General features: G+C 61.4%; 50 protein-coding genes and 2 tRNA genes (1 of these 52 running past the window's edge). 40 read left to right on the top strand and 12 right to left on the bottom strand.

Annotation, left to right across the window (positions count from 1 at the left end; all coding sequences use genetic code 11):
- Window positions 1-395 carry the 5' end (the start) of an HDOD domain-containing protein gene (locus NR164_RS07355; RefSeq protein WP_046384912.1) on the bottom strand. Its footprint begins 1141 nt before the window's first position, so 395 of the gene's 1536 nt are visible here — the first part of the coding sequence; it begins with the start codon at window positions 393-395; the stop codon falls past the left edge of the window.
- Window positions 396-561: 166 nt separating this feature from the next.
- Here NR164_RS07355 and motA point away from each other — a divergent pair, with 166 nt between their 5' ends.
- Both motA and motB read left to right on the top strand, forming a co-directional pair.
- Window positions 562-1413, top strand: a complete 852-nt coding sequence (motA, locus tag NR164_RS07350) for a flagellar motor stator protein MotA (RefSeq protein ID WP_017849767.1) — start codon at window positions 562-564, stop codon at window positions 1411-1413.
- A gap of 3 nt (window positions 1414-1416) precedes the next feature.
- Window positions 1417-2427, top strand: a complete 1011-nt coding sequence (gene motB, locus NR164_RS07345) for a flagellar motor protein MotB (protein ID WP_046384910.1) — start codon at window positions 1417-1419, stop codon at window positions 2425-2427.
- 49 nt (window positions 2428-2476) lie between these two features.
- Here the strand turns inward: motB and rsgA are convergent, their stop codons facing one another.
- Window positions 2477-3508: a small ribosomal subunit biogenesis GTPase RsgA gene (gene rsgA / locus NR164_RS07340; RefSeq protein ID WP_017849765.1), complete on the bottom strand. Its 1032-nt coding sequence runs from the start codon at window positions 3506-3508 to the stop codon at window positions 2477-2479.
- A 108-nt stretch (window positions 3509-3616) separates the two neighbouring features.
- Between rsgA and orn the strand changes: the two genes are divergently transcribed.
- Together orn and NR164_RS07330 are read left to right on the top strand one after the other, a co-directional pair.
- Window positions 3617-4159 carry an oligoribonuclease gene (gene orn, locus NR164_RS07335; protein ID WP_017849764.1) on the top strand — a complete coding sequence of 181 codons (543 nt, stop codon included), beginning with the start codon at window positions 3617-3619 and terminating at the stop codon, window positions 4157-4159.
- Window positions 4160-4248: 89 nt separating this feature from the next.
- On the top strand, window positions 4249-4866 hold the full coding sequence (locus NR164_RS07330) for a trimeric intracellular cation channel family protein (protein WP_169850564.1): 618 nt from the start codon (window positions 4249-4251) through the stop codon (window positions 4864-4866).
- Here the strand turns inward: NR164_RS07330 and queG are convergent.
- A complete protein-coding gene (queG, locus tag NR164_RS07325; RefSeq protein ID WP_177031444.1) occupies window positions 4860-5927 on the bottom strand; it encodes a tRNA epoxyqueuosine(34) reductase QueG in 1068 nt (355 codons plus the stop codon). The genes NR164_RS07330 and queG overlap by 7 nt on opposite strands.
- 63 nt (window positions 5928-5990) lie before the next feature.
- On the opposite strand from queG, the gene NR164_RS07320 reads away from it, so the two are divergent.
- The 12 genes from NR164_RS07320 (at window position 5991) to NR164_RS07265 (ending at window position 20323) form a co-directional block, all read left to right on the top strand.
- Window positions 5991-6851, top strand: coding sequence for an NAD(P)H-hydrate dehydratase (locus NR164_RS07320; protein WP_169864666.1), 861 nt, complete (start codon window positions 5991-5993; stop codon window positions 6849-6851).
- Window positions 6839-7309, top strand: coding sequence for a tRNA (adenosine(37)-N6)-threonylcarbamoyltransferase complex ATPase subunit type 1 TsaE (tsaE, locus tag NR164_RS07315; RefSeq protein ID WP_046490714.1), 471 nt, complete (start codon window positions 6839-6841; stop codon window positions 7307-7309). The genes NR164_RS07320 and tsaE overlap by 13 nt, the downstream gene beginning before the upstream one ends.
- Before the next feature lie 15 nt (window positions 7310-7324).
- Entirely contained in the window at window positions 7325-8746 is a 1422-nt protein-coding gene (locus NR164_RS07310; RefSeq protein ID WP_046384906.1) for an N-acetylmuramoyl-L-alanine amidase, read from the top strand.
- On the top strand, window positions 8746-10659 hold the full coding sequence (gene mutL, locus NR164_RS07305; RefSeq protein WP_017849758.1) for a DNA mismatch repair endonuclease MutL: 1914 nt from the start codon (window positions 8746-8748) through the stop codon (window positions 10657-10659). Before NR164_RS07310 ends, mutL begins: the two co-directional genes overlap by 1 nt.
- Complete coding sequence (miaA, locus tag NR164_RS07300; RefSeq protein WP_017849757.1) at window positions 10659-11630, top strand: tRNA (adenosine(37)-N6)-dimethylallyltransferase MiaA; 972 nt, start codon at window positions 10659-10661, stop codon at window positions 11628-11630. Before mutL ends, miaA begins: the two co-directional genes overlap by 1 nt.
- A gap of 94 nt (window positions 11631-11724) precedes the next feature.
- A complete protein-coding gene (gene hfq / locus NR164_RS07295; protein ID WP_017849756.1) occupies window positions 11725-11985 on the top strand; it encodes an RNA chaperone Hfq in 261 nt (86 codons plus the stop codon).
- 12 nt (window positions 11986-11997) lie between these two features.
- On the top strand, window positions 11998-13299 hold the full coding sequence (gene hflX, locus NR164_RS07290) for a ribosome rescue GTPase HflX (protein ID WP_046384903.1): 1302 nt from the start codon (window positions 11998-12000) through the stop codon (window positions 13297-13299).
- A gap of 96 nt (window positions 13300-13395) precedes the next feature.
- Window positions 13396-14571, top strand: coding sequence for an FtsH protease activity modulator HflK (hflK, locus tag NR164_RS07285; protein WP_017849754.1), 1176 nt, complete (start codon window positions 13396-13398; stop codon window positions 14569-14571).
- On the top strand, window positions 14571-15437 hold the full coding sequence (hflC, locus tag NR164_RS07280; protein ID WP_046384902.1) for a protease modulator HflC: 867 nt from the start codon (window positions 14571-14573) through the stop codon (window positions 15435-15437). The genes hflK and hflC overlap by 1 nt, the downstream gene beginning before the upstream one ends.
- A 280-nt stretch (window positions 15438-15717) precedes the next feature.
- Window positions 15718-16905: an ATP phosphoribosyltransferase regulatory subunit gene (locus tag NR164_RS07275; RefSeq protein WP_017849752.1), complete on the top strand. Its 1188-nt coding sequence runs from the start codon at window positions 15718-15720 to the stop codon at window positions 16903-16905.
- Between the two features lie 54 nt (window positions 16906-16959).
- Window positions 16960-18249 (top strand): adenylosuccinate synthase, encoded by a 1290-nt coding sequence (locus NR164_RS07270; RefSeq protein WP_017849751.1) that lies wholly within the window; start codon window positions 16960-16962, stop codon window positions 18247-18249.
- A gap of 139 nt (window positions 18250-18388) precedes the next feature.
- A complete protein-coding gene (locus NR164_RS07265) occupies window positions 18389-20323 on the top strand; it encodes a methyl-accepting chemotaxis protein (protein ID WP_256822547.1) in 1935 nt (644 codons plus the stop codon).
- Between the two features lie 108 nt (window positions 20324-20431).
- Here NR164_RS07265 and NR164_RS07260 read toward each other — a convergent pair whose 3' ends face one another.
- The 4 genes from NR164_RS07260 to NR164_RS07245 all read right to left on the bottom strand — a co-directional run bounded on the left by NR164_RS07260 (window position 20432) and on the right by NR164_RS07245 (window position 23516).
- The gene (locus tag NR164_RS07260; RefSeq protein WP_256822545.1) at window positions 20432-21997 is read right to left on the bottom strand and encodes an iron ABC transporter permease; all 1566 of its coding nucleotides are present in this window, start codon (window positions 21995-21997) and stop codon (window positions 20432-20434) included.
- Window positions 21997-23022, bottom strand: coding sequence for an extracellular solute-binding protein (locus tag NR164_RS07255; protein WP_079442722.1), 1026 nt, complete (start codon window positions 23020-23022; stop codon window positions 21997-21999). The genes NR164_RS07260 and NR164_RS07255 overlap by 1 nt, the downstream gene beginning before the upstream one ends.
- Before the next feature lie 144 nt (window positions 23023-23166).
- Window positions 23167-23253 (bottom strand) — tRNA-Leu (locus NR164_RS07250).
- 176 nt (window positions 23254-23429) lie between these two features.
- Window positions 23430-23516 (bottom strand) — tRNA-Leu (locus NR164_RS07245).
- Between the two features lie 224 nt (window positions 23517-23740).
- Here NR164_RS07245 and rnr point away from each other — a divergent pair.
- The 10 genes from rnr (at window position 23741) to NR164_RS07195 (ending at window position 34955) form a co-directional block, all read left to right on the top strand.
- Window positions 23741-26377, top strand: coding sequence for a ribonuclease R (gene rnr / locus NR164_RS07240; RefSeq protein ID WP_046384897.1), 2637 nt, complete (start codon window positions 23741-23743; stop codon window positions 26375-26377).
- The gene (gene rlmB, locus NR164_RS07235) at window positions 26374-27129 is read left to right on the top strand and encodes a 23S rRNA (guanosine(2251)-2'-O)-methyltransferase RlmB (RefSeq protein ID WP_046384896.1); all 756 of its coding nucleotides are present in this window, start codon (window positions 26374-26376) and stop codon (window positions 27127-27129) included. The genes rnr and rlmB overlap by 4 nt, the downstream gene beginning before the upstream one ends.
- Before the next feature lie 248 nt (window positions 27130-27377).
- Window positions 27378-27800, top strand: a complete 423-nt coding sequence (gene rpsF, locus NR164_RS07230; protein ID WP_003217491.1) for a 30S ribosomal protein S6 — start codon at window positions 27378-27380, stop codon at window positions 27798-27800.
- Between the two features lie 28 nt (window positions 27801-27828).
- Window positions 27829-28059, top strand: a complete 231-nt coding sequence (rpsR, locus tag NR164_RS07225; protein ID WP_002551829.1) for a 30S ribosomal protein S18 — start codon at window positions 27829-27831, stop codon at window positions 28057-28059.
- A gap of 36 nt (window positions 28060-28095) precedes the next feature.
- Window positions 28096-28989, top strand: coding sequence for a hypothetical protein (locus NR164_RS07220; protein WP_057003678.1), 894 nt, complete (start codon window positions 28096-28098; stop codon window positions 28987-28989).
- Between the two features lie 18 nt (window positions 28990-29007).
- On the top strand, window positions 29008-29454 hold the full coding sequence (gene rplI / locus NR164_RS07215) for a 50S ribosomal protein L9 (protein WP_010563337.1): 447 nt from the start codon (window positions 29008-29010) through the stop codon (window positions 29452-29454).
- A 110-nt stretch (window positions 29455-29564) separates the two neighbouring features.
- Window positions 29565-30962 (top strand): replicative DNA helicase, encoded by a 1398-nt coding sequence (gene dnaB, locus NR164_RS07210; protein ID WP_017849744.1) that lies wholly within the window; start codon window positions 29565-29567, stop codon window positions 30960-30962.
- Window positions 30963-31058: 96 nt separating this feature from the next.
- On the top strand, window positions 31059-33362 hold the full coding sequence (locus tag NR164_RS07205; RefSeq protein ID WP_026140380.1) for a YgiQ family radical SAM protein: 2304 nt from the start codon (window positions 31059-31061) through the stop codon (window positions 33360-33362).
- Between the two features lie 226 nt (window positions 33363-33588).
- Window positions 33589-34515: a hypothetical protein gene (locus tag NR164_RS07200; RefSeq protein WP_046384895.1), complete on the top strand. Its 927-nt coding sequence runs from the start codon at window positions 33589-33591 to the stop codon at window positions 34513-34515.
- On the top strand, window positions 34515-34955 hold the full coding sequence (locus NR164_RS07195) for a hypothetical protein (RefSeq protein WP_046384894.1): 441 nt from the start codon (window positions 34515-34517) through the stop codon (window positions 34953-34955). The genes NR164_RS07200 and NR164_RS07195 overlap by 1 nt, the downstream gene beginning before the upstream one ends.
- A 15-nt stretch (window positions 34956-34970) precedes the next feature.
- Here NR164_RS07195 and NR164_RS07190 read toward each other — a convergent pair whose 3' ends face one another.
- Complete coding sequence (locus NR164_RS07190; RefSeq protein WP_046384893.1) at window positions 34971-35459, bottom strand: type VI secretion system tube protein Hcp; 489 nt, start codon at window positions 35457-35459, stop codon at window positions 34971-34973.
- Window positions 35460-35646: 187 nt separating this feature from the next.
- On the opposite strand from NR164_RS07190, the gene NR164_RS07185 reads away from it, so the two are divergent.
- The 6 genes from NR164_RS07185 (at window position 35647) to NR164_RS07160 (ending at window position 44638) form a co-directional block, all read left to right on the top strand.
- Complete coding sequence (locus NR164_RS07185; RefSeq protein ID WP_256822544.1) at window positions 35647-36561, top strand: NAD synthetase; 915 nt, start codon at window positions 35647-35649, stop codon at window positions 36559-36561.
- Window positions 36558-37016: a hypothetical protein gene (locus NR164_RS07180; protein WP_079442726.1), complete on the top strand. Its 459-nt coding sequence runs from the start codon at window positions 36558-36560 to the stop codon at window positions 37014-37016. Before NR164_RS07185 ends, NR164_RS07180 begins: the two co-directional genes overlap by 4 nt.
- Before the next feature lie 99 nt (window positions 37017-37115).
- Window positions 37116-37610, top strand: a complete 495-nt coding sequence (locus NR164_RS07175; protein WP_256822543.1) for a hypothetical protein — start codon at window positions 37116-37118, stop codon at window positions 37608-37610.
- A gap of 199 nt (window positions 37611-37809) precedes the next feature.
- Window positions 37810-41100, top strand: coding sequence for a transglutaminase family protein (locus tag NR164_RS07170; RefSeq protein ID WP_256822542.1), 3291 nt, complete (start codon window positions 37810-37812; stop codon window positions 41098-41100).
- A gap of 161 nt (window positions 41101-41261) precedes the next feature.
- Window positions 41262-43748, top strand: a complete 2487-nt coding sequence (locus NR164_RS07165) for a circularly permuted type 2 ATP-grasp protein (protein ID WP_046384889.1) — start codon at window positions 41262-41264, stop codon at window positions 43746-43748.
- Complete coding sequence (locus NR164_RS07160; RefSeq protein WP_046384888.1) at window positions 43748-44638, top strand: transglutaminase family protein; 891 nt, start codon at window positions 43748-43750, stop codon at window positions 44636-44638. The genes NR164_RS07165 and NR164_RS07160 overlap by 1 nt, the downstream gene beginning before the upstream one ends.
- 102 nt (window positions 44639-44740) lie before the next feature.
- Here the strand turns inward: NR164_RS07160 and NR164_RS07155 are convergent, their stop codons facing one another.
- Window positions 44741-44923, bottom strand: a complete 183-nt coding sequence (locus tag NR164_RS07155; protein WP_017849733.1) for a hypothetical protein — start codon at window positions 44921-44923, stop codon at window positions 44741-44743.
- A 333-nt stretch (window positions 44924-45256) separates the two neighbouring features.
- On the opposite strand from NR164_RS07155, the gene azu reads away from it, so the two are divergent.
- Window positions 45257-45703: an azurin gene (azu, locus tag NR164_RS07150; protein WP_046384887.1), complete on the top strand. Its 447-nt coding sequence runs from the start codon at window positions 45257-45259 to the stop codon at window positions 45701-45703.
- A 136-nt stretch (window positions 45704-45839) separates the two neighbouring features.
- On the opposite strand, the gene nadE is transcribed toward azu, so the two are convergent.
- The 3 genes from nadE to NR164_RS07135 all read right to left on the bottom strand — a co-directional run bounded on the left by nadE (window position 45840) and on the right by NR164_RS07135 (window position 48998).
- Complete coding sequence (gene nadE / locus NR164_RS07145) at window positions 45840-46667, bottom strand: ammonia-dependent NAD(+) synthetase (RefSeq protein WP_017849731.1); 828 nt, start codon at window positions 46665-46667, stop codon at window positions 45840-45842.
- Window positions 46668-46670: 3 nt separating this feature from the next.
- On the bottom strand, window positions 46671-47885 hold the full coding sequence (gene pncB / locus NR164_RS07140; protein ID WP_017849730.1) for a nicotinate phosphoribosyltransferase: 1215 nt from the start codon (window positions 47883-47885) through the stop codon (window positions 46671-46673).
- 222 nt (window positions 47886-48107) lie between these two features.
- Window positions 48108-48998, bottom strand: coding sequence for a LysR family transcriptional regulator (locus NR164_RS07135; protein ID WP_057003683.1), 891 nt, complete (start codon window positions 48996-48998; stop codon window positions 48108-48110).
- Between the two features lie 153 nt (window positions 48999-49151).
- On the opposite strand from NR164_RS07135, the gene NR164_RS07130 reads away from it, so the two are divergent.
- The 7 genes from NR164_RS07130 (at window position 49152) to NR164_RS07100 (ending at window position 57601) form a co-directional block, all read left to right on the top strand.
- Entirely contained in the window at window positions 49152-50642 is a 1491-nt protein-coding gene (locus tag NR164_RS07130; RefSeq protein ID WP_177033609.1) for an aldehyde dehydrogenase family protein, read from the top strand.
- 172 nt (window positions 50643-50814) lie between these two features.
- Window positions 50815-52098, top strand: a complete 1284-nt coding sequence (locus NR164_RS07125) for an FAD-binding oxidoreductase (RefSeq protein ID WP_046384886.1) — start codon at window positions 50815-50817, stop codon at window positions 52096-52098.
- Between the two features lie 386 nt (window positions 52099-52484).
- Window positions 52485-53621 (top strand): branched-chain amino acid ABC transporter substrate-binding protein, encoded by a 1137-nt coding sequence (locus NR164_RS07120; RefSeq protein WP_046490657.1) that lies wholly within the window; start codon window positions 52485-52487, stop codon window positions 53619-53621.
- Window positions 53622-53821: 200 nt separating this feature from the next.
- Window positions 53822-54736: a branched-chain amino acid ABC transporter permease gene (locus tag NR164_RS07115; protein ID WP_003236186.1), complete on the top strand. Its 915-nt coding sequence runs from the start codon at window positions 53822-53824 to the stop codon at window positions 54734-54736.
- A gap of 2 nt (window positions 54737-54738) precedes the next feature.
- Complete coding sequence (gene livM, locus NR164_RS07110) at window positions 54739-56016, top strand: high-affinity branched-chain amino acid ABC transporter permease LivM (RefSeq protein WP_017849725.1); 1278 nt, start codon at window positions 54739-54741, stop codon at window positions 56014-56016.
- Window positions 56013-56888 (top strand): ABC transporter ATP-binding protein, encoded by an 876-nt coding sequence (locus NR164_RS07105; RefSeq protein ID WP_102618784.1) that lies wholly within the window; start codon window positions 56013-56015, stop codon window positions 56886-56888. Before livM ends, NR164_RS07105 begins: the two co-directional genes overlap by 4 nt.
- Entirely contained in the window at window positions 56885-57601 is a 717-nt protein-coding gene (locus tag NR164_RS07100; RefSeq protein ID WP_017849723.1) for an ABC transporter ATP-binding protein, read from the top strand. The genes NR164_RS07105 and NR164_RS07100 overlap by 4 nt, the downstream gene beginning before the upstream one ends.
- The last annotated feature ends 70 nt before the right edge of the window (window positions 57602-57671 follow it).

Here is a 57671-nt window from a genome sequence, read left to right as displayed (position 1 = left end):
AAGCCGCTGGCTTGCTGCGACGCGTGGCGGCTGACCAGCACCAGTTGGCGAAAGGCAACGGGGATTTCATTCATCGGCACCGACGGCAGCCGTTCCAGCAGGTCCTCGGCGCGTTTGAGGCCGAGACGGTTAAGCGCCACCTCAAGGTTTTCTGCCGGTTCCGCCATGCTGCCATGGGTGTGGCTGTTGGCCTCGCGCATTACGCTGAGTACCAGCGACGGGCTGTTCTGCATCAGCTCGGCAATATCTCGCAAAGAACTGCGGCTATCGCGGATGGCTTTGCACACGCGCTCGTGGCTGGCCTGGGGGACGGGCAACCGGACTTCGTCCAGGCACTTGATCCAAGCGGCGAGAGAGATGGGTCTTACAGATGGGGCTGTCTTTTCATTGGCCATGATTGGGGCGCGATCATCACTTACTTCAACACGCCCTGAACGGGCCGAACTGGCTTTTCGCCTTGACGGCCTATAGTCTGGCGCAGTTTTGCCGATAAGTAGAACAAGAGTTTTTCAGTTACCCCAAATATGTCCATGAACCCGACGGCGCAAGTACAAAACCCCTATGGCTAAAATAATCGGCATCATCGTCGTCTTTGCAAGTGTGCTCGGTGGCTATGTCCTGTCTCACGGCAAGATTGCAGCGTTGATCCAGCCCTTCGAAGTGATGATTATTGGCGGCGCGGCATTCGGCGCATTCTTGCAGGCCAACCCCGGCTACATGACCATGCACGTGATCAAGAAGTCGCTGGGCATGTTCAGCTCGCGCTTCTCCCACACCTTCTACATGGAAGTGCTGGGCCTGGTTTATGAGATCCTCAACAAGAGTCGCCGTGAAGGCATGATGGCCATCGAAGCGGACATCGAAGACGCTGCAGCGAGCCCGATTTTCGCCAAATACCCGGCAGTGCTCAAAGACGAGCGCATGACCGCCTACATCTGCGATTACCTGCGCATCATGTCCTCCGGCAACATGGCCCCCCACGAGCTGGAAGGCCTGTTCGACATGGAACTGTTCAGCCTCAAGGAAGAGCTGGAGCACCCGTCCCACGCCGTCACCGGTATTGCCGACGGCATGCCCGGCTTCGGTATCGTTGCGGCGGTACTCGGTATCGTGGTGACCATGGCCTCCCTCGGCGAGGGCGACCAGGCGGCCATCGGCATGCACGTAGGTGCGGCGCTGGTGGGTACGTTCTTCGGTATTCTCGCGGCCTACGGTTTCTTCGGTCCGCTCGCCACCTCCCTGGCCCACGATGCCAAGGAAGAAGTCAATCTGTATGAAGCGATCAAGGCCAGCCTGGTGGCTTCGGCCTCCGGCATGCCGCCTTCGCTGGCGGTGGAATTCGGTCGCAAGGTGCTGTACCCGAAACATCGCCCGAGCTTTGCCGAGTTGGAACAAGCGGTTCGCGGTCGCTAAGCCATGGAAAACAACCAGCCGATAATCATCAAGCGCGTCAAGCGCTTCGCTGCGGGGCACCATGGTGGCGCCTGGAAAATCGCCTTCGCCGACTTTGCAACGGCGATGATGGCGTTCTTCCTGGTGCTGTGGCTGATGTCCACCGCGACCCCCGAACAGAAGATCGCCATCGCCGGTTACTTCAAAGACCCGATCGGCTTCTCGGAAAGCGGCACACCCTTCGTGATCGACCTGGGCGGTTCGCCGCAGTTGGCGCCGGAGCGCACCATCAACCCTGAGGTCAAGACCGAGGCGCCGCAGGAAAAAATTCCGATCGAGCGCGACACCGTCGAGAGCCTGGCCGAACAGGTCGAGCAGGAACGCCTCGAATTGTTGCTGAAGGAATTGCAGACCAAGGTCGAAGAAAACCCGCAGTTGCTGAAATTCAAGGATCAGATTTCCTTCGAGATCACGCCGGATGGCTTGCGCATCCAGATCACCGACGCCGCCAACCGGCCGATGTTCGACTCTGGCAGTGCGCGGTTGAAGCCGTACTTTGAAGACATCCTGCTGGCCATGGCCGACACCATCAAGGCGGTGCCGAACAAGATCAGCATCAGCGGCCACACCGATGCCAAGCCGTATTCGGGGCAGGGCGACTTCGGCAACTGGGAGCTTTCGGCCAACCGCGCCAACGCCGCCCGACGTGCGCTGGTGGCCGGCAGCTATCCGGACTCGCAGGTGGCGCGGGTGGTGGGTTTCGCCTCGTCGCAGCTGTTTGATCCGAAGGACCCGTTCAACCCGATCAACCGTCGGATCGATATCGTCGTGCTGACCAAAAAGGCCCAGCGCGCGATTGAAGGTGATCAGCCGCCACCGCCCCCAGATACGGGCACGCAGGGCGGTGCACCGGCCGACCCGAACGCGATCCCGCCGGGGCAGGAGCCGTTGCCGGCGCATGAGCTGCGGCAGAAGCTGAACCTGTTCGAAGGTGGCGGGATGAAAGACCCTACGGTGCCGGGTACGGGATCGTAAGCTGTATACGACAAGGCCGCGATAAACGCGGCCTTGTCGTATGTGCTGTTTAGTAACTGCTCTCGGGCAAACTCGCAATAATCGACCGATAGCTGTTCATCCGTTGCTGCTGCACGCGGCCATCTTCCAACGCCTTGAGCAGGGCACAACCGGGTTCGCGGTCGTGTTTGCAGTCGCGGAAGCGGCAGGTGCCGATCAGGTCGTTGAACTCGATGAAGCCGGCTTCCACGTCGCTGCGGCTGACATGGCCGAGGCCGAATTCACGAATGCCCGGGGAGTCGATCAGCTCACCGCCGCCAGGGAAGTGGAACAACCGCGCGGTGGTGGTGGTGTGGGTGCCCTGGCCGGACAGCTCCGACAGCGGGCCGACACGGGTGTCGACTTCCGGCAGCAGGCTGTTGACCAGCGAGGACTTGCCCACGCCAGACTGGCCGACGAACACGCTGATGCGCCCGTCCAACTGGTGTTGCAGCTGTTCCATGCCATTGCCGTGATGGGCCGACACTTCCAGCACCGGGTAACCCAGGGTGCGGTAGACCGCCAGCAACGCGTTGAGCGCCGGGGCGTTCTGTTCGTCGATCAAGTCGAATTTGTTCAGCAGCAACAGCGGGCGAATGCCGGCATGCTCGGCGGCGACCAGGTAACGGTCGATCAGGTTGGCATGAGGCTCGGGCAGCGGTGCGAAGACGATGACGATCATGTCGACGTTGGCCGCCACCGGCTTCAACTGGCCGCGGCTGTCGGGACGGCGCAGTTCGGTGGTGCGGGGCAGTTGCGCGACGATCACGCCGATGCCTTGGTTGCCGGCACGCCACACCACTCGGTCGCCGGTCACCAGCGCCGGCAGGTTGGCACGCAGGTGGCAGCGGAAGACCTGGCCGGCGAGTTCGCCTTCGAGCGCCTCGACCTCGACCTGCACACCAAAGTGCGCGATCACCAGGCCCGTTTGTTCGGGGCCCAGGTCGCCGCCCTCGAGCGCTTCCACGGCGGAGGATTCACGTTTGGCGGCGCGTGCGGCGCGTTCGCCCTGAATCTTTTCGATGCGCCAGTTTTGGCGACGGTTGAGCTGGCGTTTGGCCATTGGTGTTCCGTATCGATAATGCAAAGGTTGGGTGAAACGGTCGCGAGTCTAGCACGGCCCCGCCTGCTAAACTGCGCAGCTACGCCAAGGTGCCAAGAGAATCAAGCCATGCAAAACCCACAGAATCTGATTTGGATCGATCTGGAAATGACCGGTCTGAACCCCGACACCGACGTCATCATCGAGATGGCGACCATTGTCACCGACAGCAACCTCAACACCTTGGCCGAAGGTCCGGTGATCGCCATCCACCACAGCGACGCCGTCCTCGCCACCATGGACGAGTGGAACACCCGCACCCACGGCAACTCCGGCCTGACCCAGCGCGTGCGCGACAGCCGTGTCAGCATGGCCGAAGCCGAAGCCGAAACCATCGCCTTCCTGGAAAAGTGGGTGCCCAAGGGCAAGTCGCCGATCTGCGGTAACAGCATCTGCCAGGACCGCCGCTTTCTTTATAACCACATGAAGGCGCTGGAAAGCTACTTCCACTACCGCAACCTGGATGTGTCCACGCTCAAGGAACTGGCCGCGCGCTGGGCGCCGGAAGTCAAAGACAGCTTCCATAAAGGCAGCACTCATTTGGCGCTGGATGACATTCGTGAGTCGATCGCCGAGTTGCAGCACTACCGCAAGCACTTCATCAAGGCTTGATGCTGGGGGCGCCTCGGTCTTTCGCCAAGCGCCCTCTTTTGGTGCCGTCAGCAAATGATTAGACTGCGCGCCTCTTTGTAAGGATCGCCATCATGCTGCTGATGCTCTACCTTGTCGCCATCACCGCCGAAGCTATGACTGGCGCCTTGTCTGCCGGTCGGCGCGGCATGGATTGGTTTGGCGTGGTGCTGATCGCCTGCGTGACGGCGTTGGGTGGCGGTTCGGTGCGCGATGTGCTGCTCGGGCATTACCCGCTGACCTGGGTCAAGCACCCGGAATACCTGGTGCTGACCTCCGTCGCCGCGCTGGTGACGATCTTTATCGCGCCGCTGATGCGCCGCCTGCGCTCGCTGTTTCTGGCGCTGGATGCCGTGGGGTTGGTCGCCTTTACCCTGATCGGCTGCATGACCGCCCTGGAAATGGGCCACGGTATGTTGGTAGCGTCGGTCAGTGGCGTGATCACCGGGGTGTTCGGTGGGATCCTGCGGGATATTTTCTGCAACGACATCCCGCTGATCTTTCGCCGTGAGCTGTACGCCAGCGTGTCATTCCTCGCCGCTTGGTTCTACTTGCTGTGCCTTTACCTGCAATTGCCGGGCGAGCAGGCGATTATGCTCACCCTGTTCAGCGGCTTTCTCCTGCGTCTGCTGGCGATCCGTTTTCACTGGGAAATGCCCAAGTTCATCTACAACGACGACGTTCACTGATGCTCGGCGTGCTGCTTCAACGCCCATTCCACATGTTCGCGCACCAGCTCCGACGGATAGTCCCGGCGCGCCTTCAAGGCTTCCAGCACCGGAATGCTCGATGGCGCATTGCCCAGGCCTACCGCCAGGTTGCGCAGCCAGCGCTCGTAACCTGCGCGGCGTAGGGGCGAGCCTTCGGTGCTGCTGAGGAATTTTTCCTCGTCCCACATGAACAGTTCGGCCAGTTGTGCGTTATCCAGGTTGTGCCGTGGCTTGAAATCGCTTTCGGCGGTGGTGCGGGCGAAACGATTCCATGGGCAAACGATCTGACAGTCATCGCAACCGAAAACCCGGTTGCCGATCAGCGGGCGCAAGTCTTCGGGGATCGCGCTCTTGAGTTCGATGGTCAGATAGGAAATGCAGCGCCGCGCGTCCAGCACGTAGGGCCCGACGAACGCGTTGGTCGGGCAGATATCCAGACAGGCGGTACAGCGGCCGCAGTGCTCGGTGGCGTGGGGCGGATCGACCGGCAGCGGCACGTCGACAAACAGCTCGCTGAGGAAGAAGTAGCTGCCGGCCTTGCGATTGAGGACCAGGGTGTTTTTGCCGATCCAGCCCAGCCCGGCTTTCTCGGCGATGGCTTTCTCCAGCACCGGCGCGCTGTCGACAAAGGCGCGAAAGCCGAAGGGGCCGATTTGTGCCTGGATGCGTTCGGCCAGTTGCTGCACGCGCTTGCGGATCAGTTTGTGGTAGTCGCGGCCCAGGGCGTAACGGGAGATGTAGGCTTTTTCCGGTTGGGCCAGCCGTTGCGCCATGTGCGTGTCGCCGGGCAGGTAATCCATGCGCAGTGAGACTACGCGCAAGGTGCCCGGCACCAATTCATCGGGGTGCGAGCGTTTGCTGCCGTGGGCGCCCATGTATTCCATCTCGCCGTGGTAGCCCGCGTCGAGCCAGCGTTGCAGGTGCTGTTCATGCTCGGCCAGGTCCAGGCCGCTGATGCCGACTTGTTGAAAGCCCAGCTCGCGGCCCCAGTCTTTGATCGATTGGGCGAGCGCAGGCAGATCGGAAGTAATAGCAGGCATGAGACACGGGAAACCACAGGTTAGATGAGTATAATTCTGCCAGACATCGGAGCTTGAAGACGCATGCCGCAGACAAAACACGCAATAACCGACGTTCAGCCCCTGTTGCCCGGCAATTTGCCGCAACTGGCTGCGCGTTCCCCGGACGCCCATAAAGGCCGTTTCGGTCATCTGCTGGTCATCGGCGGCGACCGAGGCTTTGGCGGCGCTGCGTTGCTCAGTGCCGAAAGTGCGCTGCGCAGCGGGGCGGGCATGGTGTCCCTGGCGACTCGCCTTGAACATGTGCCCGCCGCGCTGGCGCGCCTGCCGGAAGTCATGAGCGTCGGCGTGAGTTCGGCCAACCAATTGATGGGTTTGCTGGAAAAGATCTCGGTTATCGTCATTGGCCCGGGCCTGGGCCATGCCGCCTGGGGCAAGAGCCTGCTGTCCGTCGCCGCCAACGCCAAGCAGCCGCAAGTCTGGGACGCGGATGCCTTGAACCAGCTGGCGACCGGCAGCGTCAGCCTTCCCGCCAACTGCGTGATCACCCCGCATCCGGGCGAAGCGGCGCGCTTGATGGGTATTTCGACAGCTGAGGTTCAGGCGGATCGTCTTAAGGTTGCGCGCGCGTTGAGCCAGAAATTCAATGCAGTGGCTATTCTCAAGGGGGCGGGCAGTCTGATCGCCTGCCCGGACGGTCGCGTCGCGCGATGTGACCAAGGCCATCCGGCCATGGCGACCGCAGGGCTCGGCGATGTGTTGGCCGGCCTGGTGGGCGCGTTACTGGCACAAGGCATGCCCGCTTATGAAGCCGGCTGCCTGGCCGTGTGGCTGCACGCCACGGCGGGAGCCCGGCAGGGCACCTTTGGCCGCGGCCTGGCGGCCAGTGACCTGATACCTGCCATCCGTCAATTGCTCGAGGAACAGTCGCCGTGTCTGAAGTAAACCTTTTCCTGGCGGATGAAGCGGCAATGGTCGCCTTCGGTCATCGGATTGCCCAGGTGACAGGCGGCGCGGGGCTGATCTTTCTCGAGGGCGACCTGGGGGCGGGCAAGACCACACTGTCGCGGGGCATCATTCGCGGGTTGGGCCATGCTGGGGCGGTGAAAAGTCCGACCTTTACGCTGGTCGAACCTTATGAGATCGGGGCGACAAGGGCCTTCCACTTTGATCTCTATCGTCTGGTGGACCCCGAAGAGCTGGAGTACATGGGGATTCGGGATTATTTCGAGGATGACGCGCTGTGCCTGATCGAGTGGCCAGATAAAGGCACAGGCTTTTTGCCAAAGCCGGACCTGACCATTACCATTACGCCGCATGAGCACGGACGTCGGCTGAAGTTGTTGCCCCAGGGTGCGCGCGGTGAGTCGTGGTGCGCTGCTCTGGCATTGGAATTCAAATAATTGGTGGGGTTAGGTATGCGCTTTCGCGCGTTGGTTGCTGTCGTAGGGGTGTTGCTTGCGGCAATGACTGTCAATGCTCTGGCTGCTTCACAGGTGAAGAGTGTTCGCCTGTGGCGAGCGCCGGATAACACGCGACTGGTGTTCGACCTGTCTGGCCCGGTCCAGCACAGCGTCTTTACCCTGACGGCGCCTGATCGCCTGGTGATCGACATCAACGGTGCGACCCTGGCCGCGCCGCTGAAAATCTCCACTGCCAACACGCCGATTACCAGCATGCGTTCGGCCCAGCGCACGCCGAGCGACCTGCGCGTGGTCATCGACCTGAAAAAGGCCGTGACCCCGAAAAGTTTCTCCCTGGCGCCCAACGCCCAATACGGCAACCGCCTGGTAGTCGACCTGTTCGACAACGCCGCCGATGCCGCACCGCCGCCCGCGCCGACGCCGAGCGTGGCGACCGTACCGGCCGTGCCGGTCAACCCGTCGCAACCGCAGGTCAAGTTGCCGCCGCCGCCGCCGGCGCCAGCGGGTAAACGCGACATCATCGTGGTGATCGACGCCGGTCACGGTGGTGAAGACCCGGGCGCTTCCGGTTCGCGTGGCCAGCATGAAAAAGACGTGGTGTTGGCCATCGCCCGTGAACTGCAGCGCCAGGTCAGCGGTATGAAAGGCTATCGCGCCGAGCTGACCCGTACCGGCGACTACTTCATCCCGTTGCGTGGCCGCACCGAAATCGCGCGCAAGAAGGGCGCCGACCTGTTCGTCTCGATCCACGCCGACGCCGCGCCGTCGGCCGCCGCCTTCGGCGCCTCGGTGTTTGCCCTGTCGGATCGCGGCGCCACGTCCGAGACGGCCCGCTGGCTGGCTGACAGTGAAAACCGTTCCGACTTGATCGGCGGGGCCGGCAACGTGTCCCTCGACGACAAAGACAAGATGCTCGCCGGTGTACTGCTCGACTTGTCGATGACCGCCTCGCTGACCTCCAGCTTGAACGTCGGGCAGAAAGTCCTGAGCAACATTGGCCGTGTGACATCGCTGCACAAACAACGCGTGGAGCAGGCCGGGTTCATGGTGTTGAAATCGCCGGACATCCCGTCGATCCTGGTGGAAACCGGGTTTATCTCCAACTCCAACGAAGCCTCGAAACTGGCCAGCGCCAGCCACCAGCAGGCATTGGCGCGTTCCATCAGCGCCGGCGTGCGCCAGTTCTTCCAGCAGAACCCGCCGCCGGGCACGTATATCGCCTGGCTGCGCGACTCCGGGAAAATCGCCCAGGGCCCGCGTGACCATCGCGTCCAGCCGGGCGACACCCTGGCGATGCTGGCGGTGCGTTTCCAGGTGTCGCCTGCGACGTTGCGCAGCGCCAATAACCTGAAAACCGATGAGCTGAAAGTCGGCCAGGTGTTGACCATCCCCGGCACTGAATTGGCGGCACAGTAATGAGCGAATCGATCCTCAACAGCGGCTCGCGCATCGAACTGCTCAGCCCGCGCCTTGCCAACCAGATTGCGGCGGGCGAGGTGGTCGAGCGGCCGGCGTCGGTGATCAAGGAGTTGCTGGAAAACAGCATCGACTCCGGTGCCAAGCGCATCGATGTCGATGTGGAGCAAGGTGGCGTCAAGCTGCTGCGGGTGCGTGACGACGGCAGCGGCATCTCCTCCGATGACCTGCCGTTGGCCCTGGCGCGGCACGCCACCAGCAAGATTCGCGACCTGGAAGACCTTGAGCGGGTGATGAGCCTGGGCTTTCGCGGTGAGGCCCTGGCCTCGATCAGTTCCGTGGCGCGCCTGACGCTGACCTCCCGCACGCGCAGCGCCGACCAGGCCTGGCAAGTGGAAACCGAAGGCCGCGACATGGCGCCTCGGGTCCAGCCGGCTGCGCATCCGGTGGGCACTTCGGTGGAGGTGCGCGACCTGTTCTTCAACACCCCGGCGCGGCGCAAATTCCTCAAGGCCGAGAAAACCGAATTCGATCACCTGCAGGAAGTCATCAAGCGCCTGGCCCTGGCGCGCTTCGACGTGGCATTCCACCTGCGCCACAACGGCAAGACCATCCTCAGCCTGCACGAAGCCAACGACGACGCCGCGCGCGCTCGGCGGGTGGCGGCGGTGTGCGGCGCGGGGTTCCTGGAGCAGGCGCTGCCGATTGAAATCGAACGCAATGGCCTGCGCCTATGGGGTTGGGTGGGGCTGCCGACGTTCTCCCGCAGCCAGGCGGACTTGCAGTATTTCTTTGTGAATGGCCGGGCGGTGCGCGACAAGCTGGTGGCCCACGCGGTGCGCCAGGCGTATCGCGACGTGCTGTTCAATGGGCGGCATCCGACGTTTGTGCTGTTTTTCGAGGTCGACCCATCGGTGGTCGACGTCAACGTACACCCGACCAAGCATGAAGTGCGCTTCCGTGACGGGCGCATGGTGCATGACTTCCTCTACGGCACCTTGCACCGCGCGCTGGGCGATGTGCGCCCGGATGACCAACTGTCCGCGCCGATCGTGACGGCGGTGGTTCGTCCGAGCGGCCCGCAAGCCGGCGAGTTCGGCCCGCAGGGCGAAATGAGTCTGGCGGGCAACCTGCTGCAGTCGCCGCAACCCCAGCCGAGCTACACGGCGCCAGGTTCGGGTTCGGGGGCGGGCTATCAGTATCAATACACCCCGCGTCCGCAATCGGCGGTGCCGGCGGCCGAGGCCCAGGCGGCCTATCGTGAATTCTTTGCGCCGCTGCCGGGCGCCGAGCCGAGCGCGGTCGCGTTGCCCGAAGGTGGCGGGGATATTCCGCCACTGGGCTATGCATTGGCGCAGCTCAAGGGTATCTACATCCTCGCGGAAAACGCCCACGGCCTAGTACTGGTGGACATGCACGCGGCCCACGAACGGATCATGTACGAGCGTCTGAAAATTGCCATGGCCAGCGAAGGCCTGAGCGGTCAGCCGTTGTTGGTGCCGGAATCCCTGGCGGTCAGCCAGCGCGAAGCCGATTGTGCCGAAGAGCACGCCAGCGTGTTCCAGAAACTCGGTTTTGAGCTGCAACGCCTGGGCCCGGAAACGCTGGCGATCCGCCAGATTCCCGCGTTGCTCAAGCAAGCCGAGGCCAACCGGTTGGTGGCCGACGTCTTGGCGGACCTGATGGAATACGGCACCAGTGACCGTATCCAGGCGCACATCAACGAGCTGCTCGGCACCATGGCCTGCCACGGCGCGATCCGCGCCAATCGCCGCCTGGCCTTGCCGGAAATGAACGGCCTGCTGCGCGACATGGAAAACACCGAGCGCAGCGGACAATGCAACCATGGCCGACCGACCTGGACCCAAATGGGCCTGGACGATCTGGACAAACTGTTCTTGCGCGGCCGCTGATGAGTGCCTTGCCCCCCGCGATCTTCCTGATGGGCCCCACGGCCGCCGGCAAGACCGACCTGGCTATCGAGCTGAGCAAAGTGCTGCCCTGCGAGCTGATCAGCGTCGACTCGGCCCTGGTTTATCGCGGCATGGACATCGGCACGGCCAAGCCTTCGAAGGAGTTGCTGGCGCAGTATCCGCACCGCTTGATCGACATCATCGACCCTGCGATGAGCTATTCGGCGGCGGATTTCCGCAGCGATGCCCTGGCGGCCATGGCCGATATCACCGCGCGCGGCAACATCCCGCTGCTGGTGGGCGGCACGATGCTCTACTACAAGGCTTTGCAGGAAGGCCTGGCGGATATGCCGCCGGCCGACGCCCAGGTGCGCGCCGAGCTTGAAGAAGAAGCGGCGCGCCTTGGCTGGCAAGCCCTGCACGAGCAACTGGCGGCGGTCGATCCGGTGTCCGCCGCGCGCATCCACCCCAACGATCCGCAGCGCCTGAGTCGAGCTCTGGAAGTCTGGCGGGTAAGTGGTCAGACCATGACCGAGCATCGGCAGCGACAATCTGCGCAAAGTGCTGACGCAGGCGCATCGGGGCGCTCACAATTGCCCTATACTGTGGCGAATCTGGCGATTGCTCCGGCAAATCGCCAGGTGCTGCATGAACGAATTGCACAAAGATTCACAATTATGTTGGAACAGGGGTTCGTGGAGGAGGTCGTAGCACTGCGTTCAAGAGGTGACCTGCATCCGGGGTTGCCTTCGATACGTGCTGTAGGCTATCGCCAAGTCTGGGATCATCTGGATGGCAAGCTGACGTCAGCCGAAATGCAGGAGCGCGGCATCATTGCCACGCGCCAATTGGCGAAGCGCCAGTTCACCTGGCTGCGCAGCTGGAGCGATTTGCACTGGCTGGACAGCCTGGACAGCGACAATCTGTCACGCGCCTTGAAATACTTGGGAACGGTCTCCATATTGAGCTGAGTCCTTGCAATTGCCGTCTATCCTTGGGGGTGTGACGGCCATAAGCTATTTATTTTCCGATTTTTTATTATTGATCCTTAAAGGAGTGCGGCACATGTCAAAAGGGCATTCGCTACAAGACCCTTACTTGAATACTTTACGTAAAGAGAAAGTGGGGGTTTCCATCTACCTGGTCAACGGTATCAAACTGCAAGGTACGATCGAATCGTTCGACCAGTTCGTTATCCTGCTGAAAAACACCGTCAGCCAAATGGTTTACAAGCACGCTATCTCGACAGTCGTTCCCGTCCGTCCAATCCGTCTGCCTAGCGCGACTGATGGCGAACAGGGTGACGCTGAGCCAGGTAACGCCTGATAGGAGTCTCCTTTGTTCTTTGAGCGCCACGGTGGTGGTGAGCGAGTGATCCTCGTTCACTTGGATGGACAGGACCCTGAGGCGCGCGAAGATCCGCAGGAGTTTCAGGAGTTGGCTAATTCGGCCGGCGCCGAGACCGTTGCGTTTTTTAACGTGCCGCGTCATCGGCCAACCGCCAAATACCTGATTGGCAGCGGCAAGGTCGAGGAACTGCGCGACCTGGTCCATGCCGAACAGGCCGATCTGGTGATCTTCAATCACATCCTCACGCCCAGTCAGGAACGTAACCTCGAACGTGTTTTCGAGTGTCGCGTGATCGACCGTACCGGCCTGATTCTCGATATTTTCGCCCAACGCGCCCGTACCCATGAGGGCAAGCTCCAGGTTGAACTGGCCCAGCTTGACCACATGAGCACCCGGCTGGTGCGCGGCTGGACTCACCTTGAACGTCAGGGTGGCGGTATCGGCATGCGTGGCCCGGGCGAGACCCAGCTGGAAACCGACCGGCGACTGTTGCGGGTTCGCCTGCGTCAGATCAAGGGCCGGCTGGAAAAAGTCCGCAGCCAGCGCGAACAATCGCGACGTGGCCGCAGCCGTGCGGATATCCCGACCGTTTCCCTGGTGGGTTACACCAACGCCGGCAAGTCCACGCTGTTCAACAACTTGACCAAGTCGGACGTGTACGCGGCCGACCAACTGTTCGCGACCCTCGACCCGACCCTGCGTCGCCTGGAACTGGCTGACCTGGGGCCGATCGTGCTGGCCGACACCGTGGGCTTTATTCGGCACTTGCCGCACAAGCTGGTCGAGGCGTTTCGGTCTACGCTCGAAGAGTCGAGCAACTCCGACCTGCTGTTGCACGTGATCGATGCGGCCGAGCCGGATCGCATGTTGCAGATTGAACAGGTGATGGTGGTGCTGGGCGAGATTGGTGCCCAGGACTTGCCCATCCTCGAGGTCTATAACAAACTCGATTTGCTTGAAGGCGTTGAGCCACAAATTCAGCGCGACGAGGACGGCAAGCCCCAGCGGGTCTGGCTGTCGGCGCGTGATGGCCGGGGCCTGGACTTGCTCGAGCAAGCGATTGCCGAGTTGCTCGGCAACGATTTGTTCGTCGGCACCTTGCGCTTGCCTCAGCGTTTTGCTCGACTGCGTGCACAGTTTTTCGAGCTGGGCGCGGTACAGAAAGAAGAACACGATGAAGATGGCGTCAGCTTGCTGGCCGTTCGATTGCCGCGCTCGGAGCTGAATCGGCTGGTCAGTCGCGAAGGCGTTGTACCGACAGAGTTCATCGAGCAACACACTTTGCAATAAAAGCCTGAGAAAGCGGTTGTGCCGCAGTAGCAGGCATTCTGTAGCATTGGTCGGCGCGCCGTGGGTGCGTCTTTGCTTTATCAGATGGAGAGCGCTATGGCTTGGAATGAGCCGGGTGGCAACTCGAATAATCAGGATCCTTGGGGTGGTAAGCGCCGCAATAATGGCGACCGCAAGGGGCCGCCGGATCTCGACGAGGCCTTCCGAAAGCTGCAGGAAAGCCTGAATGGGTTGTTCGGTGGTGGAAAAAAACGCGGTGGTGACGATGGCGGTCGCACAAGCAAGGGCGGCGGCTATGGCCTGCTGGGCCTTGGGCTTGTCGTGCTCGCGGCCGTGTGGCTGTACAGCGCGGTCTACGTGGTGGACGAGCAGGAGCAAGCCGTGGTGCTGCGCTTCGGCAAATACTACGAGACTGTCGGCCCGGGCCTGAACATCTACTTCCCGCCGATCGACAAGAAGTACATGGAGAACGTCACGCGTGAGCGTGCCTACACCAAGCAGGGCCAGATGCTGACCGAAGACGAGAACATCGTCGAAGTGCCGCTGACCGTGCAGTACAAGATCAGCAACCTGCAGGACTTCGTGCTGAACGTCGATCAACCTGAGATCAGTCTGCAACAGGCGACTGAGAGCGCCCTGCGCCACGTGGTGGGTTCCACCGCGATGGATCAGGTGCTCACCGAGGGTCGTGAATTGATGGCCAGCGAGATCAAGGAGCGCCTGCAACGGTTCCTCGACACCTATCGCACCGGTATCACCGTCACCCAGGTCAACATACAGAGCGCAGCGGCACCGCGTGAAGTGCAGGAAGCCTTCGATGACGTGATCCGCGCCCGTGAAGACGAGCAGCGTTCGCGCAACCAGGCTGAAACCTACGCCAACGGCGTCGTGCCGGAAGCCCGTGGTCAGGCCCAGCGCATCCTTGAAGATGCCAACGGTTACCGCGATGAAGTGGTCTCCCGCGCCAAAGGTGAGGCGGATCGCTTTACCAAGCTGGTCGCCGAGTACCGCAAGGCACCGGAAGTCACGCGTGAGCGTCTGTACCTGGACACCATGCAGGAAGTCTTCAGCAACACCAGCAAGGTTCTCGTGACCGGCGGCAAGGGTGGGCAGAACAACCTGCTGTACCTGCCGTTGGACAAGATGATCGAAGGTGGACGTAGTGGCGCCAGCGCACCGGCCACCGGTTCGAATGCCGCTGCCAACGAAGCGAGCGCCCGTGCGGCTGCTGACCTGCTGCAACAGCAAACACGTACCAGGGAGAGTCGTTGATGAACAATAAATCGCTGACCGCCCTGATTGTGGGCGTCGTCGTGGTCATCGCTGCCTGGAACTGCTTCTACATCGTCGCTCAGACCGAGCGTGCGGTGCTGCTGCAATTCGGTCGCGTGGTCCAGGCAGACGTCCAGCCGGGCCTGCATGTGAAAGTCCCCTACGTCAACCAGGTGCGCAAGTTCGACGCGCGCCTGATGACCCTGGATGCACCGACACAGCGTTTCCTGACCCTGGAAAAGAAAGCCGTGATGGTTGACGCCTACGCCAAGTGGCGCGTCAAGGATGCCGAGCGCTTCTACACCGCGACCTCCGGCCTCAAGCAGATTGCCGACGAGCGTTTGTCGCGTCGTCTGGAATCGGGCCTGCGTGACCAGTTCGGTAAACGCACCCTGCACGAGGTGGTGTCCGGTGAACGTGATGCGCTGATGGCGGATATCACCCGTTCGCTGAATACGATGGCGGAAAAAGAGCTGGGGATCGAAGTTGTCGATGTCCGGGTCAAGGCCATCGATCTGCCGAAGGAAGTGAACCGCAGCGTATTCGAGCGCATGAGCACCGAGCGTGAGCGTGAAGCGCGTGAGCACCGCGCCAAAGGTAACGAACTGGCCGAGGGTATCCGTGCGGATGCCGACCGTCAGCGTCGCGTACTGCTGGCCGAGGCCTATCGCGAGTCTGAAGAGGCGCGTGGTGACGGTGATGCGCAAGCCGCGTCGATCTACGCCAAAGCCTACGGCCAGGACCAGGAGTTCTACGCGTTCTACCGTAGCCTGCGTGCCTACCGTGAAAGCTTTGCGAACAAAACCGACGTCATGGTGCTGGACCCGAGCAGCGACTTCTTCCGCTACCTGGAAAAGTCCAAGTAACTCATTGTTCACTCCCGTCGGGCGGCTAAAACGCCTGGCGGGGTGATCCTTTGAGAAAACGGGTGTATGATGCGGCAGCCGGGAAATTCCCGGCTTTTTTGCGTCTGCATGTTTGATTCGGCAGGCGCGACAGGTTTTTCGAGGAAAGTGCCCGACGAGGCCGTTTGCAGGCCGTTCGTCACGTCGCTCTTGCGCGTGGTTTATGCCGGGGGCGGGCATTTTCTGCTTCACTCAAGGCTCGGCCGAGGGCTGGCCGCCCGGATCATAGGGGAATGGCGTAATGGCAACGGTAGACCGCTGGCTGCTGCCAGATGGCATCGAAGAAGTACTGCCACCAGAAGCTGCGCGCATTGAAGTAGCGCGTCGCCAGGTGTTGGATCTGTTCCAGAGCTGGGGTTACGAGTTTGTCGTGACCCCGCATATCGAGTACCTGGAATCCCTGCTGACCGGCGCGGGCCAGGACCTCGATCTGCGCACGTTCAAGGTCATTGACCCGCAATCGGGCCGGCAAATGGGGTTCCGTGCCGACATCACGCCGCAAGTGGCGCGCATTGATGCACACACCCTGCGTCGCGAAGGCCCGAGCCGCCTGTGCTATGCCGGCAGCGTGCTGCATGCAAAGCCGCGGGCGTTGTCGTCGTCGCGCAGCCCGATCCAGTTGGGCGCCGAGTTGTATGGCGATGCCAGCCCGAGCAGCGACGTGGAAGTCATCAGCCTGATGCTGGCCATGCTGCAACTGGCTGACGTGCCGGATGTCCACATGGACCTGGGCCACGTCGGTATCTACCGTGGCCTGGCGCGTGCGGCCGGTTTGTCGGGTGAAGTGGAGCAACAGTTGTTCGATGCCCTGCAGCGCAAGGCAATCGATGAAGTCGTCGCCTTGACCGAAGGCGTGCCGGCCGAACTGGCTGACATGCTGCGTGCGCTGGTGAACCTGTGCGGCGGCCGCGAAGTCCTGGACGCTGCCCGTGAGCGCCTGGCCAATGCGCCGGCGCCAGTATTGGCGGCACTGGATGACGTGCTGGCGATTGCCGCGCAGTTGTCGGCGAGGTTCCCGCAACTGCCGCTGTATTTCGACCTGGGCGAGTTGCGCGGTTACCACTACCACACCGGTGTGGTGTTCGCTGTGTTTGTGCCGGGTGTTGGCCAGGCCATCGCCCAAGGCGGTCGTTATGACGATATCGGCGCCGACTTCGGTCGTGCGCGTCCGGCCACCGGCTTTTCCACCGATTTGAAAACCCTGGTGACCCTGGGGCGTGCTGAGGTCGAGCTGCCGTCTGGTGGCATCTGGATGCCTGACAGTACGGACGCAGCACTCTGGCAGCAGGTTTGTCAGTTGCGCGGTGAGGGTCAGCGTGTCGTCCAGGCGTTGCCTGGGCAGCCATTGGCCGCCGCCCGTGAAGCGGACTGCGACCGGCAATTGATTCTGCAGAACGGGCTTTGGCAAGTATCGCCACTGGCTTCTTGAGTTTTCCTGCCGGCCATCGCCGGCACCAAGTTTGCGCGAATGAGGACAAGTGTTATGGGTAAGAATGTCGTAGTCCTGGGCACCCAATGGGGTGATGAGGGCAAAGGCAAGATCGTTGATCTGCTGACCGAACATGCTGCCGCCGTAGTGCGCTACCAAGGTGGCCACAACGCTGGCCACACCCTGGTCATCGATGGCGAAAAAACCGTCTTGCACCTGATCCCGTCGGGCGTCCTGCGCGAAGGCGTGCAGTGCCTGATCGGCAACGGCGTGGTGGTTGCACCCGACGCCCTGATGCGGGAAATCACCAAGCTGGAAGAGAAAGGCGTACCGGTGCGCGAGCGCCTGCGTATCAGCCCGGCCTGCCCGCTGATCCTGTCCTTCCACGTCGCGCTGGACCAGGCCCGTGAAAAGGCCCGTGGCGAGCTGAAGATCGGTACTACCGGTCGCGGTATCGGCCCAGCCTACGAAGACAAGGTTGCGCGTCGTGGCCTGCGTGTTGGCGACCTGCTCAACATGCCGCGCTTTGAAGACAAACTGCGTGAGTTGGTGGATTACCACAACTTCATGCTGGTGGGTTACTACAAAGAGCCAGCCATCGAATTCGACAAGACCCTGGCCGAATGCAAGGAATACGCTGAGCTGCTCAAGCCGCTGATGCTGGACGTGACGGCCGAGCTGCACGACCTGCGTCGCGCTGGCAAAGACATCATGTTCGAGGGCGCCCAAGGTTCGTTGCTGGACATCGACCACGGTACCTACCCCTACGTGACCAGCTCTAACACCACCGCTGGCGGCGTCGCTACCGGTTCGGGTGTTGGCCCGATGTTCCTGGACTACATCCTGGGCATTACCAAGGCTTACACCACGCGGGTCGGTTCGGGTCCATTCCCGACTGAACTGTTCGACGAAGTGGGCGCGCACCTGGCTAAACAAGGTCACGAGTTTGGCGCGACTACTGGCCGTGCTCGTCGTTGTGGCTGGTTCGATGCCGTTATCCTGCGTCGCGCTATCGATGTGAACAGCATCTCGGGTATCTGCCTGACCAAGCTGGACGTACTCGACGGTCTGGAAACCATCAACATCTGTGTTGGCTACAAAGATGCAGAAGGTAAGGTCGTTGCCCCGACTGATGCTGACAGCTACGTAGGTCTGCAGCCGGTGTACGAAGAAGTACCGGGCTGGGTCGAATCGACCGTGGGTGCCAAGACCCTGGAAGAGCTGCCCGCCAACGCTCGTGCGTACATCAAGCGCGTTGAAGAGCTGATCGGCGCACCGATCGACATTATTTCGACGGGCCCGGACCGCAACGAGACCATCGTTCTGCGTCACCCGTTCGCTTAATAAGCTGTTGATGTAAAACGCAAAGGGCTCCTCAGGGAGCCCTTTTTCGTTTAAGTTCGCCAAACGGCACGACCCTTGCTGTGTTTCCTTCTTTCGCGGTGCTATCAAATTAATGGCACCCGTGGTGGAGGGATTCCCGATGTCTGCCGTTCTCTCATTGTTACAAAGTCGTCTGTTGCGGCCGGTGTTCGTTACCCTAGGTATCGCTCTTTTGGTGCAAGTGCTGGTGGCGGTCGCTCTTACTCGGAGCACAGTCACGGCGCTGGAAGCTGATTTGGGCAATCGCCTCGGGGTCGACAGTCAGAAACTGTCCGGCGAATTGGCCCAGGCCGGCAAGGAAGTCACATCCAGCCTGGACAGCTTGTCCAGCAGTACCCGTCAGCGTCTGACCGCTGGGCTTTCCGCGCGCCTGCAGGAAGAGCAGAAGCAACTGCGTGCGACCCTGGAAAAAGACTTGCAAGACTCCGCTAACGACATGGCGCAACTGCTGGCCTCCGTGGCGCCTCGCGCCATGTGGGACAACGATGTGCCGACGCTGTCGGAGTTCGCCCGCCGGGCCCAGCGCAATCCCAACGTGTTGTTCGTGGTCTACGACGACGCCGCCGGTGAGCATCTGACCCGCTATCTGAACCGGGAAAACCCGATCAACCAGGCGCTGCTGGAAAAGGGCAAGGGCGACCGCGCCCTGGATAAAGTGCTGGACGCCGCCAAGGCGGACCCTTCCGTGTACTACGTCGAAGCGTCCATCAGCCCCAACGGTGTCGAGATCGGCAAGGTTCGCATGGGGGTCTCGACCGCGTCGGTGGAAGCCAACCTGCAGGCGCTGGATAAGCGCTTTGCGACACTGATCGCCAGCGGCGATCAGTTGGTGGGCGATAGCCTCAAAGGTGCGGCGGCCGATAGCGCGGCCGCCATGGGCGCAAGGCTGCAGTCGGCGCAGGCGACCGCCACCCAGATGACGGCCAACACCACCAATGCCGTGCAGGACGCGGCGGGCACCTTGCGCTGGCGCATCGGTATGGGGCTCGCGGCGGTCGGCTTCGGTGTGCTGCTGTTGATCGCGGTGGTGCTCGGGCGGCGGGTGGTCAATCGCCTGAAACTGTTGATCGCGGCCATGGATGATCTGGCGGCGGGCGAGGGCGACCTGACCAAGCGTGTGCAGATCAACAGCAAAGATGAGATCGGCGACATGGCGTCGGCGGTCAATCGCTTTGTGGATAAGTTGCAGCCCATCGTGCGCGAGGCCGGCGATGTAGCGCAGCGTACCGGTGTGGAAATCGGCGCGATGACCTTGCGCAATGCCGGCGCCGACGCGGCTGCCGGTTTGCAGCGCGACGAAGTGGCCGAGAGCCTGCGCGCGTTGTCGCAGATGGCGGATGAGGCGCAGGCCGAAAGCCATGCGATGCAGGCCGCGCTGCAACAGGTGGTGGATATTCGCCAGGCCACGGATGAAAACTCACGCACTTCGGCTGAAGTCGGCAGCTTGATCGAAGCGCTGGCGGGCCAGGTGCAGGCCGGTTCCAAGGTCATCGAGCGCCTCGCCGCGCAAAGCGAGCAGATCGAAGTGGTATTGACGGTGATCCATGGCATCGCCGAGCAGACCAACCTGCTGGCGCTCAACGCGGCCATCGAAGCGGCGCGTGCCGGTGAGACCGGGCGTGGCTTTGCGGTGGTGGCGGACGAGGTGCGTGCGCTGGCGAGTAAAACCCAAAGCTCCACCGGCGATATCCAGGCACATATCGTGGCGTTGCAGCAGGGCGCGCGCGAGGCGGTCGAAACCATCGGCAAGGCCGGGCGCCAGGCCAACGAAGGCTTGCTGGTGCTGCGCGACAGTGTGCGCTTGCAGCAGACGGTGCAGGCCTCGGTGGAGCAGGTACATGCGGCGATTGGCCTGGCCACTCGTGCGGCCGAGCATCAGGCCCAGGGCGCGCATGCGGTGCGTGGGCGGGTCGAGGTGATCCATGCCCAGGCCGAGCGTGCCGCACAGGCTGTGGTGGAAACCACGGCCAGCGGCAAGGTGCTGGATGGCTTGGCGGCGCAGTTGAAGGCGAGCCTGGGGCAGTTCCGGGCTTAGTGTGGTCTGTGCCGTCGCTATCGGGAGCAAGCTCCCTCCCACATTCGACTGCATTCCAAAGCTGGAACCCAGTCAACTGTGGGAGGGGGCTTGCCCCCGATAGCGGTTTCAGCGACTCAGATACATCCGCGTCGTGAGCAAATAAACCGGCAACCCCGACACCAGAATCAACAACGCCGCATACGGCGCCGCCGCCGCGAATTCGATATTCGAGGTGTGCGCCCACACCGCTGTCGCCAGGGTATTCAGCCCGGTTGGGCTGAGCAGTAATGTCGCGGTCAATTCCTTCATCGCATCGAGAAATACCAGCGCGAATGCCGCCCCCAAAGCCGGGAAAATAATCGGCAGGGTCACTCGGCAAAAGGCACTGAACGACGACGCACCCAGCGTGCGTGCCGCCTCTTCCAACTGCGGTGCCGCCTTGTTCAAGGCTGTCCGGATCGGCGCCTGGGCCAGCGGCAGAAACAGCAGCGCATAGGCAATCAACAGCAGTGCCGACGTCTGGTACAGCGCCGGCACGTAGTGCAAGGCGAAGTACACCAGCGTCAGCGCAATCACCAGGCCGGGCAGGGCGTGCAGCAAGTACGGCAGGCGCTCGGCCCAGAGCGCCAGCGGGCCTTTGTAGCGCACCACCAGCAACCCCACCGGCACCGCGAGTGCCAGGCACAGCGCCGCGCCGCCCAGCGACAGCGCCAGGGAGGACAGCAGCGCCTCACCAATCTCGGCCACCGGGAACGCGGCCGACGAGCCCACCGCCAGCCAATAGCCGAGCATCCCCAGCGGAATGCCGCTGCCGATGATCGCCAACGCCAGGCAATACAGCTGCCCCAATGGCGCCCACTTGCCCAGTCGGACCTGTTCCGCATGCCGCGCCGCGCCCTGGCCGATCCGCACATGTCGGCCCTTGCCGCGCACGCGCAGTTCCAGCCACAGCAGTGTCAGGCACATTGCCAGCAACACCGCCGACAGCATCGCTGCATTGGCGTTGCTGAATTCCAGTTCGAATTGCTGATAGATCGCCGTAGTAAAGGTCTGCAGGCCGATGATCGACAGCGCGCCGAATTCCACCAGCATATGCAGCGCGATCAACAATGCCCCGGCCAACAGCGACGGCCACAGCAAGGGCAGGGTGATGCGCCGGAACACGCCCCAGCGATTCAGCCCCAGGGTGCGCGCGGACTCTTCGAGGGAGGGGTCGAGATTGCGCAGGGTCGCCGCCACCGGCAGAAACACCAGCGGGTATTTCGACAGGGTCATCACCAGGATCGCCCCGCCGAGCCCTTCGAGGTTGGCGCTCAGCGACACCCAGGTGAAGCTGCTGACAAACGCCGGCACCGCAAACGGCAGGCACAGGATCACGCCCCAGAGGCGGCGCCCCGGCAGGTTGCTGCGCTCCAGCAGCCAGGCGAGAGATAGGCCGATCACGCCGCACGCCAGTGTGACCCCGACCATCAGCGCCAGGGTGTTGCGCAGCAGCCCGAACACATACGGGCGCCACAGCAGATGCACGGCCTCCGCCCAGCCCGCTTGCCAGGCCTTGAGCCCGACATACGCCAGCGGCAACAGGCTCAAGCCCACCAGGAGCAGCACGGGTAGTAACAGCCAGATCGACGGGCGCTTGCGTCGCGGGCTGTAGCCCCCGCGCAGGGCGGGAGCGCGGAGCGATGGGTTCATCAGTTCAGGCCAACGTCACGTTCCAGGTCCAGGGCTTCTTGCGCGTTACCCAGGTCGGCGGGGGTGACTTTCGGCGGTTGCAGCTCGCTGAACGGCTTCAGGCCGCGACTGGACTCCATGCCCTTGCGCAGCGGGTATTCGGCCGAGGTGTTGGTGATCACGCGCTGGCCTTCTTCGCTGACCATGAACGCCAGCAGTTGCTGGGCTTCTTGCGGGTGCTTGCTGGATTTCAGCGCGGCAGCGGAAGACACGGTGATCAGGCCGCCGGCATCGCCGTTGGTGAAGTAGTGCAGTTGCGAGTCCAGGTTGGTTTTTTCCTTCTTCAGGGCAAACCAGTAGTAGTTGTTCACCAGCACGCTGGCGACTTCGCCGTTTTCCACGGCTTTGAGGGCGACCATATTGTTGCTGTACACCTTGCCGAAGGCGCGCAGGCCGGTCAGCCATTCTTCGGCGGCTTCGCGACCGTGCAGCTTGATGATCGCCACGGCTTGCTCCTGGAACGCGCCGCTGGTGGGCACGAAGCCGACCTTGCCTTGCCATTCGGGGCGGGCGAAATCCAGTACCGACTTGGGCAGGTCTTTCTCGGCGATCAGTTTCGGGTTGAAGGCCACGACGCGGGTGCGTGCGGTCACGCCCATCCAGTCACCCTGGCTGCCGATGTAATCCTTGGGCAATACCTCGAGGGTGCCGGCGTCGATTTTCGCCAGCAGGCCTTGCTCGCCGAGTTTGTTCAACGGCGGCGATTCTTCGGTGTAGATCACATCGGCCGGGGAGCGCGCGCCTTCTTCGACGACCTGGCTGGCCAGCTGGTTGCTGCTGCCTTTGCGCACGTTGACGTGAATGCCGGTCTTGGCTTCGAAGGCTTTGGCGAGTTCATCGCCGACTTCTTTGTGTTGGCCGTTGTACAGGGTCAGGGCAACCTTGTCGGCGCAATAGGCGGTGGGCGAGAGCAGGGTCAGGCTGAGCAGAGTGAGGCTAAGGCCACGCAGAAGGGATGTCTTGAGATGGGTGCCACGGATCATCATCCGGAAGTTTCCTCGCTTGAGTGCAACAAATCGTTGCAAGGATAAACGATAAAGCTTCTCAAGTGCGGATGAAGGAGAAATCCATGGGGCGGTTTTCACACCCCAGAAACGAAAAAACCCGCTTTCGCGGGTTTGATCTGAATTTGGTGCCCAGGAGAAGACTCGAACTTCCACGACCTTGCGATCACCAGCACCTGAAGCTGGCGTGTCTACCAATTTCACCACCTGGGCATTATCAAGCAACGTTGCCGCTGTTGATGGAGCGAACTATACGGAGCGCTTTTTGATCTGTAAACCCCTGATTCGAAAATATAAATCAGTTTTTCGTTAAGAATCAAAGGACTGTAACGCAAAAACCCGCTTTCGCGGGTTTCTGGATAACTCAAGGCTGACCTCGAGTTTTGAATTGGTGCCCAGAAGAAGACTCGAACTTCCACGACCTTGCGGTCACCAGCACCTGAAGCTGGCGTGTCTACCAATTTCACCATCTGGGCAGTATCTTCAACGTTGCCGTCGTCGATGGCGCGCACTATACGGAGTGGCTTTTGAACTGTAAACCCCTGCCATGAAAAAAGCCTGGAAAATTTCGCCAATGGTCGTACAAGGTGCGTGTTGGGGGTCACAAAGTGCTTTAAAACGCTTGTTGACGCCTGAAATTTCCCGTTTCAATACGCGTATGCCAAACTAACCCGCATATAGACAAGGTGAAAACTCTCTAATGGCCGATTGGCAGTCCCTCGATCCCGAGGCCGCTCGTGAAGCGGAAAAATATGAAAACCCTATTCCTAGCCGCGAACTGATCCTGGCGCATCTCGCCGATCGTGGTTCGCCTGCTAGCCGCGAGCAGCTGGTTGAAGAATTCGGTCTGACCACCGAAGACCAGCTCGAAGCCCTGCGCCGCCGTCTGCGTGCCATGGAGCGCGATGCTCAGTTGATCTACACCCGCCGTGGCACCTATGCGCCCGTGGACAAGCTCGACCTGATCCTGGGTCGCATTGCCGGCCACCGTGACGGCTTTGGCTTCCTGATCCCGGATGACGGCAGCGACGACCTGTTCATGAGCCCGGCGCAAATGCGCCTGGTGTTCGATGGCGACCGTGCGCTGGCGCGCGTGTCGGGCCTGGACCGTCGCGGCCGCCGTGAAGGCGTGATCGTCGAAGTGGTGTCCCGTGCCCATGAGTCCATCGTCGGGCGTTACTTCGAAGAAGGCGGCATCGGCTTCGTCATTCCGGACAACCCGAAGGTCCAGCAGGAAGTGCTGGTGACCCCGGGCCGCAATGGCGCGGCCAAGGTCGGTCAGTTCGTGGAGGTGAAAATCACCCACTGGCCGACCCCGCGCTTCCAGCCTCAGGGCGATATCATCGAAGTGGTCGGCAACTACATGGCGCCGGGCATGGAAATCGACGTCGCGCTGCGCACCTACGATATTCCTCACGTCTGGCCCGAAGCCGTGCTCAAGGAAGCCGCCAAGCTCAAGCCGGAAGTCGAAGAGAAAGACAAGGAAAAGCGCATCGACCTGCGCCATCTGCCGTTCGTCACCATCGACGGCGAAGACGCCCGCGACTTCGACGATGCGGTGTATTGCGAAGCCAAGCCTGGCAAGTTGCGCCTGTTCTCCGGCGGCTGGAAGTTGTACGTGGCGATTGCCGACGTCTCCAGCTACGTGAAGATCGGTTCGGCGCTGGATAACGAAGCCCAGGTGCGCGGCAACTCCGTGTATTTCCCTGAGCGCGTGATCCCGATGCTGCCTGAGCAGCTGTCCAACGGCCTGTGCTCGCTGAACCCGAAAGTCGACCGTTTGGCCATGGTGTGCGAGATGACCCTCTCGAAAACCGGCGAAATGACCGACTACCAGTTCTACGAAGCGGTGATCCACTCCCAGGCGCGCCTGACCTACAACAAGGTCAGCACCATCCTGGAAACGCCGAAGACCAGCGAAGCCAAGGCCCTGCGTACCGAATACGCCGGTGTGGTGCCGCATCTCAAGCAGCTGTATGCGCTGTACAAGGTGCTGCTGGGCGCACGTCATGTGCGTGGCGCGATCGATTTTGAAACCCAGGAAACCCGGATCATCTTCGGTTCCGAGCGCAAGATCGCCGAGATCACCCCGACCACCCGCAACGACGCGCACAAGCTGATCGAGGAATGCATGCTGGCGGCCAACGTGGCCACCGCTGAATTCCTGAAGAAGCACGAAATTCCTGCGCTGTACCGGGTACACGACGGCCCGCCGCCGGAGCGTCTGGAAAAACTGCGCGCCTTCCTCGGCGAGCTCGGCCTGTCCCTGCATAAAGGCAAGGACGGCCCGTCGCCGAAGGATTACCAGGCACTGCTGGCCAGCATCAAGGACCGTCCGGATTTCCACCTGATCCAGACCGTGATGCTGCGTTCGCTGAGCCAGGCGGTGTACAGCGCCGACAATCAGGGCCACTTCGGCCTGAATTACGAGGCGTACACCCACTTCACCTCACCGATCCGTCGTTACCCGGACTTGCTCACGCACCGTGCGATCCGCAGCGTGATCCACTCCAAGCAGGACACCCCGCACGTCAAGCGCGCCGGTGCCATGACCATTCCGAAGGCGCGGATCTATCCTTACGACGAAGCGGCCCTGGAACAGCTCGGCGAGCAGTGCTCCATGAGCGAGCGCCGTGCCGACGAAGCCACCCGCGACGTCGTGAACTGGCTCAAGTGCGAGTTCATGAAGGACCGCGTGGGCGAGTCGTTCCCTGGCGTGATCACGGCCGTGACCGGCTTTGGCCTGTTTGTCGAACTGACCGATATCTACGTCGAGGGCCTGGTGCATGTCACCGCCTTGCCGGGTGACTACTACCACTTCGATCCTGTGCATCACCGCCTGGCGGGCGAGCGTACCGGTCGCAGTTTCCGCCTGGGCGACACGGTCGAAGTGCGCGTCATGCGCGTCGACCTGGACGAACGCAAGATCGACTTCGAGATGGCCGAAAAAACCATCGCCGCGCCGATCGGCCGTAAAAAACGTGGCAGCGAAACCGCCGCGCCGGCCACCCAAGGCAAGGGCGCTCCTGCGAAAGCAGCGGTTGCCGAGCCTGCGCCGGCCAAGGCCAGTCGTCGTCCGGCGGCCAAGGACAAGGTTCCCGAGGCCTACCGCCCAAGCGATGCAGCGGCGAAAAACGCCGAACTGCGCAGAAGCCGTGAGTTGAAGCAGCAGTTGCTCAACGAAGCCAAAAGCGGTGGTAAAGCGGCGTCTGGGGGAAAGCCCCACACGGCGGAAAAGCCGTCGAGCAAGCCCAGTAAACACCGTAAAGGCCCGCCAAAAGCGGGTTCGGCCCCCGCGAAAAGCGGCGGGTCGCGTAAACCTAAGGCCAAGTCATGAGTCTGGAAAAAATCTACGGCGTCCACGCCGTAGAAGCACTGCTGCGTCATCACCCTAAACGCGTCAAACAGGTTTGGCTGGCCGAAGGTCGCAGCGAGCCGCGTGTGCAGGCGCTGGTCGAGCTGGCCAACGAAAACCGCGTGGCGATCGGCCAGGCCGAGCGTCGCGAAATGGACGTGTGGGTTGAAGGCGTCCACCAAGGCGTCGTCGCGGATGTCAGCCCGAGCCAGGTGTGGGGCGAGGCGATGCTCGACGAACTGCTCGACCGCACCGAAGGCGCACCGCTGTTGCTGGTGCTGGACGGCGTGACCGACCCGCACAACCTCGGCGCCTGCCTGCGTTCTGCGGATGCTGCCGGTGCGCTGGCGGTGATTGTGCCCAAGGACAAGTCGGCCACGTTGACGCCAGTTGTGCGTAAAGTCGCATGCGGCGCGGCGGAAGTGATTCCGTTGGTGGCCGTGACCAACCTCGCGCGCACCCTGGAGAAACTCCAGCAGCGCGGCCTGTGGGTCGTGGGCACGGCGGGGGAGGCCGAGGTCAGTATTTATGACCAGGACCTCACTGGCCCGACCATCCTGATCATGGGCGCCGAAGGCAAAGGCATGCGTCGCCTGACCCGCGAGCATTGCGATTATCTGGTTCATCTGCCGATGGCTGGCAGCGTCAGCAGTCTCAACGTGTCGGTCGCTACCGGCGTGTGCCTGTTCGAAGCCCAGCGCCAGCGCGGTGCGAAGGCCAAGACCAAGAAGTAATGTCGGGCCTGGCATAGATGCAAAATGTGGGAGGGAGCAAGCCCTCTCCCACTTTTGTTTTGTGGTGCCTGGAAGATTGTTCAAATAATCACCAATCACCTTGCGCCCTTCCTCCCCCTTCTCTACAATTGCGCCCCTTGCCTTCCTGGCAGGCACCGATGTGCCTCCCTGCGGCAAGATCCATAAGTGTCATTCACTCCTTGTCTGACCGTTTTTGAGCGGCAGGCTACAACCCGTAAGGAGCATTCATGCGTCATTACGAAATCATCTTTTTGGTCCACCCGGATCAAAGCGAGCAAGTCGGCGGCATGGTAGAGCGTTACACCAAGCTGATCGAAGAAGACGGCGGCAAAATCCACCGTCTGGAAGATTGGGGCCGTCGTCAACTGGCCTACGCAATCAACAATGTTCACAAGGCTCACTACGTGATGCTGAACGTTGAATGCACTGGCAAGGCCCTGGCCGAGCTGGAAGACAACTTCCGCTACAACGATGCTGTGATCCGTAACCTGGTCATCCGTCGCGAAGAAGCCGTTACCGGCCAATCCGAGATGCTCAAGGCTGAAGAAAACCGCAGTGAGCGCCGTGAGCGTCGCGACCGTCCTGAGCACGAAGGCGCTGAAAGCGCTGATAGTGATGACAGCGACAACAGCGATAACGCTGACGAGTAATCCACGGACCTTTTAAGGAGCCTATCAAATGGCACGTTTCTTCCGTCGTCGTAAATTCTGCCGCTTCACCGCTGAAGACGTGAAAGAGATCGATTACAAAGATCTCAACACTCTGAAAGCCTACGTATCCGAGACCGGCAAAATCGTTCCAAGCCGTATCACCGGTACCAAAGCACGTTATCAGCGTCAGCTGGCCACCGCTATCAAGCGCGCCCGCTTCCTGGCCCTGCTGGCCTACACCGACAGCCACGGCCGCTGAGACCGGGCAGTCGACAAGTAGTAAGGGATTGAATGCATGCGCGCCTTAGCTGAGTTCATCATGCGCGGTCGCGTGCAGGCCACTCTGGTAGTGGCTGGATGTGCAGCATTGCCGTTGTTGTATTGGTTGGGTGCTGCCGCGGGATGCCTTGTGCTTCTGCGGCGCGGTTTGCAGGATGCCGTTGGCGTCCTGGCCCTGGGGTTGCTGGCTGCCTTGATCTGGTGGCTGCAATTGGGCGAACCCAAAGTGCTTATGGTGCTGCTGGGGTCGTCGAGCCTTGCGTTGGTTTTACGCGCAAGTGAGTCCTGGGTCCGCACGCTGCTGGTCAGCGTGGCATTGGGGTTGGTGTTTTCAGTGTTGCTCGGCGCGGCTTTCCACCCGCAAATCGAGGCGCTGGCGCAAGAGATCGTCAAGGTCCTGCCGCTGGCTCTCGGGGAGCTCTACCAGCAATTGTCGGTAGACGAGCGAGCGCGCCTTGCGGCGCTGATAGCACCGGCCCTGATCGGCCTGATGGCGGTGGTGTTGCAGATTGTCAGTGTGCTGAGCCTGATGCTTGGGCGTTACTGGCAGGCGTTGTTGTACAACCCGGGTGGTTTTGGTCGCGAGTTTCGCAGTATCAGAATCCCCGCGGGCCCGGCGATGTTGCTGCTGGCATGCATGGTGGTCGGACCGAACTTCGGTCCAGAGGCGGCCTTGTTATTGCTGTTTTGCAGCGTACCGCTGGTGTTCTCCGGGCTGGCCCTGATTCACGGGCTGGTGGCGCAGAAGCGCCTGGCCAGGTTCTGGCTGGTGGGGTTGTACGTCACGCTGATGCTGTTCATGCAGCTGATCTATCCGTTACTCGTGGTTTTGGCCATTGTCGACGGCCTGATTGATTTTCGCGGTCGTCTGGCGCCGAAAGACGCCGATAACGCGAACGGTGAAGGTTAAAAGTTAGAGGATTTTCACATGCAACTGATCCTTCTGGAAAAAGTCGCCAACCTGGGCAACCTGGGCGACAAAGTGAACGTTAAGGCCGGCTACGGTCGTAACTACCTGCTGCCATACGGCAAAGCCACCGCTGCAACCGCTGCCAACCTGGCTGCGTTTGAAGAGCGTCGTGCTGAGCTGGAAAAAGCAGCAGCAGACAAAAAAGCTTCGGCCGAAACTCGCGCTGCCCAACTGGCTGAGCTGGAAGTGACTATCACTGCCACCGCCGGTGACGAAGGCAAGCTGTTCGGTTCGATCGGCACCCACGACATCGCTGACGCACTGACCGCCTCTGGCGTTGAAGTTGCGAAAAGCGAAGTTCGTCTGCCGAACGGCACCATCCGCAACGTAGGTGAATTCGACGTAGCCGTGCACCTGCACGCTGAAGTTGAAGCCACTGTACGCGTTGTCGTGGTAGCAGCTTAAGTCGCACCTAACTGACTGGCACCTCGCGTGCCAGGCGGTTAACATCGGGCACGATCCTGTTTACAGGTCGTGCCTTTTGTTTTTTACACACCCCCTAATTCCAAGTGGCCATGAACGATATTTCAGCTCCTGAGCAATACGATCTGCAAACCGCTGCCCTGAAGGTGCCGCCGCATTCCATCGAGGCCGAACAGGCCGTGCTCGGTGGTTTGATGCTGGACAACAACGCCTGGGAACGCGTGCTGGATCAAGTCTCGGACGGTGATTTCTATCGTCATGACCACCGCCTGATCTTCCGCGCCATCGCCAAGCTGGCCGACCAGAACTCACCGATCGACGTGGTGACCCTGGCCGAGCAACTGGACAAGGAAGGCCAGACCTCCCAGGTCGGCGGCCTGGGCTACCTCGGTGAGTTGGCCAAAAACACGCCATCCGTCGCCAACATCAAGGCGTATGCCCAGATCGTTCGCGAGCGCGCCACCTTGCGCCAGTTGATCGGCATCAGCACCGAAATCGCCGACAGCGCCTTCAACCCCGAAGGTCGCAGCGCCGCCGAGATCCTTGACGAGGCCGAGCGCCAGATCTTCCAGATCGCCGAAGCCCGGCCGAAAACCGGCGGCCCGGTCAGCGTCAACGACCTGCTGACCAAGGCCATCGACCGTATCGATACGCTGTTCAACACCGACAATGCCATCACCGGCATCTCCACCGGTTACACCGACCTCGACGAGAAGACCAGCGGCCTGCAGCCGTCCGACCTGATCATCGTCGCCGGCCGTCCATCCATGGGTAAAACCACCTTTGCGATGAACCTGGTGGAAAACGCCGTGTTGCGCAGTGACAAGACCGTGCTGGTGTACTCCCTGGAGATGCCAGGCGAATCGCTGATCATGCGGATGCTCTCGTCCCTGGGCCGTATCGACCAGACCAAAGTGCGTGCCGGTCGCCTGGAAGACGACGATTGGCCGCGCCTGACCTCGGCGGTCAACCTGCTCAACGACCGCAAGCTGTTCATCGATGACACCGCGGGCATCAGCCCGTCGGAGATGCGCGCGCGTACCCGCCGCCTGGTGCGTGAACACGGCGATATCGCCCTGATCATGATCGACTACCTGCAACTGATGCAGATCCCGGGTTCCAGCGGCGACAACCGGACCAACGAGATTTCCGAGATCTCCCGGTCCTTGAAAGCCCTGGCCAAGGAATTCAACTGCCCGGTGGTGGCGCTGTCGCAGCTCAACCGTTCCCTGGAACAACGCCCCAACAAGCGCCCGGTGAACTCCGACTTGCGTGAATCCGGAGCGATCGAGCAGGATGCCGACGTGATCATGTTCGTCTACCGCGACGAGGTGTATCACCCGGAGACCGAGCACAAAGGCATTGCCGAAATCATCATCGGCAAGCAGCGGAACGGCCCGATCGGCTTTATCCGCCTGGCGTTCATCGGCAAATACACGCGTTTCGAGAACCTTGCGCCGGGCAGTTACAACTTCGACGACGACGAATAATCCTTCTGTTCAATTCCTACTGTTATCGTCGGAATTGGTCAAAATTTGTGCTATATTCCGCGCCCGCGATTTTTCATCTCAACACCGGTCACCGTCATGCAAACAGCCAAGCCGTTATTTGACTATCCCAAGTACTGGGCCGAATGTTTCGGTCCTGCGCCATTCCTGCCGATGAGCAGGGAGGAGATGGATCAGCTTGGCTGGGATTCCTGCGACATCATCATCGTCACCGGTGATGCCTACGTTGACCATCCGTCGTTCGGCATGGCGATCATCGGCCGGCTGCTGGAGTCCCAGGGCTTCCGCGTCGGGATCATTGCCCAGCCGAACTGGCAGTCCAAAGACGACTTCATGAAGCTCGGCGAGCCGAACCTGTTCTTCGGCGTCGCGGCCGGCAACATGGACTCGATGATCAACCGCTACACCGCCGACAAGAAAATCCGCTCCGACGACGCCTACACCCCTGGCGGCATGGCCGGCAAACGCCCGGACCGCGCGAGCCTGGTGTACAGCCAGCGTTGCAAGGAAGCCTACAAGAACGTGCCGATCGTGCTCGGTGGCATCGAAGCGTCCCTGCGCCGCATCGCCCACTACGACTACTGGCAGGACCGGGTGCGCAACTCGATCCTGATCGACGCCACCGCCGACATCCTGCTGTACGGCAACGCCGAGCGGGCCATCGTCGAAGTGGCCCAGCGCCTGTCGTGGGGCCACAAGATCGAAGACATCACCGATGTGCGCGGCACCGCGTTCATTCGCCGTGATACGCCCGAAGGCTGGTATGAGGTGGACTCCACCCGTATCGACCGTCCGGGCAAGGTCGACAAGATCATCAACCCATACGTGAATACCCAGGACACCCAGGCCTGCGCCATCGAGCAGGAAAAGGGGCCGGTTGAAGATCCGCAGGAAGCCAAGGTCGTGCAGATCCTGGCCAGCCCGCGCATGACCCGTGAGAAGACCGTGATCCGCCTGCCATCGGTGGAAAAAGTCCGTGGTGACGCGGTGCTTTATGCCCACGCCAACCGCGTGTTGCACCTGGAAACCAACCCAGGCAACGCCCGGGCCCTGGTGCAGAAACACGGCGAAGTGGACGTGTGGTTCAACCCGCCGCCCATTCCGATGACCACCGAAGAAATGGACTACGTGTTTGGCATGCCTTACGCACGTGTCCCGCACCCGGCGTATGGCAAGGAAAAAATCCCGGCCTACGACATGATCCGTTTCTCGGTGAACATCATGCGCGGCTGCTTCGGCGGCTGTACCTTCTGCTCGATCACCGAGCATGAAGGCCGGATCATCCAGAACCGTTCCGAAGAGTCGATCATTCGCGAGATCGAAGAAATCCGCGACAAGGTTCCGGGTTTCACCGGCGTGATTTCCGACCTCGGCGGCCCGACCGCGAACATGTACCGCATCGCCTGCAAGAGCCCGGAAATCGAATCCGCGTGCCGCAAGCCGTCGTGCGTGTTCCCTGGCATCTGCCCGAACCTGAACACCGACCACTCGTCGCTGATCCAGTTGTATCGCAGCGCCCGTGCGTTGCCGGGTGTGAAGAAGATCCTGATCGCCTCCGGCCTGCGCTACGACCTGGCCGTTGAGTCGCCGGAGTATGTGAAGGAACTGGTCACCCACCACGTCGGTGGTTACCTGAAGATCGCCCCGGAACACACCGAGGAAGGTCCGCTCAACCAGATGATGAAACCGGGCATCGGCAGCTATGACAAGTTCAAGCGCATGTTCGAGAAGTACACCAAGGAAGCGGGCAAGGAACAGTACCTGATCCCGTACTTCATCGCCGCCCACCCTGGCACCACCGATGAAGACATGATGAACCTGGCCCTGTGGCTCAAGGGCAACGGCTTCCGCGCCGACCAGGTGCAGGCGTTCTACCCGTCGCCGATGGCCACCGCCACCGCGATGTACCACTCGGGCAAGAACCCGCTGCGCAAGGTCACCTACAAGAGCGACGCGGTGACCATCGTCAAGAGCGAAGAACAGCGCCGTCTGCACAAGGCGTTCCTGCGCTACCACGACCCGAAAGGCTGGCCGATGCTGCGCGAAGCACTGACCCGCATGGGCCGCGCCGACCTGATCGGGCCGGGCAAGGATCAACTGATCCCGTTGCACCAACCGGCCACCGACAGCTACCAGAGCGCGCGTCGCAAAAACTCGACGCCGGCCGGCAGCCACAAGGTCGCCAAGGAAACCACCACCAGGATCCTCACCCAGCACACCGGCCTGCCGCCCCGTGGCAGCGACGGCAGCAACCCGTGGGACAAGCGCGAGCAAGCCAAGGCCGCGGCCATGGCGCGCAACAAGCAGGCCGCCAAGGAACGCGCGGATGCGGCCAAGGGCAAGGGCGGCAAGCCAGCCCGCAAGCCGGTGGTACCGCGTTGATCGTTGCCTGAATATGCCAAACGCCAGCCTCGTGCTGGCGTTTTGCTTTCTAGCCGGTGGGGAGTCTGTTTGTTAAGGTGGCGGCCATTAAATCGCTATCGGGAGCAAGCCGAATCGTCGCATCGGCCCTCCCACATTTTGAATGTATTCACACTTCAAATGTGGGAGGGGGCTTGCCCCCGATGGCGTCAGTCCAGTCCCCAACTTTTCAAGGAAGAACACCCCCATGAGCAACCCCCTGCTCAACATCGGCATGGACTCCAATCGCTCGCAGTTCATGGCGCGCCAGCGCATCGAGAGTGAAGTCGACCTGCCTCGGCTGTTTGCCATCATCGACGCCGACCCCGGCATCGTCGGCGCGGGCGTGGTGTATATCGATGCTGACTTCAACGTCGTGACCCTGCGCGAGTTCAAGCCGATCTGCAGCATTCGACCCAAGCGCATCATTGTGCGCGAGGCGCAGAAATACATCGCCCCGGCGCAGTTCGCCGACCAAGTGTTGAACAACCCGCGCGAGTCGCGACTGGTGAGTGAAGCCTTCAACACCACGTTGTCCTGCGGCGGCGCGGTCATTGGCTGGCTGGTGGTGTTGAGCGGCACCATCGCTATCCCGTTCACCGCTGGGGCCAGCACGGTCGTGACAGCCATCGGCTATACCGCCGCCTCGGCCAGCACCGTGTCGTGCCTGGTTGGTGGGTTCCGCACGCGCAACGAAATCGTCAACCCGTCGATGAATGATTACCTGGATAACGAAGAGTGGTACCAGACGGCGACCAAAGTCCTCGACGGTGCCGCCTTGGTCGGCGTGGGCGCCTCGGCGCTGACGACAGTCAAGCTGGTCAACGTCACTCGTGCGGCCACGGGTAAAAGCCTGCGTCAGGTGCTCAAAGGCCTGAACGGGCAGGAGCGGGAGAAACTCACCAAAGAGCTGCTGAAAGTGGCCGACCCGCAAATGTCGAACAAGATGCGCAAGCTGCTGCAACTGAGCGGCGAGTTGCCCAAACGCTTTACGCCGACCCAGCTCAAGCACGCCACCTATGTCCAATTGGGCGATGCCTTCAGTGCGGGGCTGAGCGTCTGGGGCTTGAAGCGTTCGGATAACTACAAACAGGCCAAGACCTTCGCGATTGGCTTGTACGAAGAGGCCGAGTGATGGGTGGTGTTCCTTCGCTTAAACCGTTTTTGCTGGAGCATTTTCCCGCATTCATCGGCGTGATTCTCGCTGGTTGCCTCGGCGGTTCGGCGGCGATTTCCCTGGCGGCCAGCACCTATTTTTCCGACGTGCCCATGGCAACCAATGCCACTGTGTCCTGGTTCGTGGTGATAGCCGCCGCACTGTTCGTGGCCAACAGCAACTTCCTGGTGGTGCGCGGCCGAGCCTGGGGCGTGTGGGCGATGGTGGCGTTTTTTGCGGTGTGCCTGTTGGTCGTGCTGCCGACACTGCTCTACCGGCCGCACTGGTTTATCTACAGTGAAAGCCTGTTCTGGCCATTGCTGGGGTTGTTGCTGATCAACAGCAAGGGCTATCGGTCGATGGTCAAGAAGTTGGTTGAAGTGCGGCGGTTGCGGGAGGCGGCCAAGGCGGGGCTGTAGCCTCGGCACGTGGTTTCAGATTTTGACGTTCTGGCGAATGTTCCAGCCGTATTTGACGGCGCCGCCGTCCTTGCCGCCGTCGGATTTCTGCGGCTGGTAGCTGACTTCGACCGTGGCGAAGTTCAGGGCTATCACCTCAGTCAGCACATCGCTGCTGGTCACCGCGTCGGTTTGGTAGGACGTGACCATCACTTCCTTCAGCGTGATCACCAGATACTCCACGGCATTGCTGCCACCGGCCTTGCGCACCACCAACCGTGCCTCCGGGTAATGCTTGCCGGTGGAGCAGGCCATCATCAGGTTGGGTGAAGACTTGTCCATGACCTTGGAGACAGACAGGTTTTCAATATTGACCTTGCCGGCACCGCCGCCGCTGCCGGTATGCATCGAACCGGTCTGGGACATGCCCCAGCCCCATCGGCTGATCTCGATTTCGTCGCGATGGGCCTGGTCTTTGGACTCGCCCTTGATGTCCCCCAGCTTCAAAAACATATCAGTTGCCATTGTCACTCCCTGTTTTGGTGTGCGCCGGTAGTGGCGCGGGGCGTACTTTTTCTTATTCGGGATATGGCTTACAAGGTGCGGCATCACGATCAGGAAGTGCCTGTCCGGATAAAGCGAAGCTTCTGACATTTTTCGGGGATAGGCAGTCTTTACCCTCTGCGCTCTTGTGAACCTCAGGAGTAAAGGGATGACTTCCAGCGTATTCAGAGACAGTTTCCTCAGTCCCAATTACATGACGCGGCAGCGGCTGGAAAGCAGTATTGATCTGCGCAAGTTATTTGCGGCGATTGATGCTGATCCGGCCATCGTCGGTGCCGGCGTGGTGTACATCGACGCGCAGCTACGGATGGTTGTGCTGCGTGAATTTCAGCCGATTTGCAGTATCGCGCCGAAGAATGTGATTTTGCGCGAGGCGCCCAGCTATGTCGGGCGGGTGGAGTTCGCTCGGCAACTGGCGAATGAGCCGCGAGAGTCGCAGGTGGCGTTTGAGGCGGTGAATACAGCTTTGGCGTGTACTTCTGCGGTGATCAGTTGGATCGTGGTACTGAGTGGATCGGCGCTCAGTCCGTTCAGCTTTGGGGTTACTGGGGTGGTAGCTGCGATAAGCTTTACATCAGCAACAGCCAGTTCAATTCAGTGCTTAGTTGGCGGCCAGAGGACTCGCAACGAAATTATTGACCCGGCTCTTAACGATGCTCTGGATAGCGAGCCATGGTATCAGGCTGTGACGATTGGTTTGGACGCCGTTTCGCTACTGGGCGCTAGTGTCTCGGCACTGGCAACTATACGACTGGTTAATGCGACAAGAAAATCTACCGGAAAAACTTTGCCGCAGGTGTTGAAAGGACTGAGTCGTCAAGAGCGAGCAAAGTTGACCCAGGAGTTGTTGAGTATTCGGCACCCGGAAATGACCCGGAAAATGATCAGGTTGAAGCAACTCGCTGGAAAAATGCCAAAGCGTTTTACGCCCGCAGAAGTAAAACAGGGCACTGTTTTGCAGATTCAAGACGCTATAGGTGCTGCCTTAGGGGTTGCTAGCAGTTCGATGTCTGGGAATATTCGCACTGTCGCGGTCGGAATTTATGAGGAGATGACCGAGTGATATTGCTGCTGCCCCTTCGCCCTTTTCTCAAGCGTTATTTACCCGTGTTTCTCGGGGGGATTTTTTCAAGCATTTTTGCTGGATCTTCCGTAGTGGTGGTAGTGCAAAATTACTATCTCAAAGCCATTTCTTTAGCTATTTCGGCACAAGTAGCGTGGTGGGCATGTGTCGTTCTGGCATGCGCCTTGAGTCTTAGCAACATTATGATTGTCCGTGGGCGACGAGACTGGGTGTGGGTCATGGTTGTCTATTTTGGAGCCTGCCTGGTTACCGCTCTTCCGGCCATTCGTTATTCCCCTCATCTGTTCATCTATGCCGAAAGTCTGTTTTGGCCATTGCTTGGTCTGCTGATTCTCAACAGCAAGCGTCATCGTGAGATGCGTGGGAAGCTTGTTGAACTTCGTTTTAGGCGAAAACGGATACAGAAAATTGCTGACAGGCTACAAAAAAGGTGATTTTGCTTTGATTAATTGGGAGCGTTGCCTCATTCCCGACAACTTACTGTTCGGGAACACCCGGATCGTCGCGGTTGGGCTGTATGAGGATATATCAGAGTGAGACTTCTCGGACGGAAACCTCTCATACCGGTGCGCCCTTTTCTTTTGCGCTACTTTCCCGTGTTTATCGGCGTAATTTTAGCGGGCATCTTCGGCAGTTCTTCTGTTGTTGTGCTGGTGGAAAACTATTATTTTCCATCGTTATCGAACGCGGCTGCTAAAAGTGCCGGCGTGCTCTTGGTCTGGTTTATCACCCACTGCAATTTCATGATCGCCTACGGGCGACCGAAGTGGGTCTGGGGCATGTATGGCCTTTTCATCGCCTGCCTGTTGGTCGCTGTGCCAGGTTTTCATTTTTCACCGAACCCATTCATTTACGCGGAATGCTTCTTTTGGCCGGTACTCGGCCTGCTGCTGCTTCGCAGCAAACGCCACTGGGAACTGCGTGCCAAATGCATAGAACTTCGCCATATGCGCGGGAAGGTAAGGGTGGCCATTGAAAAGCGGCGCAAACACGAGCGCGCAATAATCAGAATAAAGAAATCGAGGTAATTCCCCACCCCGCCCCCAAAACCGATACCGCCCCACCCACTCCCCGCCACATATATGTGCAGCTCTTGCACCATTGCACCAACGTTGGCGCCGTTTTGGTGCTGTACTGCACCGGGTCTTACGATAAAGCGCAATGACTGCCGCTCTGGCATAAGTCTTGCGCGCGTTGTGTCCATGCCCTGGCTTGCAGGAGGCCGCCGTGTCGATTCATGTCGCGTTGCACCACGTTACGCATTACCGCTACGACCGCGCTGTCGAACTCGGCCCACAGATCGTGCGTTTGCGCCCGGCGGCCCATAGCCGCACGCGGATTTTGTCCTACGCACTGAAAGTGCTGCCCGAGCAGCATTTCATCAATTGGCAGCAGGATCCTCAGGGTAATTACCTGGCGCGCCTGGTGTTCCCGGAAAAGACTGACGAACTGCGTATCGAAGTCGACCTGGTCGCCGAGATGGCGGTGTTCAACCCGTTCGATTTTTTCCTTGAACCCTACGCGGAAAAAATCCCGTTTTGCTACGCCGCCGACGAGCAGCGCGAGCTGGCGCCGTACCTGGAAACCTTGCCGCTGACGCCGAGGTTCGCCGCTTACCTGGCGGCTATCGACCGCACGCCGCTGCCGGCCGTGGATTTCCTGGTGGGCCTCAACCAACGCCTGGCCGCCGATATCGGTTACCTGATCCGCATGGAACCCGGCGTGCAGACCCCGGAGTTCACTCTGGAAAATGCCTCCGGCTCGTGCCGCGATTCGGCTTGGCTGCTGGTGCAATTGCTGCGCAACCTGGGGCTGGCGGCGCGGTTTGTGTCCGGCTATCTGATCCAGCTCACCGCCGACGTCAAAGCCCTCGATGGCCCGTCCGGTACCGAGGTGGACTTCACCGACCTGCACGCCTGGTGTGAAGTGTATTTGCCCGGCGCCGGCTGGATCGGCCTGGATGCCACCTCCGGGTTGTTCGCCGGTGAAGGCCATATTCCGTTGGCCTGTAGTCCCGATCCATCGTCTGCCGCGCCGATCAGTGGCCTGGTGGAGCCGTGCGAGTGCGAATTCACCCACGAGATGTCGGTAGAGCGCATCTGGGAAGCGCCACGGGTAACCAAGCCCTACACCGAAGAACAGTGGCTGGCGATCCAGGCCCTGGGGCGGCAGATCGATGGCGACCTGCTGGCGGACGACGTGCGCCTGACCATGGGCGGCGAACCGACCTTCGTCTCCATCGACGACCCCGACGGCGCCGAGTGGAACACCGCTGCCCTGGGGCCGGACAAGCGTCGCCTGTCGGCCGAGCTGTTCCAGCGCATGCGCAAGCACTACGCGCCCAAGGGCCTGGTGCATTTCGGCCAGGGCAAGTGGTACCCCGGCGAGCAACTGCCGCGCTGGTCGCTCAACTGTTACTGGCGCCGCGATGGCGAGCCGATTTGGCACAACAGCGCGCTGATCGCCGATGAGCAACAGGACTACGGCGCCGACGGCGTGCTGGCCGGGCGTTTCCTGGGCAGTGTTGCCGAGCGCCTGAAGCTGCCGGCGCGCTTTGTGTTTCCGGCCTTTGAAGACAACTTCTACTACCTGTGGCGCGAAGGCGCGCTGCCGCAAAACGTCACCGCCCTCGACCCGCGCCTGAGCGATGAACTGGAACGCGAGCGTCTGCGCAAAGTGTTCAGCCAGGGCCTGGATAAGGTCATCGGCCAAGTGCTGCCGCTGGCGCGCACCGCTGCCAATGACCGCTGGCAGAGTGGGCGCTGGTACCTGCGCGACAATCACTGCCGACTGGTGCCGGGGGATTCGCCGCTGGGTTATCGCCTGCCGCTGGCCTCGCAGCCTTGGGTGACGGCGGCAGAGTACCCGTTTGTCCACCCGACCGACCCCAACCAGGACTTGCCCGAGCTGCCGAGCACGGCGCAATTGCAACACCATGGCGAAGCGGCGCCGAGCGCTGAGCGCCTGCCGAAGATCGACGAGTCCGCCGACTGGCTGACCCGCACCGCACTGTGCGCCGAAGCGCGCGAAGGCCGCCTGTATCTGTTCATGCCACCGCTGGAGCGCGTCGAGGACTACCTGGAGCTGGTGGCCGCCATCGAAGCCACCGCCGAAGAGCTGCACTGCCCGGTGCTGCTGGAGGGCTACGAGCCGCCGGCGGATTACCGTCTGAGCAACTTCCGGGTCACGCCCGACCCGGGTGTGATCGAGGTCAACGTGCAGCCGTCCGCCACCTGGGACGAGCTGGTAGAACGCACCGAATTCCTCTACGAAGAGGCGCGACAAACCCGCCTGACCACCGAGAAGTTCATGATCGACGGGCGCCACACCGGTACCGGCGGCGGTAACCACTTCGTGCTGGGCGGCGCGACACCCAAGGACTCACCGTTCCTGCGGCGTCCCGATCTGCTGCGCAGTTTGATCAGCTACTGGCACAACCATCCGTCGTTGTCCTACCTGTTTTCCGGCTTGTTCATCGGCCCGACGTCCCAGGCGCCCCGGGTCGATGAAGCGCGTAACGATGCGCTGTATGAGCTGGAAATCGCCTTCGCGCAAATGCCCGCGCCAGGCGAAGAGTGCCCGCCGTGGTTGGTCGACCGCCTGCTGCGCAATCTGCTGATCGACGTGACGGGCAACACCCACCGCGCCGAATTCTGTATCGATAAGCTCTACTCGCCCGATGGCGCCACCGGGCGCCTGGGCCTGCTGGAGTTGCGCGCCTTTGAAATGCCGCCCCATGCGCGCATGAGCCTGACCCAGCAACTGCTGCTGCGCGCGCTGGTAGCGCGCTTCTGGCGCGAACCCTATGCGCCACCAAAGCTGGCGCGCTGGGGCACTGAGCTGCATGACCGTTTCCTGTTGCCGCACTTCATCGAGCAGGATTTTGCCGACGTGATCGTCGAACTCAACGCCGCCGGCTACCCGTTGCGCGCCGAATGGTTTGCCGCGCACCTGGAATTCCGCTTTCCCAAAGTCGGCGACTACGCCGTCAGCGGTATCGAGCTGGAACTGCGCCAGGCCCTGGAACCCTGGCATGTGCTGGGCGAGGAGGGCGCGGTGGGCGGCACGGTGCGTTATGTGGATTCGTCCCTGGAGCGCCTGCAGGTGAAATTGAGCGGGCTGCCACCGCAACGCTATTTGCTCACCTGCAACGGCATCCCGGTGCCGCTGCAAGCGACCGGGCGCATCGGCGAGTTCGTCGCCGGCGTGCGGTATCGCGCCTGGCAACCGGCCAACTGCCTGCAGCCGACCATCGCGGTCCACGCGCCGTTGGTGTTCGACCTGCTGGACACCTGGATGCAGCGCTCCCTGGGCGGTTGCCAGTATCATGTAGCGCATCCGGGCGGGCGTAACTACGACAGCCTGCCGGTGAATGCCAATGAAGCCGAGAGCCGGCGCATGGCGCGGTTCTTCCGCCTGGGTCATACCCCGGGCAAGCAGCCGGTTCCGACCGTAGTGGTGAACGATGAATTACCGATGACCCTGGATCTGCGACGTTTCCCCAATAAAAATGACTGAATGCAAGCCAAAATGTGGGAGGGAGCTTGCTCCCGATTACGGTAAATCAGCCGATACATGAGTTGACTGACCCACCGCAATCGGGAGCAAGCCCCCTCCCACAAAGGATTTGCAGTGTTTGTTAGGTTAATCTGAGCCCCCTTGCCCCTGCCGAGCGTTCCATGTCCGACTTGCTCGACCGTTACCCGCTGACCGCGGGCACTTATCACGAACTGCTGGACGACAGTGGCGCGGTGCGTGCCCATTGGCGGCGCCTGCTCGACCATCTGCAACGCAGCACCCCCGCGCAACTGGCCCAGCGCCAGGCGTTGCTGACCCGGCAGATCCAGGAAAACGGCGTGACCTACAACGTCTACGCCGACCCCAAGGGCGCTGATCGCCCGTGGGAACTGGACCTGCTGCCCCATGTGCTGGCGGCCGATGAATGGCAGCACCTGTCGGCCGGCATCGCCCAGCGTGCGCGGCTGCTCAACGCGGTACTGGCGGACCTCTACGGCCCGCAACGCTTGATCAAGGAAGGCCTGCTGCCGGCCGAACTGGTGTTCGGGCATAACAATTTTCTGTGGCCGTGCCAGGGCATCCAGCCGCCCGACGGTACGTTCCTGCACCTGTACGCCGTCGATCTGGCGCGCACCCCGGATGGCCGCTGGTGGGTTACTGCCGACCGCACCCAGGCCCCTTCGGGCGCCGGTTATGCGCTGGAAAACCGCACCATTGTGTCCCGCGCCTTTCCGGATCTGTACCGCGACCTGCAGGTGCAGCACCTCACCGGTTTCTTTCGCACCCTGCAGGAAACCCTGGCGCGCCAGGCGCCCAGCGATAGTCAGCCGCCGTTGATCGTGCTTCTCACGCCTGGGCGTTTCAACGAAAGCTATTTCGAACACCTGTACCTCGCCCGTCAGCTCGGCTACCCGCTGGTGGAAGGCGGCGACCTCACGGTGCGCGACAGCACGGTGTTCCTGAAAACCCTCAGTGGCCTGCGTCGGGTACACGCGATCATGCGCCGCCTCGACGACGACTTCTGCGACCCCCTCGAACTGCGCACCGACTCGGCCCTCGGCGTGCCCGGCCTGCTCGACGCCGCGCGCCAAGGCAACGTGCTGGTGGCCAATGCCCTGGGTAGCGGTGTACTGGAATCCCCCGGCCTGTTGGGCTTTCTGCCGAAGATCAACGAATTTTTGTTTGGCGAAGAACTGCTCCTGCCGTCCATTGCGACGTGGTGGTGCGGCGAAGCGCCGGTGCTTGCCGAAGCCCTGGAGAAACTGCCCGAGCTGCTGATCAAGCCGGCATTTCCGTCACAGAGCTTCAACCCGGTCTTCGGCCGTGACTTGAACGACGCACAACGCGAGGCCCTGGCCGAGCGCATGCGCGCGCGGCCTTACGCGTATGTCGCCCAGGAGCTGGCGCAGCTGTCCCAGGCGCCGGTGTGGCACACCGTCGAAGACCACCTGCAACACCGCGCCATCGGCATGCGCGTCTACGCCGTGGCCAGCGCCGACGGTTACCGGGTATTGCCCGGCGGCCTGACCCGCGTGGCTGCCGAGGCCGATGCCGAGGTGGTGTCGATGCAACGCGGCGGCGCGAGCAAGGACACCTGGGTGCTCGGCGAACGCGCCGCCGGCGGCGAGCAGTGGCGCGCGCAGCGGCCGATCGGCGCCCATGACCTGGTGCGCCGCGACCCTTATCTGCCGTCGCGGGTGGTGGAAAACCTGTTTTGGTTTGGCCGTTATTGTGAACGCTGCGATAACAGCGCGCGCTGGCTGCGCATCGTGTTGGCGCGCTATGTCGACGGCGACGATCCGCTGGCGTTGCAAGCGGCGGTCGAACTGGGCGAAAACCTGCGCCTGTTGCCGGAGGAGGGCGAGTTGCCCGAACGCCTGCTCGCGGCCTTGCTTGGCGACGACTGGCCGTCGAGCCTGCGCGCCAACCTGCAGCGCTTGCAGTGGGCGGCGTCCCAGGTGCGCGGCAAGTTGTCCCGAGAGAACTGGCAGGCCCTGGTGGAGCTGCAACGCGAAGCCCTGGAGCTGGAAAGCGAAAGCCCCGACTTTGGCGAGTTGCTGGACTTCCTCAACCGCCTGGTGATGTCCCTGGCGGCGCTGTCCGGGTTTGCCCTGGACGACATGACCCGCGACGAAGGCTGGCGCTTTCTGATGATGGGCCGGCGCATCGAGCGCCTGCAGTTTCTCAGCAGCAGCCTCGCGGCGTTCCTGCGCGGCGTGGCGGTGTTCGATCAGGCCGGGCTGGAATGGTTGCTGGAACTGGGCAACAGCAGCATCACCTACCGCTCGCGCTACCTGGCGGTGCCGCAACTGATTCCGGTGCTCGACCTGTTGCTGCTGGATGAGCAGAACCCCCACGCCGTGTTGTTCCAGTTGAAGCTGGTGAGCCGCACCTTGCGTCGTCTCAACGATGATTTCGCGGTGCCCCGGGAAACCGGCCTGGCGCCGTTGGTCGAGCGCCTCGCGCGGTTCGACCTGGGTTGCCTGGAGAACCCGCTGTTTGGCGAGGCCAGCGTGCGTGCCGCGCTGGACGGCCTGGCCGACCTGCTGCAAGCGGTCGCCGATGAGAGTGGGCAAGTGTCGGATCGCCTGGCCTTGCGCCATTTTGCCCATGTGGATGATGTCAGCCAACAAACGGTGTCGGTGTGATGAGTGCGCGCTATCAGATTTTTCACGATACCCATTACCACTACGACAGCCCGGTGTCCCTGGCCCAGCAGTTGGCGCATCTGTGGCCACGGCCATGTGCCTGGCAGCGCTGTACCTCGCAGCAACTGGATATCAGCCCGTTGCCGTCCTCGCGCCGCGATGAGCTGGACGTGTTCGGCAACCCGATCACCCGCCTGGCGTTCGAGCGGCCCCATGATGAGTTGTTGGTGAATGCCGGGCTGACCGTGGAAGTGCTGGCGCGGCCGCTGCTGGATTTCCAACAGTCGCCGGCCTGGGACCAGACTCGCGACAGCCTGACCTACAGCAGCCAACCGCTGTCACCGGCGTTGATCGAAGCCTGTCGCTTTCGCTTCGAATCGCCCTACGTGCATCTGAAGAAAACCTTCGTCGAGTTCTCCGAAAGCTGTTTCCCGCCCGGGCGTCCGCTGTTGCTGGGCGCTCAGGCCCTGATGGAAAAAATCTTCGGCGAATTCACCTTCGATGCCGAAGCCACCCAGGTCGCCACGCCGCTGGTGGAGGTGCTGGAGCGCCGTCGCGGGGTGTGCCAGGACTTCGCTCACCTGATGCTCGCCTGCCTGCGCTCACGGGGCCTGGCGGCGCGCTATATCAGCGGCTACCTGCTGACCCAGCCGCCGCCCGGCCAGCCACGGCTGATTGGCGCCGATGCGTCCCATGCGTGGATTTCGGTGTACTGCCCGATGTCGGGCTGGGTGGATTTTGATCCGACCAACAATGTGCAGCCGGCACTGGAACACATCACCCTGGCCTGGGGCCGGGATTTCTCCGATGTTTCGCCGTTGCGTGGGGTGATTCTGGGGGGAGGCAGCCATGACCCGGAAGTGCGGGTGACGGTGATGCCGCTCTTGTAGGAGCGAGCTTGCTCGCGAAAAAACCGAGGGCGCCGCGTTGAACCAGGCACCCCGCGTTATCGTTAACGCACTTCGCGAGCACGCTCGCTCCTACAGTGATGCTTACTCGGCCGGGTCTTTCGGTGTCTCGGTGTCGTCGGTTGCCACTTCGCCTTCCGCATCCGGGTTCAGTGCGCCGGTCTCTTCGTCTGCAGCGGCTTTCTTGCGTTGCAGCTTTTCCTCTTTCTTCTGTTCCTTGGCCAAGTCTCTTTGACGTTTGGCGAAGGAGTAATTAGGTTTGGCCATGGGCGATCCTCTAGGGTCGAAGGTGAGGGTGGGCGGCGCGCAGCTGCCTTGGGTCGCTATGGTAGCAGCTTAGCGGCGCGCTTGGCCTTCACTTACCGCAGGCGTATGCGGCCAACAGACCGCTGAACAGATGATTGAGGTGCATGGTCCGGACTCCAGTGGGTGATGGACCGATCATAGGCGGGGCGTGGCACTTTGGCTGGTTGATTGTATCGATAAGTCTGATAGCCTAAAGTTGTATACAATTTGTTGATTCAGGTCATAAGACTTTCTGCCCGCCTCGGGCACCCTTGTCGCACTATGCGTTGTTTAAACCCTGCCTTGGAGAATCACATGTTTGCCAAACTCGTTGCTGTTTCCCTGCTGACTCTGGCAAGTGGCCAGTTGCTTGCTGCAGAGTGCAAGGTCACCGTCGACTCTACCGACCAGATGTCCTACAACACCAAGGAAATCGTGATCGACAAGAGCTGCAAGACGTTCACCGTCGAGTTGACTCACTCCGGCAGCTTGCCGAAAAACGTCATGGGCCATAACTGGGTGCTGACCAGCGCAGCCGACATGCAACCGGTCGCGACCGATGGCATGGCTGCCGGCCTCGACAAGAACTACCTGAAAGACGGCGACGAGCGCATCATCGCCCACACCAAAGTCATTGGCGCTGGCGAGAAAGACGCGGTGACCTTTGATGTGTCCAAGCTGAAAGCGGGCACTGACTATGCGTTCTTCTGCTCGTTCCCAGGCCACATCTCGATGATGAAAGGCACTGTGGTCGTCAAGTAAGACCGCGTTATCGTTCATCGGGGGCAAGCCCCCTCCCACATTCGACCGCATTCTCATATGGGAACTCGGTCAACTGTGGGAGGGGGCTTGCCCCCGATGGCTACCTCACAATCAACACAACACTATCTGGTTCACCTCACGGCGCAAACGGCATGACCCGCTTGTGCTCGGTCTTGCGATACGTCTCGCAAATGATCCTGAACGCTTCTTCCCGCACCGGCTCGCCGTGCAGGAACGCATCGATTTCGGCATAGGTCACGCCATGTGACGCCTCGTCCGGCTTGCCCGGCGAGAGGTCTTCCAGGTCGGCGGTCGGGATTTTCTCCACCAGCGACTCCGGTGCACCGAAGTGCCGCGCAATCGATCGCACCTGGTTCTTCACCAGCCCGCTCAACGGTGCCAGATCGCAGGCGCCATCACCGAACTTGGTGAAAAAGCCCATCACCGCTTCCGCCGCATGGTCGGTGCCGATCACCAGGCCGCTGGCCGCGCCGGCGATGGTGTACTGCGCGACCATCCGCATGCGCGCCTTGGTGTTGCCCAGCACGAAATCGCGGGACACCGCCGCCTTGCCTTCAAATGCCGCCACTTCATTGGCCAGGGATTTCACCGCTGGGCCGATGTTTACGGTGTGGCGCTCATCCGGCTCGATAAAGTCCACCGCGGCCTGGGCGTCGATTTCATCGAACTGGGTTTCGTAGGGCAGGCGCACCGCGATAAAACGATAGGCCTCGTCGCCGGTGCTGGAGCGCAGCTCCTGCATGGCGCGTTGGGCGAGCAGGCCTGCGGTCAGGGAGTCGACGCCACCGCTGATGCCCAACACCAATGTCTTGAGCCCTGAATTGCGCAGGCAGTCCTGGATAAAGGTCACGCGCCGGGCGATTTCGGCCTCAAGGGCGGCCTGGTCTTTGAACGGCGCTTGAACCTTGAGCTGCTGCGCAATCTCACGCTGTACGGCTTGCATGATTCACTCCTTGCTGGAAAGGGCAGGTACTTTGAAAACGTGTCGCAAATAGGCGACGAAATTCGGGTCCGTGCAGTGGGTCTTGCCCGCTTCATCGGAGATCTTCGCGACGGGCTGGCCATTGCAGGCCGTCATTTTAAGCACAATGCTCATCGGTTCCACACCTGGAATATCGCAGGTCAGGTTGGTGCCGATGCCAAAGCTCACATTGATCCGACCACGCAGCGCCCGGAATATCTCCAGGGCCTTGGGCAGCGACAGGCTGTCGGAGAACACCAGGGTCTTGCTCATCGGCTCGATGCCCAGCTTGTGATAGTGGGCGATGGCTTTTTCCGCCCACAGCACCGGGTCACCGGAGTCGTGGCGCAGGCCGTCGAACAGCTTGGCGAAGTACAAGTCGAAGTCGCTGAGGAAGGCGTCGGTGGTGATGCAATCGGTCAGGGCGATACCCAGCAGGCCGCGGTATTCGCGGACCCAGCAGTCGAGGGCGGCGATCTGGCTGTCGATCAGGCGCGGGCCGAGTTGCTGGTGGGCCATGATCCATTCATGGGCCATGGTGCCCAGCGGTTTCATATCGAACTCGCGAGCCAGGTGGACGTTGCTGGTGCCGACAAACCGGCCGGGGAAGTCGTGCTTGAGCACGCTCACCACTTCTTCCTGCACGCGGTAGGAGAAGCGTCGGCGAGTGCCGAAGTCCGCCACCTGCAGCTCGGCGAGCTCGTCGCTGCTGGCGTTTGCGATCAGCCAGTCGAACTTGCGGTACAACTGCTCGCGGGCCTGTTCGAGGACCACGGTCTGGTAGCGGTAGCGGTTGCGCACTTCGCTGATGATGGCGAGCATCGGCACTTCAAACAGGATCACATGCAGCCACGGCCCGCGCAGGCGGATAAACAGCTCGCCGTTTTCGATGCCGGTGTGGACATAGCGCAGGTTGAAGCGGAACAAGCCGAGAAAGCGCAAAAAATCCGGCTTCATGAAGCTGATGCGCTCCAGAAAGCTCAGTTGGTCCGCGCTCAGGCTCAACTCGGCGAGGCGCTCGAACTGGTAACGGATCTCCGCCAGGTATGGGCGCAGGTCTTCACTGTTGCGGCAACGAAACTCCCATTCAACTTCCACATTGGGGTAGTTGTGCAGCACCGCCTGCATCATGGTCAGCTTGTAGAAGTCGGTGTCGAGCAGGTTCTGCACGATGCGATCGGCAAACACACTCTCGCTCATAACGGGAATCTCCAGACAGGACGGCGATGGGCGCCGGCCTTTACGCACAAGAAAGGAAGGGGGCTAGTGGCGCATAGACCTGTGGGGTTTTGCCAGTGATTTTTTCAGTGAGGCCACTGGCCCTATCGGGGGCAAGTCGAATCGTCGCACCGCCCCTCCCACAGGTTGGAATGCATTTCAAATGTGGGAGGGAGCTTGCTCCCGATAGCGGTATTCCAGGCACTAAATAACCTGCTCCATCATCCACTTCACAAACTCCCGCACCTTGGGCACCTCCGCCGAATGCTCGGGGTACGCCAGGTAATACGCATCCTGGCTCGGCATTGCATGCTGCCAAGGGATCACCAGCTTGCCATCGGCCAGTTCCTCCTCCACCAGGAAGCGCGGTAGCAACGCCACGCCACAGCCCACCTGCGCCGCCCGAATGCACATATAGAACGTGTCGAAACGCGGCCCGTGATAGCTGTGCTCGGTGTGAAACCCCTGGTCGGCGAACCAGTCATGCCAGCCCTGGGGGCGCGAGGCGTTTTGCAGCAGGACCAGGTTGCTCAGTTGCGTGGGGTCGGTGAACGGCTGCGCGGGCAGGCTTTCCGGGGCGCACACCGGGATCAGTTCTTCACTGAACAGTTTCAGGCTCTCTGTGCCGGGGCGTGAGCCTTGGCCGAAGTAGAACGCCATGTCGGCCTTGCCTTGCAGCAGCTCGTCCGGTTCCTGTTCGTTGCACAGGTCCAGGTGGATTTGCGGATGACGCAAGCGCCAGCCCTTGAGGCGCGGCACCAGCCAGCGTGCGCCGAAGGTGTAGGGCGTAGACACGCGTAATACTTCGGTCTCGCCACCGTAGGAGCGCAGGTAATGGGTGGACATCTCCACCTGGGTGAGGATTTTGCGCACTTCCACCAAATACAAATCGCCCGCCGGGGTCATCTGCAAGCGTCGGCGTACCCGGCGAAACAGCAGGTGCTGCAGCAGTTCTTCCAGTTGCGCCACCTGTTTGCTCACCGCGCTTTGCGTGAGGTTCAGCTCCTCGGCGGCGCGGGTGAAGCTCAGGTGGCGGGTGGCGGCTTCGAAACACTGCAGGGCAGTGATCGAGGGCAAATGTCTTTTGTTCAGCACGGCATGCCTCTTTTTATGCTTTGCATGAATAAACGGAATGATATCTCGCCTAATCGTCGTTTGTTGGCAAGTCTTGGGCCAGCTACAAATAAGCCCTGGATCGCCGTGTGGGCCGCGGCGCAATTTTTTCTGTATAGATTGAAGGAGTGACCCATGGTTGCTGCATTGCTTGATCGTCTCGGGGTAAACCCGGCGCTGTACCAAGCGGGGAAACAACCCGTGCATTCGCCGATCGATGGCAGCCGTATCGGCAGTGTGAACTGGGAAGGCGCCGCCGAGGTGGAGCAACAGGTCAGTCGCGCCGAGCATGCATTCGAGGCCTGGCGCAAGGTGCCGGCACCGCGTCGCGGCGAGTTGGTGCGCCAGTTCGGCGACGTGTTGCGCGAATACAAGGCCGACCTGGGCGAGTTGGTCTCCTGGGAAGCTGGCAAGATCACTCAGGAAGGCCTGGGTGAAGTGCAGGAAATGATCGACATTTGCGACTTTGCCGTCGGCCTGTCGCGCCAGTTGTATGGCTTGACCATCGCCTCCGAGCGCCCGGGCCACCACATGCGTGAAACCTGGCACCCGCTGGGCGTGGTCGGTGTGATCAGCGCGTTCAACTTCCCGGTGGCCGTGTGGGCGTGGAACACCACCCTGGCCCTGGTGTGCGGCAACGCCGTGATCTGGAAGCCGTCGGAAAAGACCCCGCTCACCGCCCTGGCCTGCCAGGCGCTGTTCGAGCGCGTGCTGAAAAAATTCAACGATGCGCCGCAATACCTGAGCCAGGTGATCATCGGTGGCCGCGATGCCGGTGCCGCGTTGGTGGATGACCCGCGTGTCGCGCTGATCAGCGCCACCGGCAGTACGCGCATGGGCCGTGAAGTGGCGCCGAAAGTCGCCGCGCGCTTTGCCCGCAGCATCCTCGAGCTGGGCGGCAACAACGCGATGATCCTCGGCCCAAGCGCCGACCTGGACATGGCGGTGCGCGCCATCCTGTTCAGCGCCGTCGGCACCGCCGGGCAGCGTTGCACCACGCTGCGCCGGCTGATCGCCCATGAGTCGGTCAAGGAAGAAATCGTCAAGCGCCTCAAGGCCGCCTATTCCAAGGTACGCATCGGCCACCCGCTGGAAGGCAACCTGATCGGCCCGCTGATCGACAAGCACGGCTTCGACGCGATGCAGGATGCGCTGGAGCAGGCCCTGAGCGAAGGCGGCAAGGTGTTCGGCGGCAAGCGTCAGCTGGAAGACAAATTCCCGAATGCCTACTACGTGTCGCCGGCGATTGTGGAAATGCCGGAGCAAAGCGACGTGGTCTGCACTGAGACCTTCGCACCGATCCTGTACGTGGTCGGCTACAGCGACTTCGCCGAAGCCCTGCGCCTGAACAACGCCGTGCCGCAAGGCCTGTCGTCATGCATCTTCACCACCGATGTGCGCGAAGCCGAGCAGTTCATGTCGGCGGTCGGCAGCGACTGCGGCATTGCCAACGTCAACATCGGCCCGAGCGGCGCGGAAATCGGCGGCGCGTTTGGCGGTGAGAAAGAGACGGGCGGCGGGCGTGAGTCGGGCTCGGATGCGTGGCGCGGGTACATGCGTCGCCAGACCAATACCGTGAACTACTCGCTGGAACTGCCGCTGGCCCAGGGCATTACCTTCGACTGATTACCTTAAGTCGAAGTGCAGTCAAAATGTGGGAGGGGGCTTGCCCCCGATGGCGGTGTGTCAGTCAACAGATGTCCAACTGATCCACTGCCATCGGGAGCAAGCCCCCTCCCACAGTTGAGCTATATGCAGTTCGGAATAGATGTTTGTTAGGTCTCATCGGAGTCTGGCAATGGCACTACGCGAAACATGTTTGTGGGAACAACTCACCCCTGGCCGGCCGGATCGCGCTGCGCTCAAGGGCGAAGTGAAGGTGGATGTGTGCGTGATCGGCGCCGGGATTACCGGTTTGTCGGCGGCCATTCACTTGCTGGAACAAGGCAAGACTGTCGCCGTGCTGGAAGCCCATCGCACCGGCCATGGCGGCTCGGGGCGCAATGTCGGGCTGGTCAACGCCGGCTTGTGGATTCCGCCGGACGAGATCGAAGCCGGTTTCGGCGAGGCGGTGGGCAGCCAGCTCAACCGCATGCTGGGCGCGGCGCCGTCGCTGGTGTTCAGCCTGGTCGACAAATACAACATCGATTGCCAATTGCGCCGCGAGGGCACTTTGCACATGGCGCACAACGCCCGGGGCGAGGCGGATTTGCGCAGTCGTGAAGAACAATGGAAGCGCCGCGGCGCGCCGGTCGAACTGCTCACCGGTTCAGCCTGCGAACAAGCCACCGGCACTCAAAAGATCTCTGCCGCACTGCTGGATAGACGTGCCGGCACCTTGAACCCGATGGCCTACACCAGCGGCCTGGCCAATGCGGCCGTGGGGTTGGGCGGGCAGCTTTTCGATCATTCCCCGGTTGCGCGCCTGGAACGCCAAGGTGCGGAGTGGTCGGTGCAGACCGCGAACGGTGCGGTGCAGGCTGCACAAGTGGTGATCGCCTCGAATGCCTACACCGAAGGCGAATGGACCGAACTGCGGCGCAATTTCTTCCCAGGCTATTACTACCAGGTCGCCTCCGCGCCGCTGACCGACGACGCGGCCCAGCGAATCCTTCCCGGTGGCCAGGGTTCGTGGGACACGCGCCAGGTGCTCAGCAGCATCCGCCGCGACGCCGATGGCCGCCTGTTGCTCGGCAGTCTGGGCAACGGCAACCAGAAACCGACGTGGTTTCTCAAGGCGTGGGCCGATCGGGTGCAGCAGCACTACTTCCCGTACCTCAAATCGGTGCAGTGGGAATGCACCTGGACCGGCTGCATCGCGTTCACCCCGGACCACTTGATGCGCTTGTTCGAACCCGCGCCCGGCCTGGTGGCCGTGACCGGCTACAACGGCCGCGGCGTGACCACCGGCAGCGTGGTCGGCAAGGCCTTTGCCGACTACTTGTGTCACCAGAATCCCCAGGCCCTGCCGATTCCGTTCGCGCCGATGCAACCGCTGGCCGGGGTGGGCCTGCGCAGTTGCCTGTATGAAGCCGGATTCTCGCTGTATCACGCCGGCCAATGCTTGCGGATCGTGATCTGATCAGCGAAATAGCCTTCAGAAGCCGGCACGTTCTTCGCCGACGACTAATCTGTATTGGTGCAAGTTGTAGCAATCACGCACTGTAAATGTGCAGTTCCGTTACGTGCATTGTTACAGCTGTAGGAAGTGTCGTTTGACGGTCTGGTTGCAGGTGCGACCCATGAAGGTTGTACTTTTTTGATCCATGGGTTGCACCTATTGAAGTTAGAGGGTTGCACGTCCCGACGAACGGAGCCGAAACACCTGCAATAACAATGACACCGTGTCTTTTTGAAGAATAAAAACGTAATGGCACGCGGCTTGCTCTGGGCTTTCAGTGAAAGTTTTGGTTGAAGGTTTGCAGTGAATACTTAGTGCCAATAAACAAAAACCTCGGAGCACCACTCATGTCCCAGACGTTTTACAAGAAAGGTTTTCTGGCCCTCGCCGTTGCAGCGGCGCTGGGTGTTTCTACGTTTGTTCAAGCTGATGTGAAGATTGGCGTAGCGGGGCCGATGACGGGCGCCAACGCCGCTTTCGGTGAGCAGTACATGAAGGGCGCCCAGGCGGCAGCCGATGTCATCAACAAGGCTGGCGGCATCAACGGTGAGCAGATCAAGCTGGTCGCCGGTGACGATGCCTGTGAACCCAAGCAGGCCGTGGCCGTGGCCAACCGCCTGGCCGACCAGGACAAAGTGATCGGCGTGGTCGGGCACTTCTGCTCGTCCAACACCATCCCGGCGTCCGAGGTCTACGACGAAGCCGGCATCATCGCCATCACCCCAGGCTCGACCAACCCGCAGGTCACCGAACGCGGCCTGGGCGCCATGTTCCGTATGTGCGGGCGTGACGACCAGCAAGGCATCGTGGCCGGCGACTACATCGTCGACGTGCTCAAGGGCAAGAAAGTCGCGGTCATCAACGACAAGGACACCTACGGCAAAGGCCTGGCCGACGCCACCGCTGCCCAGTTGACCAAGCGCGGCGTGAAACCGGTGCTGGAAGAAGGCCTGACCCGGGGCGAGAAAGATTTCAGCGCCCTGGTCACCAAAATCCGCTCCCTGGGCGCCGATGTCGTGTACTTCGGCGGCCTGCACCCGGAAGCCGGTCCGCTGGTTCGCCAGATTCGTGAAGCAGGCCTCAAGGACGTGAAATTCATGTCCGACGACGGCATCGTGACCGACGAACTGGTCGCGACCGCTGGCGGTGCGCAGTACGTGGACGGCGTGTACATGACCTTCGGCGCTGACCCGCGCCTGCTGCCGGACAGCAAGGCAGTGGTTGAAGAGTTCCGTAAAAACGGCACCGAGCCAGAAGGCTACACCCTGTATGCCTACGCGTCGGTCCAGGCCCTGGCTGCTGGCTTCAACGGTGCCAAGTCCAACAAGGGTGAAGACGCCGCCAAGTGGCTCAAGGCTCACCCGGTAAAAACCGTGATGGGTGAAAAAGCCTGGGATGCCAAGGGCGACCTGAAAGTCTCCGACTACGTGGTTTACCAGTGGGACAAAGACGGCAAATACCACCAGCTGGAAAAGCAGAAGTAAGGCTGAGTACCACAGACCTAATGTGGGAGGGGGCTTGCCCCCGATGACGGTGTACAGCCACCCGATGTATAGCTGACCCTCCGCAATCGGGGGCAAGCCCCCTCCCACAGGGGGACTGGGTTGTTATTGAGATCTGTCTTTTCCTCCAGAAGCGCCGCACACCTACCGGTGTGCAGGTGCTCACCGCGTGAGATTGCGTTATGGATGGTATTTTCCTGCAGCAACTGGTCAACGGCCTGACCCTCGGGTCGGTCTATGGCCTGATCGCCATCGGCTACACAATGGTCTATGGCATCATTGGCATGATCAACTTCGCCCATGGCGAGGTTTATATGATTTCCGCTTACCTCGCGGCGATCAGTCTGGCACTGCTGGCTTATTTCGGCATCGAATCCTTCCCGCTGCTCATTCTCGGCACCCTGATCTTCACCGTGGTGGTCACCGGCGTTTACGGTTGGGTCATCGAACGGGTCGCCTACAAACCGCTGCGCAACTCCACCCGACTGGCACCGCTGATCAGCGCCATCGGTATCTCCCTGATCCTGCAGAACTACGCACAGATCGCCCAGGGCGCCAAGCAACAAGGCATTCCGACCCTGCTGGCCGGCGCCTGGCGCGTCGATATCGGCAGCGGTTTCGTCCAGTTGACGTACACCAAGGTCTTCATCCTGGTCGCTGCCTTCGCCGGCATGGCCTTGCTGACCTACATCATCAAGTACACCAAGCTCGGCCGCATGTGCCGCGCTACCCAGCAAGACCGCAAGATGGCCTCGATCCTCGGCATCAACACCGACCGCGTGATTTCCTACGTGTTTGTCATCGGTGCCGCCATGGCGGCCCTGGCCGGCGTGTTGATCACCCTCAACTACGGCACGTTCGACTTCTACGCCGGCTTCATCATCGGCATCAAGGCCTTCACCGCGGCGGTACTCGGCGGCATCGGTTCCCTGCCTGGGGCGATGCTGGGCGGGATCATCCTCGGTATTTCGGAGTCGCTGTTCTCGGGGTTGATCAACTCTGACTACAAAGACGTGTTCAGTTTCTCCCTGTTGGTGGTGATTCTGATTTTCCGTCCCCAGGGCCTGCTTGGTCGCCCACTCGTGGCTAAGGTATAAACATGTCTGCTGCCAAATCGATTGATATCAAAAAAAGTGTGGTCGATACGATCCTCGCCGGGCTGATTGCGTTGATCGTGTTCGGTCCGATCGTCGGCGTGGTGCTCGACGGCTACAGCTTCAACCTGCAACCTGCGCGCGTGGCGATCCTGGTCGCCATCGTGATGGCAGGCCGCTTTGCCCTCAGCCTGTTCCTGCAAACGCCCAAGGGCGTGAAGATTCTGCAGGGCTTCGAGAGCAGCGGTTCGGGCGTCCATGTGCTGGCGCCGGACTACAAGTCGCGGCTGCGCTGGATCATCCCGGCGCTGATCGTGATCGCCATCGTGTTCCCGATCTTCGCCAACAAGTACCTGCTCACCGTGGTGATCCTCGGGCTGATCTACGTACTGCTCGGCCTGGGCCTGAACATCGTGGTCGGCCTGGCCGGCTTGCTCGACCTGGGTTACGTGGCGTTCTACGCCATCGGTGCCTACGGCCTCGCGCTGGGGTATCAATACCTCGGCCTGGGTTTCTGGACGGTGCTGCCGCTGGCGGCCATCGCGGCGGCGCTGGCGGGGTGCATACTCGGCTTCCCGGTGTTGCGCATGCACGGCGACTACCTGGCGATCGTGACCCTGGGGTTTGGTGAAATCATCCGCCTGGTGCTGAACAACTGGCTGTCGTTCACCGGCGGGCCAAACGGCATGCCGGTGCCTTCGCCGACCTTCCTCGGCCTGGAATTCGGGCGCAAAGCGAAGGACGGCGGGATTCCGTTCCATGAGTTCTTCGGCCTCGATTACAACCCCAACATCAAGTTCATGTTCATCTACATCGTGCTGTTCCTGGTGGTGCTGGCCGTGCTGTACATCAAGCATCGCCTGACCCGCATGCCGGTCGGCCGCGCCTGGGAAGCCTTGCGCGAAGATGAAATCGCCTGTCGCTCCATGGGCCTGAACCACGTGCTGGTCAAGCTCTCGGCGTTCACCATCGGCGCCTCCACGGCCGGTCTGGCCGGGGTGTTCTTCGCCAGTTACCAAGGCTTCGTCAACCCGTCGTCGTTCACCTTCTTCGAGTCGGCGCTGATCCTGGCCATCGTGGTGTTGGGCGGCATGGGCTCGACGGTGGGCGTGGTGATCGCGGCGTTCGTGTTGACCGTCGCGCCGGAACTGCTGCGCAGCTTCTCTGAGTACCGCGTGCTGCTGTTTGGCGTGTTGATGGTGGTGATGATGATCTGGCGGCCACGCGGCCTGATCCGGATCAGCCGTACCGGTGTGACCCCACGTAAAGGAGTGGCGCCATGAGCAAGGAAGTCATCCTGTCCGTGGAACATCTGATGATGCACTTCGGTGGCATCAAGGCCTTGAGCGACGTGAGCCTCAAGGTCGAACGCAACTCGATCTTCGCCCTGATCGGCCCCAACGGCGCCGGCAAGACCACGGTGTTCAACTGCCTTACCGGCTTCTACAAAGCCAGTGGCGGCAAGATCGAACTCAACGTGCGCGGCAAGCAGACCAACGTGATCCAACTGCTCGGCGAGCGCTTCGAGGCCATCGACTTCGTGTCGCCGAAAAGCTTCTTCAGCCGCGTGTACTACAAGATGTTCGGCGGCACCCACCTGGTGAACCGCGCCGGCCTGGCGCGGACCTTCCAGAACATTCGCCTGTTCAAGGAAATGTCGGTGCTGGAAAACCTGCTGGTCGCCCAGCACATGTGGGTCAACCGCAACCTGCTCGCGGGCATCCTCAACACCAAGGGCTACCGCAAGGCTGAAAGCGACGCCCTCGACCACGCCTTCTACTGGCTGGAAGTGGTCGACCTGGTGGACTGCGCCAACCGCCTGGCCGGCGAGCTTTCCTACGGCCAGCAGCGCCGCCTGGAAATCGCCCGCGCCATGTGTACCCGGCCGCAGATCATCTGTCTCGACGAACCGGCAGCGGGCCTCAACCCCCAGGAAACCGAAGCCCTCAGCGCGATGATTCGCCTGCTGCGCGACGAACACGACCTCACAGTGGTGCTGATCGAACACGACATGGGCATGGTGATGAGTATTTCCGACCACATCGTGGTGCTGGACCACGGCAACGTGATCGCCGAGGGCGGGCCGGACGCGATCCGCAACGATCCGAAAGTGATCGCGGCCTACCTGGGCGCGGATGAAGAGGAGCTTGTATGAACGGGCCTATCCTCGAAATGAAGGACCTGGACGTGTTCTACGGCCCGATCCAGGCGCTGAAGAAAGTCTCGCTGCACATCAACGAAGGCGAAACGGTCAGCCTGATCGGCTCCAACGGCGCGGGTAAATCCACGCTGCTGATGTCGATCTTCGGCCAGCCACGGGCGGAGTCGGGGCAGATCCTCTACAACGGCGTCGACATCACCCACAAGTCGTCCCACTACATCGCGTCCAACGGCATTGCGCAGTCGCCGGAAGGGCGGCGGGTGTTCCCCGACATGACCGTCGAGGAAAACCTGCTGATGGGCACCATCCCCATCGGCGACAAGTTCGCCCAGGAAGATATGCAGCGCATGTTCGAGCTGTTCCCACGGCTCAAAGAGCGGCGTAACCAACGGGCGATGACCATGTCCGGTGGCGAGCAGCAAATGCTCGCCATCGCCCGCGCACTGATGAGCCGGCCCAAGTTGTTGTTGCTCGACGAACCGAGCCTGGGCCTGGCGCCGATTGTGGTGAAGCAGATCTTTTCCACCCTGCGCGAACTGGCGGCCACCGGGATGACCATCTTCCTGGTGGAGCAGAACGCCAACCATGCGCTGCGTCTGTCAGACCGGGCGTATGTGATGGTCAACGGCGAGATTCGCCTGACAGGCACCGGCAAGGAACTGCTGGTGAACGAGGAAGTGCGCAACGCCTACCTCGGTGGCCACTGACGCATAAACCTTGTGGGAGGGGGCTTGCCCCGGTACAGACCGGAGACATCCTTTACGTTTGAAACCGGAG

The sequence above is a fragment of the Pseudomonas sp. Pse79 genome (assembly GCF_024519615.1).
GTDB classification, from domain to species: Bacteria; Pseudomonadota; Gammaproteobacteria; order Pseudomonadales; family Pseudomonadaceae; genus Aquipseudomonas; species Aquipseudomonas veronii.
This window is presented reverse-complemented; position numbering and strand designations above follow the sequence as displayed.

What these genes read in the sequence shown, in the direction of transcription:
- NR164_RS07205 (WP_026140380.1), top strand. Translation starts at nt 31,059, where the DNA reads ATGCAAACAGCCAAGCCGTTATTTGACTATCCCAAGTACTGGGCCGAA.
- hflK (WP_017849754.1), top strand. Translation starts at nt 13,396, where the DNA reads ATGGCTTGGAATGAGCCGGGTGGCAACTCGAATAATCAGGATCCTTGG.
- queG (WP_177031444.1), bottom strand. Translation starts at nt 5,927, where the DNA reads ATGCCTGCTATTACTTCCGATCTGCCTGCGCTCGCCCAATCGATCAAA.
- NR164_RS07185 (WP_256822544.1), top strand. Translation starts at nt 35,647, where the DNA reads ATGACTTCCAGCGTATTCAGAGACAGTTTCCTCAGTCCCAATTACATG.
- NR164_RS07160 (WP_046384888.1), top strand. Translation starts at nt 43,748, where the DNA reads ATGAGTGCGCGCTATCAGATTTTTCACGATACCCATTACCACTACGAC.
- NR164_RS07105 (WP_102618784.1), top strand. Translation starts at nt 56,013, where the DNA reads ATGAGCAAGGAAGTCATCCTGTCCGTGGAACATCTGATGATGCACTTC.
- NR164_RS07220 (WP_057003678.1), top strand. Translation starts at nt 28,096, where the DNA reads ATGCGCGCCTTAGCTGAGTTCATCATGCGCGGTCGCGTGCAGGCCACT.
- NR164_RS07260 (WP_256822545.1), bottom strand. Translation starts at nt 21,997, where the DNA reads ATGAACCCATCGCTCCGCGCTCCCGCCCTGCGCGGGGGCTACAGCCCG.
- rplI (WP_010563337.1), top strand. Translation starts at nt 29,008, where the DNA reads ATGCAACTGATCCTTCTGGAAAAAGTCGCCAACCTGGGCAACCTGGGC.
- orn (WP_017849764.1), top strand. Translation starts at nt 3,617, where the DNA reads ATGCAAAACCCACAGAATCTGATTTGGATCGATCTGGAAATGACCGGT.
- rnr (WP_046384897.1), top strand. Translation starts at nt 23,741, where the DNA reads ATGGCCGATTGGCAGTCCCTCGATCCCGAGGCCGCTCGTGAAGCGGAA.
- NR164_RS07275 (WP_017849752.1), top strand. Translation starts at nt 15,718, where the DNA reads ATGGCAACGGTAGACCGCTGGCTGCTGCCAGATGGCATCGAAGAAGTA.
- pncB (WP_017849730.1), bottom strand. Translation starts at nt 47,885, where the DNA reads ATGAGCGAGAGTGTGTTTGCCGATCGCATCGTGCAGAACCTGCTCGAC.
- NR164_RS07310 (WP_046384906.1), top strand. Translation starts at nt 7,325, where the DNA reads ATGCGCTTTCGCGCGTTGGTTGCTGTCGTAGGGGTGTTGCTTGCGGCA.
- livM (WP_017849725.1), top strand. Translation starts at nt 54,739, where the DNA reads ATGTCTGCTGCCAAATCGATTGATATCAAAAAAAGTGTGGTCGATACG.
- rlmB (WP_046384896.1), top strand. Translation starts at nt 26,374, where the DNA reads ATGAGTCTGGAAAAAATCTACGGCGTCCACGCCGTAGAAGCACTGCTG.
- dnaB (WP_017849744.1), top strand. Translation starts at nt 29,565, where the DNA reads ATGAACGATATTTCAGCTCCTGAGCAATACGATCTGCAAACCGCTGCC.
- hfq (WP_017849756.1), top strand. Translation starts at nt 11,725, where the DNA reads ATGTCAAAAGGGCATTCGCTACAAGACCCTTACTTGAATACTTTACGT.
- NR164_RS07255 (WP_079442722.1), bottom strand. Translation starts at nt 23,022, where the DNA reads ATGATGATCCGTGGCACCCATCTCAAGACATCCCTTCTGCGTGGCCTT.
- rpsF (WP_003217491.1), top strand. Translation starts at nt 27,378, where the DNA reads ATGCGTCATTACGAAATCATCTTTTTGGTCCACCCGGATCAAAGCGAG.
- motB (WP_046384910.1), top strand. Translation starts at nt 1,417, where the DNA reads ATGGAAAACAACCAGCCGATAATCATCAAGCGCGTCAAGCGCTTCGCT.
- azu (WP_046384887.1), top strand. Translation starts at nt 45,257, where the DNA reads ATGTTTGCCAAACTCGTTGCTGTTTCCCTGCTGACTCTGGCAAGTGGC.
- rpsR (WP_002551829.1), top strand. Translation starts at nt 27,829, where the DNA reads ATGGCACGTTTCTTCCGTCGTCGTAAATTCTGCCGCTTCACCGCTGAA.
- nadE (WP_017849731.1), bottom strand. Translation starts at nt 46,667, where the DNA reads ATGCAAGCCGTACAGCGTGAGATTGCGCAGCAGCTCAAGGTTCAAGCG.
- NR164_RS07265 (WP_256822547.1), top strand. Translation starts at nt 18,389, where the DNA reads ATGTCTGCCGTTCTCTCATTGTTACAAAGTCGTCTGTTGCGGCCGGTG.
- NR164_RS07270 (WP_017849751.1), top strand. Translation starts at nt 16,960, where the DNA reads ATGGGTAAGAATGTCGTAGTCCTGGGCACCCAATGGGGTGATGAGGGC.
- NR164_RS07320 (WP_169864666.1), top strand. Translation starts at nt 5,991, where the DNA reads ATGCCGCAGACAAAACACGCAATAACCGACGTTCAGCCCCTGTTGCCC.
- miaA (WP_017849757.1), top strand. Translation starts at nt 10,659, where the DNA reads ATGAGTGCCTTGCCCCCCGCGATCTTCCTGATGGGCCCCACGGCCGCC.
- NR164_RS07200 (WP_046384895.1), top strand. Translation starts at nt 33,589, where the DNA reads ATGAGCAACCCCCTGCTCAACATCGGCATGGACTCCAATCGCTCGCAG.
- NR164_RS07100 (WP_017849723.1), top strand. Translation starts at nt 56,885, where the DNA reads ATGAACGGGCCTATCCTCGAAATGAAGGACCTGGACGTGTTCTACGGC.
- NR164_RS07195 (WP_046384894.1), top strand. Translation starts at nt 34,515, where the DNA reads ATGGGTGGTGTTCCTTCGCTTAAACCGTTTTTGCTGGAGCATTTTCCC.
- motA (WP_017849767.1), top strand. Translation starts at nt 562, where the DNA reads ATGGCTAAAATAATCGGCATCATCGTCGTCTTTGCAAGTGTGCTCGGT.
- NR164_RS07130 (WP_177033609.1), top strand. Translation starts at nt 49,152, where the DNA reads ATGGTTGCTGCATTGCTTGATCGTCTCGGGGTAAACCCGGCGCTGTAC.
- NR164_RS07190 (WP_046384893.1), bottom strand. Translation starts at nt 35,459, where the DNA reads ATGGCAACTGATATGTTTTTGAAGCTGGGGGACATCAAGGGCGAGTCC.
- NR164_RS07165 (WP_046384889.1), top strand. Translation starts at nt 41,262, where the DNA reads ATGTCCGACTTGCTCGACCGTTACCCGCTGACCGCGGGCACTTATCAC.
- NR164_RS07155 (WP_017849733.1), bottom strand. Translation starts at nt 44,923, where the DNA reads ATGGCCAAACCTAATTACTCCTTCGCCAAACGTCAAAGAGACTTGGCC.
- mutL (WP_017849758.1), top strand. Translation starts at nt 8,746, where the DNA reads ATGAGCGAATCGATCCTCAACAGCGGCTCGCGCATCGAACTGCTCAGC.
- NR164_RS07115 (WP_003236186.1), top strand. Translation starts at nt 53,822, where the DNA reads ATGGATGGTATTTTCCTGCAGCAACTGGTCAACGGCCTGACCCTCGGG.
- rsgA (WP_017849765.1), bottom strand. Translation starts at nt 3,508, where the DNA reads ATGGCCAAACGCCAGCTCAACCGTCGCCAAAACTGGCGCATCGAAAAG.
- hflC (WP_046384902.1), top strand. Translation starts at nt 14,571, where the DNA reads ATGAACAATAAATCGCTGACCGCCCTGATTGTGGGCGTCGTCGTGGTC.
- NR164_RS07125 (WP_046384886.1), top strand. Translation starts at nt 50,815, where the DNA reads ATGGCACTACGCGAAACATGTTTGTGGGAACAACTCACCCCTGGCCGG.
- NR164_RS07120 (WP_046490657.1), top strand. Translation starts at nt 52,485, where the DNA reads ATGTCCCAGACGTTTTACAAGAAAGGTTTTCTGGCCCTCGCCGTTGCA.